Source organism: Ferdinandcohnia sp. Marseille-Q9671, assembly GCF_976954385.1.
On the sequence record NZ_CDRJTA010000003.1, the window covers coordinates 230,685 to 288,355 of the forward strand.

Annotated in this window: 44 protein-coding genes and 1 riboswitch (2 of these 45 cut by a window edge); of the genes, 34 read left to right on the top strand and 10 right to left on the bottom strand. The window is 36.7% G+C overall.

Annotated elements, in window-relative coordinates; translation table 11 throughout:
* Positions 1 to 1,054, bottom strand: partial view of a heavy metal translocating P-type ATPase gene (locus ACWNMY_RS13865; protein ID WP_449538856.1) — the 5' portion only. 884 nt of this gene lie to the left of the window's left edge; 1,054 of the gene's 1,938 nt are visible here — the first part of the coding sequence; the start codon lies at positions 1,052 to 1,054; its stop codon lies beyond the left edge, outside the window.
* A 356-nt stretch (positions 1,055 to 1,410) separates the two neighbouring features.
* Here ACWNMY_RS13865 and ACWNMY_RS13870 point away from each other — a divergent pair, with 356 nt between their 5' ends.
* On the top strand, positions 1,411 to 1,764 hold the full coding sequence (locus ACWNMY_RS13870; protein WP_449538857.1) for a PadR family transcriptional regulator: 354 nt from the start codon (positions 1,411 to 1,413) through the stop codon (positions 1,762 to 1,764).
* Positions 1,751 to 2,749, top strand: coding sequence for an HAAS signaling domain-containing protein (locus ACWNMY_RS13875; protein WP_449539130.1), 999 nt, complete (start codon positions 1,751 to 1,753; stop codon positions 2,747 to 2,749). Before ACWNMY_RS13870 ends, ACWNMY_RS13875 begins: the two co-directional genes overlap by 14 nt.
* 195 nt (positions 2,750 to 2,944) lie before the next feature.
* Here ACWNMY_RS13875 and ACWNMY_RS13880 read toward each other — a convergent pair whose 3' ends face one another.
* Together ACWNMY_RS13880 and ACWNMY_RS13885 are read right to left on the bottom strand one after the other, a co-directional pair.
* A complete protein-coding gene (locus ACWNMY_RS13880) occupies positions 2,945 to 3,091 on the bottom strand; it encodes a BH0509 family protein (protein WP_449538858.1) in 147 nt (48 codons plus the stop codon).
* A gap of 178 nt (positions 3,092 to 3,269) precedes the next feature.
* Positions 3,270 to 4,439, bottom strand: coding sequence for an MFS transporter (locus tag ACWNMY_RS13885; protein ID WP_449538859.1), 1,170 nt, complete (start codon positions 4,437 to 4,439; stop codon positions 3,270 to 3,272).
* A gap of 115 nt (positions 4,440 to 4,554) precedes the next feature.
* On the opposite strand from ACWNMY_RS13885, the gene ACWNMY_RS13890 reads away from it, so the two are divergent.
* The 4 genes from ACWNMY_RS13890 (at position 4,555) to ACWNMY_RS13905 (ending at position 7,283) form a co-directional block, all read left to right on the top strand.
* Positions 4,555 to 4,743, top strand: a complete 189-nt coding sequence (locus tag ACWNMY_RS13890) for a hypothetical protein (protein WP_449538860.1) — start codon at positions 4,555 to 4,557, stop codon at positions 4,741 to 4,743.
* Between the two features lie 21 nt (positions 4,744 to 4,764).
* Positions 4,765 to 5,151 (top strand): OsmC family protein, encoded by a 387-nt coding sequence (locus ACWNMY_RS13895; protein ID WP_449538861.1) that lies wholly within the window; start codon positions 4,765 to 4,767, stop codon positions 5,149 to 5,151.
* Between the two features lie 358 nt (positions 5,152 to 5,509).
* Positions 5,510 to 6,118, top strand: a complete 609-nt coding sequence (locus ACWNMY_RS13900) for a YczE/YyaS/YitT family protein (protein ID WP_449538862.1) — start codon at positions 5,510 to 5,512, stop codon at positions 6,116 to 6,118.
* A gap of 346 nt (positions 6,119 to 6,464) precedes the next feature.
* On the top strand, positions 6,465 to 7,283 hold the full coding sequence (locus tag ACWNMY_RS13905) for a YfkD family protein (protein WP_449538863.1): 819 nt from the start codon (positions 6,465 to 6,467) through the stop codon (positions 7,281 to 7,283).
* Positions 7,284 to 7,565: 282 nt separating this feature from the next.
* On the opposite strand, the gene yfkAB is transcribed toward ACWNMY_RS13905, so the two are convergent.
* The gene (gene yfkAB, locus ACWNMY_RS13910; RefSeq protein ID WP_449538864.1) at positions 7,566 to 8,705 is read right to left on the bottom strand and encodes a radical SAM/CxCxxxxC motif protein YfkAB; all 1,140 of its coding nucleotides are present in this window, start codon (positions 8,703 to 8,705) and stop codon (positions 7,566 to 7,568) included.
* Between the two features lie 141 nt (positions 8,706 to 8,846).
* Here yfkAB and ACWNMY_RS13915 point away from each other — a divergent pair, with 141 nt between their 5' ends.
* Positions 8,847 to 9,038, top strand: coding sequence for an SE1561 family protein (locus ACWNMY_RS13915; RefSeq protein ID WP_449538865.1), 192 nt, complete (start codon positions 8,847 to 8,849; stop codon positions 9,036 to 9,038).
* A 566-nt stretch (positions 9,039 to 9,604) separates the two neighbouring features.
* On the opposite strand, the gene ACWNMY_RS13920 is transcribed toward ACWNMY_RS13915, so the two are convergent.
* Positions 9,605 to 10,765 (bottom strand): DUF4317 domain-containing protein, encoded by a 1,161-nt coding sequence (locus ACWNMY_RS13920; RefSeq protein ID WP_449538866.1) that lies wholly within the window; start codon positions 10,763 to 10,765, stop codon positions 9,605 to 9,607.
* 348 nt (positions 10,766 to 11,113) lie between these two features.
* On the opposite strand from ACWNMY_RS13920, the gene ACWNMY_RS13925 reads away from it, so the two are divergent.
* The 3 genes from ACWNMY_RS13925 (at position 11,114) to pdaA (ending at position 14,510) form a co-directional block, all read left to right on the top strand.
* Entirely contained in the window at positions 11,114 to 12,649 is a 1,536-nt protein-coding gene (locus ACWNMY_RS13925) for a fumarate hydratase (RefSeq protein WP_449538867.1), read from the top strand.
* A 61-nt stretch (positions 12,650 to 12,710) separates the two neighbouring features.
* The gene (locus ACWNMY_RS13930; protein WP_449538868.1) at positions 12,711 to 13,541 is read left to right on the top strand and encodes a hypothetical protein; all 831 of its coding nucleotides are present in this window, start codon (positions 12,711 to 12,713) and stop codon (positions 13,539 to 13,541) included.
* A gap of 162 nt (positions 13,542 to 13,703) precedes the next feature.
* Positions 13,704 to 14,510 carry a delta-lactam-biosynthetic de-N-acetylase gene (gene pdaA, locus ACWNMY_RS13935; RefSeq protein ID WP_449538869.1) on the top strand — a complete coding sequence of 269 codons (807 nt, stop codon included), beginning with the start codon at positions 13,704 to 13,706 and terminating at the stop codon, positions 14,508 to 14,510.
* A 119-nt stretch (positions 14,511 to 14,629) separates the two neighbouring features.
* Here pdaA and ACWNMY_RS13940 read toward each other — a convergent pair whose 3' ends face one another.
* A complete protein-coding gene (locus ACWNMY_RS13940) occupies positions 14,630 to 15,229 on the bottom strand; it encodes a lysozyme inhibitor LprI family protein (RefSeq protein WP_449538870.1) in 600 nt (199 codons plus the stop codon).
* Positions 15,230 to 15,411: 182 nt separating this feature from the next.
* Here ACWNMY_RS13940 and ACWNMY_RS13945 point away from each other — a divergent pair, with 182 nt between their 5' ends.
* The 16 genes from ACWNMY_RS13945 to truA all read left to right on the top strand — a co-directional run bounded on the left by ACWNMY_RS13945 (position 15,412) and on the right by truA (position 38,621).
* Positions 15,412 to 15,723 (top strand): cupin domain-containing protein, encoded by a 312-nt coding sequence (locus tag ACWNMY_RS13945; protein ID WP_449538871.1) that lies wholly within the window; start codon positions 15,412 to 15,414, stop codon positions 15,721 to 15,723.
* An 88-nt stretch (positions 15,724 to 15,811) separates the two neighbouring features.
* Complete coding sequence (locus ACWNMY_RS13950) at positions 15,812 to 16,678, top strand: DNA-3-methyladenine glycosylase family protein (RefSeq protein WP_449538872.1); 867 nt, start codon at positions 15,812 to 15,814, stop codon at positions 16,676 to 16,678.
* A gap of 15 nt (positions 16,679 to 16,693) precedes the next feature.
* Positions 16,694 to 18,082 (top strand): 23S rRNA (uracil(1939)-C(5))-methyltransferase RlmD, encoded by a 1,389-nt coding sequence (gene rlmD / locus ACWNMY_RS13955; RefSeq protein ID WP_449538873.1) that lies wholly within the window; start codon positions 16,694 to 16,696, stop codon positions 18,080 to 18,082.
* Between the two features lie 330 nt (positions 18,083 to 18,412).
* Positions 18,413 to 21,220, top strand: coding sequence for a TrlF family AAA-like ATPase (locus ACWNMY_RS13960; protein WP_449538874.1), 2,808 nt, complete (start codon positions 18,413 to 18,415; stop codon positions 21,218 to 21,220).
* 38 nt (positions 21,221 to 21,258) lie between these two features.
* Positions 21,259 to 21,717, top strand: coding sequence for a hypothetical protein (locus ACWNMY_RS13965; RefSeq protein WP_449538875.1), 459 nt, complete (start codon positions 21,259 to 21,261; stop codon positions 21,715 to 21,717).
* Positions 21,714 to 22,415 carry a hypothetical protein gene (locus ACWNMY_RS13970; RefSeq protein WP_449538876.1) on the top strand — a complete coding sequence of 234 codons (702 nt, stop codon included), beginning with the start codon at positions 21,714 to 21,716 and terminating at the stop codon, positions 22,413 to 22,415. The genes ACWNMY_RS13965 and ACWNMY_RS13970 overlap by 4 nt, the downstream gene beginning before the upstream one ends.
* 311 nt (positions 22,416 to 22,726) lie before the next feature.
* The gene (locus ACWNMY_RS13975; protein ID WP_449538877.1) at positions 22,727 to 23,698 is read left to right on the top strand and encodes a LacI family DNA-binding transcriptional regulator; all 972 of its coding nucleotides are present in this window, start codon (positions 22,727 to 22,729) and stop codon (positions 23,696 to 23,698) included.
* Between the two features lie 320 nt (positions 23,699 to 24,018).
* Positions 24,019 to 24,975, top strand: a complete 957-nt coding sequence (locus ACWNMY_RS13980; protein WP_449538878.1) for an ABC transporter permease — start codon at positions 24,019 to 24,021, stop codon at positions 24,973 to 24,975.
* A gap of 18 nt (positions 24,976 to 24,993) precedes the next feature.
* The gene (locus ACWNMY_RS13985; RefSeq protein WP_449538879.1) at positions 24,994 to 25,902 is read left to right on the top strand and encodes a carbohydrate ABC transporter permease; all 909 of its coding nucleotides are present in this window, start codon (positions 24,994 to 24,996) and stop codon (positions 25,900 to 25,902) included.
* 119 nt (positions 25,903 to 26,021) lie between these two features.
* Positions 26,022 to 27,635, top strand: a complete 1,614-nt coding sequence (locus tag ACWNMY_RS13990) for an ABC transporter substrate-binding protein (protein ID WP_449539131.1) — start codon at positions 26,022 to 26,024, stop codon at positions 27,633 to 27,635.
* Positions 27,636 to 27,741: 106 nt separating this feature from the next.
* Complete coding sequence (locus ACWNMY_RS13995; RefSeq protein WP_449538880.1) at positions 27,742 to 28,701, top strand: PfkB family carbohydrate kinase; 960 nt, start codon at positions 27,742 to 27,744, stop codon at positions 28,699 to 28,701.
* A 29-nt stretch (positions 28,702 to 28,730) separates the two neighbouring features.
* On the top strand, positions 28,731 to 30,227 hold the full coding sequence (locus ACWNMY_RS14000) for a glycoside hydrolase family 32 protein (RefSeq protein ID WP_449538881.1): 1,497 nt from the start codon (positions 28,731 to 28,733) through the stop codon (positions 30,225 to 30,227).
* A gap of 29 nt (positions 30,228 to 30,256) precedes the next feature.
* Positions 30,257 to 30,844, top strand: a complete 588-nt coding sequence (locus ACWNMY_RS14005) for a YesL family protein (protein WP_449538882.1) — start codon at positions 30,257 to 30,259, stop codon at positions 30,842 to 30,844.
* Positions 30,845 to 31,077: 233 nt separating this feature from the next.
* Positions 31,078 to 36,414 carry a GH32 C-terminal domain-containing protein gene (locus tag ACWNMY_RS14010; RefSeq protein ID WP_449538883.1) on the top strand — a complete coding sequence of 1,779 codons (5,337 nt, stop codon included), beginning with the start codon at positions 31,078 to 31,080 and terminating at the stop codon, positions 36,412 to 36,414.
* Between the two features lie 465 nt (positions 36,415 to 36,879).
* Positions 36,880 to 37,641: a Nif3-like dinuclear metal center hexameric protein gene (locus ACWNMY_RS14015; protein ID WP_449538884.1), complete on the top strand. Its 762-nt coding sequence runs from the start codon at positions 36,880 to 36,882 to the stop codon at positions 37,639 to 37,641.
* Positions 37,642 to 37,883: 242 nt separating this feature from the next.
* Complete coding sequence (gene truA, locus ACWNMY_RS14020) at positions 37,884 to 38,621, top strand: tRNA pseudouridine(38-40) synthase TruA (protein ID WP_449538885.1); 738 nt, start codon at positions 37,884 to 37,886, stop codon at positions 38,619 to 38,621.
* A gap of 344 nt (positions 38,622 to 38,965) precedes the next feature.
* Here truA and ACWNMY_RS14025 read toward each other — a convergent pair whose 3' ends face one another.
* Positions 38,966 to 40,654, bottom strand: coding sequence for a M3 family oligoendopeptidase (locus ACWNMY_RS14025; RefSeq protein ID WP_449538886.1), 1,689 nt, complete (start codon positions 40,652 to 40,654; stop codon positions 38,966 to 38,968).
* Positions 40,655 to 41,106: 452 nt separating this feature from the next.
* Between ACWNMY_RS14025 and nhaC the strand changes: the two genes are divergently transcribed.
* From nhaC to ACWNMY_RS14040, 3 genes are all read left to right on the top strand, one after another.
* Positions 41,107 to 42,528, top strand: coding sequence for a Na+/H+ antiporter NhaC (nhaC, locus tag ACWNMY_RS14030; RefSeq protein WP_449538887.1), 1,422 nt, complete (start codon positions 41,107 to 41,109; stop codon positions 42,526 to 42,528).
* A complete protein-coding gene (locus ACWNMY_RS14035; protein WP_449538888.1) occupies positions 42,528 to 43,394 on the top strand; it encodes an MBL fold metallo-hydrolase in 867 nt (288 codons plus the stop codon). The genes nhaC and ACWNMY_RS14035 overlap by 1 nt, the downstream gene beginning before the upstream one ends.
* 487 nt (positions 43,395 to 43,881) lie before the next feature.
* A complete protein-coding gene (locus tag ACWNMY_RS14040; protein WP_449538889.1) occupies positions 43,882 to 44,790 on the top strand; it encodes a Gfo/Idh/MocA family protein in 909 nt (302 codons plus the stop codon).
* Positions 44,791 to 44,906: 116 nt separating this feature from the next.
* On the opposite strand, the gene ACWNMY_RS14045 is transcribed toward ACWNMY_RS14040, so the two are convergent.
* Positions 44,907 to 46,298 carry an amino acid permease gene (locus ACWNMY_RS14045; RefSeq protein WP_449538890.1) on the bottom strand — a complete coding sequence of 464 codons (1,392 nt, stop codon included), beginning with the start codon at positions 46,296 to 46,298 and terminating at the stop codon, positions 44,907 to 44,909.
* A gap of 615 nt (positions 46,299 to 46,913) precedes the next feature.
* Between ACWNMY_RS14045 and speG the strand changes: the two genes are divergently transcribed.
* Positions 46,914 to 47,429, top strand: coding sequence for a spermidine N1-acetyltransferase (speG, locus tag ACWNMY_RS14050; protein ID WP_449538891.1), 516 nt, complete (start codon positions 46,914 to 46,916; stop codon positions 47,427 to 47,429).
* Positions 47,430 to 47,728: 299 nt separating this feature from the next.
* On the opposite strand, the gene ACWNMY_RS14055 is transcribed toward speG, so the two are convergent.
* Complete coding sequence (locus ACWNMY_RS14055; protein ID WP_449538892.1) at positions 47,729 to 50,086, bottom strand: M14 family zinc carboxypeptidase; 2,358 nt, start codon at positions 50,084 to 50,086, stop codon at positions 47,729 to 47,731.
* A 107-nt stretch (positions 50,087 to 50,193) separates the two neighbouring features.
* Positions 50,194 to 50,302, bottom strand: a riboswitch (SAM riboswitch).
* Between the two features lie 599 nt (positions 50,303 to 50,901).
* Between ACWNMY_RS14055 and ACWNMY_RS14060 the strand changes: the two genes are divergently transcribed.
* From ACWNMY_RS14060 to ACWNMY_RS14075, 4 genes are all read left to right on the top strand, one after another.
* Complete coding sequence (locus tag ACWNMY_RS14060) at positions 50,902 to 51,591, top strand: response regulator transcription factor (protein WP_449538893.1); 690 nt, start codon at positions 50,902 to 50,904, stop codon at positions 51,589 to 51,591.
* Positions 51,588 to 52,853, top strand: a complete 1,266-nt coding sequence (locus ACWNMY_RS14065) for an ATP-binding protein (protein WP_449538894.1) — start codon at positions 51,588 to 51,590, stop codon at positions 52,851 to 52,853. Before ACWNMY_RS14060 ends, ACWNMY_RS14065 begins: the two co-directional genes overlap by 4 nt.
* A gap of 333 nt (positions 52,854 to 53,186) precedes the next feature.
* Positions 53,187 to 53,948, top strand: coding sequence for an ABC transporter ATP-binding protein (locus tag ACWNMY_RS14070; protein WP_449538895.1), 762 nt, complete (start codon positions 53,187 to 53,189; stop codon positions 53,946 to 53,948).
* Between the two features lie 10 nt (positions 53,949 to 53,958).
* Positions 53,959 to 56,295, top strand: a complete 2,337-nt coding sequence (locus ACWNMY_RS14075; RefSeq protein WP_449539132.1) for an ABC transporter permease — start codon at positions 53,959 to 53,961, stop codon at positions 56,293 to 56,295.
* A gap of 78 nt (positions 56,296 to 56,373) precedes the next feature.
* On the opposite strand, the gene ACWNMY_RS14080 is transcribed toward ACWNMY_RS14075, so the two are convergent.
* Positions 56,374 to 57,671, bottom strand: the 3' portion of a protein-coding gene (locus ACWNMY_RS14080) for an ABC transporter ATP-binding protein (RefSeq protein WP_449538896.1). The gene runs 424 nt beyond the window's last position; 1,298 of the gene's 1,722 nt are visible here — the last part of the coding sequence; the start codon falls outside the window, past its right edge — the gene reads right to left on this strand; its stop codon occupies positions 56,374 to 56,376.

Genomic DNA, 57,671 nt, shown 5'->3' on the forward strand with positions numbered 1-57,671 from the left:
TCCCTTTTGTCAATGTACCTGTTTTATCAAAGGCAATTGCTTGTAAATTTCCGAGCTGTTCTAAGTGAACGCCACCTTTAAACAGGATTCCGCGTCTTGCCCCATTTGATATGGCTGATAAGGTTGCAGGCATAATCGATGCAACAAGCGCACACGGGGATGCGACAACAAGTAAGATCATGGCACGATACAATGTTTCTGTCCAAGTCCATCCGAGTAAAAAGTGAGGAAGAAACATCATTAATCCAACTGCAAGTAAGACAAACTTAACATAGGTACCTTCAAACTTTTCAATGAACTGCTGTGAAGGTGATTTTTCACTCTGTGCAGATTGAACAAGCTTTATAATCTTCTGAAACAGGGAATCTTCATTTGGTTTTGTCACTTCAATGGTAATGGATCCACGCATATTGACTGTTCCAGCAAACACCTCATCACCAAAAGTTTTGCGAACAGGAATTGATTCACCTGTAATTGCCGCTTGATCTACATTTGTTTCCCCTTTTAAAAGCGTACCGTCCGCTGGAATACGTTCTCCTGGCTTTACCAAAATGGAATCCCCAATTTGAAGGGATGAAACATGTACGACACTCTCGACGCCATTTTTAACAAGTGTTGCTTCTTCAGGTTGTAGTTCCATTAGTGACGAAATTTCTTTATGGCTTTTATTCATCGTATACGTTTCAAGGGCACCACTTAATGCAAAGATAAAGATTAATATTGCGCCCTCATTCCAGTATCCAATAATAGCAGAACCAACCGCAGCAAAGATCATGAGCATTTCAACATTTAGTTCTTTTTCCGCGATAGTGTCAGTTATTCCTTCCTTGGCTTTTGCGTACCCTCCAATCACAAATGAAAGTATATACGTAACAATTGAGGAGGTATTGTAGTCAAAATGAGCTAACATCCAACCAATAGCAATTAATACACCACTCGTTAGTGCTGCTATTAATTCTCCATGAAGCTTCAACTTATCAAAGAAAGGTGAGGATTCGCCTTCTAGTTTATACATGCTTTTTTGTCGTGGGGCAGCTTTTATTTCTGTATTCATTATATCGCCTCCAGTTACTAATTGAGAAAAATAATCATTTATACTACCTTAATTGAGAATTCATATCAATGTAATTACCGTAATTGAGAAAGGGAATCACAATCAATATGCTGATAAAATAAGAAAACTGCAATCGATTCTGATAGCAGCAGTTCATTTTATTTATTTTTACTTTATAATTATTATTAATTATAACACAATGCCTCAAATATAAAAGTGCCTTTTTAAAATTATTTTAAATTAAGTATTTCATCAGAGAGTGTCTATTTTATATTGATTGCGTAACAACAATAGTGTATGATACATAGTATAAGTTAAATACTGTATAACACATAGTATTGAAATGAGGGTTCGGAATGAGTAATTTATTAAATTCTTTATCGACAGAGCTTAGGAGAGGAACTTTGACATTAGCGGTGTTAAGTCAATTACGAACGCCCCAGTATGGATATTCACTCGTTCAGTTATTGGAAGGTTCAGGAATTGCAATTGATCAAAGTACCTTATATCCATTGCTTCGAAGATTAGAAAAACAAGAGTTGGTTACTAGTAGTTGGGATACAACAGAGAGTAGACCTCGTAAGTACTATGTATTAAGTGAGTATGGGGTAGAGATTTTTTTACAGTTAAAAGAAGAATGGATTCAAAATTCGAAAGAACTATATCAATTATTAAAGGGGGAAGAAGAGGATGAAGGTGAATTTAATTGAAGTATATATTCAGGAAGTAACACGCAGGTTGCCTGAAAAGAATCGTGAGGATATTGCACTCGAGCTACAATCAACGATAGAGGATATGCTACCTGATGAATACGGTGAAGATGATGTAAAGGAAGTGCTTGGAAAACTAGGTAGTCCCGTGAAAATGGCTAGTGGATATGTAGAGCAGCCAATGCATCTCATTGGACCAAGGTATTTTGATGTGTATGTTGCATTATTAAAAATGATCCTGCCGATTGCAACTGTGATTGCATTAATTTCTGTGATTGCTGAATATTTTATAGGTTACCAAGGTGAAGAAGCTCTATTAAATGTGTTGTTAGACGTCGCTGGTTTTGGTATTTGGAGAATCATAGATGTGGGAATCCAAACATTTTTCTGGTTTACAATCGTTTTTGCTATTATTGAGCGAACGGATAAAGGAAAAGACAACGAGCCACTGACATCAAGTCTACAAAAATGGACACCCGATGATTTGAAAAATATAGCGTATATACCGAAGAAAAAGAGAATCTCAAAGTTTGAGGTTTTTGGAGGTCTTTTGTGGACTGCGATTTGGGCAACACTCTATTTTTACGCAAATCAGATTCTTGGTATCTATGAAGGTGGAGGCGATAGCCTTACATTTGTGACTCCAGCATTAAATCAAGAAGTATTGTTATCATTTTGGCCAATCATTGTCTTAATAATAGGTTTTGAAATAGCGTATTACCTATATCAATTAATTAAAGGGCAATGGACAAGGAGAATGGCATTCGTAAATACAGCTCTTCAGTCTTTATCAACCATTGTATTAATAGTGATCGTACTACATCCAAAAATCATGAACCAAGAATTTGTTTCATATATGACGAATTTATTCTCTACGAATGCAAATCAGTTTGAAACATGGGTCATACTTACTGCCATTGTAGCAACTATCGTAACAGCTTCAATCAGTGTATATGATGGTTTCAAAAAATCTAAAGTACGATAAATAGCTAAAAACTGCACCTGTAGAGGTGCAGTTTTGTCGTTCGGTAAATCTAAAATTTCTGAACTGTAGATTTTTATTTCGACATCTAGTTCCAGCGCGTCAAGCCCCTCGAGGTTCCTTGTCGTACTTGCACAGGACGTGGCAGTCTCTAGTGGACGTTTACTTTCGAGGACTTGCGATTTTGTTCTTTCATCTTTACTCAGCAATTTCTTCAAAATGAAAATACGTAGTGTTATAGATATGTTCAATATCAGCGTCTGTCATATACATAAGTGAAATCTTATCAAAGCCTTTTACCTTCTCAATAAATTCAATCATGTTTTTACGTTCTTGTCTGCTCATTCTTCCCATCTCCTTATATTTTAGTTTTTATCTTTCTTATCTGTCTTAATACAGTGTATTTTATTATAATGTATTATATAACAGTTAATTCAAAAACGTCAATTAAAATTCTAAAAATAGGCAGAAAATCATAGGAAATAAAAAATGCCTCCCTTAGTAGGAGGCCGTATACAAGATTTTATGAATTTTGTTCAGCTGTTTCGGTACCAAGCCTTGCTCCAAAAACTGTGATAACGATAAAGATGATAAGCAATATTGTCCCAATAATCGTAAAGAAGCTAATAGTTTCAAAGAATTGAATGAATAAGCCGCCTACAAATGGACCAACTAAGCTTCCAACACTAAAACAGATCCCACAAAGAAGATTTCCTGTAGGTAGTAGATTTCTAGGCATTAAATCTGTCATATACGAGATTCCGAGAGAGAACGTGGAGCCAACAGCCATTCCCGCGATCGTAAAGCAAAGCCAAAGTCCAATAGTTGAGTGTTCAAGAAAGCTAGCCGTTGTAAAGCTTATGAATCCTAGAAAGAGAACGATCATTAGGATGTTTCTTCGACCAAATTTATCACTGAGGATTCCAAGGGGAAGTTGTGTAATGATGCTTCCAACTGCAAAGGATGTTAATAAGATGGATACGAATGTAACATCAAGGTCGATCCGTAACCCATATACAGGAAAACTTCCATTTAGAGAAGATTCTAAAAATCCATAAGCTAATGGTGGGAGAAAAGCAACCCATGCATACTTCCAAGCCTTTGAAAATCGACTAATTGTTTCTTTAATAGAATTCACACCTAGCTCTTGGTCAGGATATTCATTTTTTAGAAGAAATAAAAAGAACCATGCGATTAAACACAAAACAGAAGACAGAATAAAGGGCAACGTCTCATTGATATTTACCAATGGCATCATTAATGGTCCTGCGGCAAAGCCAAGTCCGAAAAATAACCCATATAAGGAAATGTTCCTTCCTCGCTTATTTTCTGGTGAAAAAGAGGTAATCCACGTTTGTGTTCCAAAATGCAAAGAGTGGTCCCCAATCCCAATTAATAAACGTAAAACAAACCAAAACCAAAAAGACTTCCATAATGGAAACAGTGCTAGTGAAAGTACCACCAATAACCCACCAAAGATAATAACAGGTTTATATCCATACTTGCGTAGAGGGTATTCCATAAACGGTGAGACAAGTAAGATCCCGATATAAAGAGCAGTTGCATTTAAACCGTTTAAAGTAGATGACAATCCACTATTTTCAAAGATAACTGCAATCAGTGGGAGAAGCATTCCTTGACTAAACCCTGAGATTGCTACAATACTAACTAATATCCAGAAGCGTAATTTCATGTTGATTTCCTCCATATAAATTCCTTCTTAATCATACAAAATTAATGCGAGATTGAAAATGAAAAAGATTTAACTTTATTCAGCAGAACTCTTCCACTCTGCAGGTGGCAGAATTATGAATAAGAGTATACAATTTAGTAGTGGTTTCAATACCTGGTTGAATAAAGTAAAGCCTCCGGCGGATGCCACGATTTTTCAGAGGGAATTTTTCGAGCTTGCTCAAAAAAATCGGGCGCAAATACGCCAAGGCGCATTTGATTCTCATTTCATAAAGACTGATTATGAGTACACTAGAAATACATAAACGAGCTGGGGGGATTTCTACATGAATTTTCATATGAAGGAAGTTGGGTTTTATACGGATCTAGAATACGGTAGATTGGATGTTGCGGGAAATGAATCACATGGTTTTAGACCATATCAATTACTCGTTTCATCTATTGCCGTTTGTAGTGGTGGAACACTCCGGATTATTCTTGAGAAAAAGAGAATGAAGGTAGAGGATATCGCCATAAAAACAGAGGTTGTACGAAATGAAGCGAAGGCCAATCGGGTTGAAAAAATCCATCTTCATTATGTAATCAAAGGGTCTCATCTCGATGAAAGTAAAATTAAACAGTCCATTGAAGTCGCACATAAAAATTGCCCCATGGCACAATCCGTAAAGGGAAGCATTGAGATTGCTGAAACGTTTGAAATTGTTGAATCGTGAAAATGAAGCAAAAAAAACGACTCTGTGTAGCGGAAACTACACAGAGTCGTTTAGGTTCAGATTACACTTTCATCACGTTAAGTACTTTTAAATAAGGGATAACATTCAAAGGTGTTCACTTCGTCCTGCAAATCGATAGCATACCCCCTCCGCTAAAGGTATGGTCTCTTTATCCCTCCTTCAAATAAGGTATACTTAATAATATTTACTTAAGATTAAAAATATTCAAATTAATTTAAAAAATGATAAAAATATCGCTTAATTTTTAAGTGGAGGCTATAATAAAAAGCAATGTTTTACTAAATGTTATAAAGAGTTAGGCTCTGTTACAAAACTTTACACTTAAAGGAGCTCCAACATGATTTTACGGAAGATTGCTTTTTTTACGATTGGTTTGTTTATTTTATCATTGGGAATTAGCTTAATGATTGTAGCGGATATTGGTGCAGGGGCCTGGGATGCGCTAAATGTAGGGTTATCTCAAACCATTGGGCTTACTGTGGGAAATTGGGTCATTATAGTCGGCATTCTTGTGATGTTGGTTAATGCACTTTTATTAAAGACTAGACCTGATTTTTTAGCAATTGGAACAATTATTCTAATTGGGTTTTTTATTGATTTTTGGTTACTCCTAGTTATGGGTGAGTGGCTTCTTGAAGGATTATTCATTAAAATACTAACACTCTTGATTGGTTTAGTTGTTGCTTCGCTCGGAATTGCAATTTACCTTCAAGCTAAATTTCCGCTTTCACCACTTGATGGCTTAATGCTTGCGATTAGCAAAAGATTTAAGTTAAAAGTCGGGGTTGCCAAAACAATTGCTGAAGCAACGGGTTTACTATTGGCATTGCTATTTGGTGGACCAATTGGAATTGGAACACTGATTGTAACAGTCGGGATTGGACCGATCATCCAATTCTTTTTCCCATATTTTGAGAAGCTTATGTTGAGGGGAGTAAAGAGTTAGGTATGTACCGGCGAGAATAGTAAGTCGAAAGAGCCTCTAGAAAGATAAACTTTCTAGAGGTTTTTTTATTGTTAGGGAAATTATAACATCCAACCATGTGGATAATTCCTAACGTAGTCTATCCGCGTCCAGCTACAGCGCCTAGCCCCTCGAGGTCATAAGCTAATTTAGAATTGAAGGCAAAGAGCACCTTCTATTCTAAATCATCTTATGCTTGTCGGGGCTGATCAAGGCGCTTGCGCCTTTGTTCTTGTCGGATACTATTTTAAATTGCTAATAAAAGGATGGATAATCTATAAAAACTTCGAAAACACTAAGCACAAAGCCAAGGAAAGGAGTACCGTCTATGAAACGTAAGGTTCTTTTTATAGTTGCCATTCTTTTTATGTTGTGTAATGTAGCAGGAACAGTAATGGCAGAAGGTACCGATAAAGCGAAGAATGAAAAAGCTACTAAAGCCAAGATTCCAAGCTCTGTATTAGACATTTCGCAGGACAATACGTATCCAAATCCAACACAGGATTTACCGTATCTCCAGCCAAGTAAGCTTACACAGGAGCTTATCAACACTGCAGATGTGGAAATAGAAAACCCAGAATTAATTCGAATCTTAAATGAGTCAGCCATTCAAACGACACCGCTAGGGATTGGGTATCGCGCAACAATCTACCTAGGACAGTGGCCGTTAAGCTATGAATCGTCTGAAACTAGTGCGAATTGGGAATATGAAAAAATTAATACAAATTACTATGATAATCGTGGCGGGAAGTCTCCATTCCAAATCCACTACAAGCAGGAAGTACAAAAGATTGTAAAAGGTGGATTAACAGCAGAGATTCAGGATGCAGAAGAAGTGAAAAAAATGATGCTGATAGAAGCTGCGAAGAATTCTAAGTTACCACTTTCCTTTAAAACGATTATTGGTGGCGGTACAAAGAAAGATCAAGTTTATAACGTACCACCGAAAAAACTAGGTTACCTGTATGCCTATGCGCCAGCGGTAAATGAAAAAGGGAAGGTTACATATGGAGAGGTTTACCTCGTTCTCAAAGGAAGTAAAAAATCCATTGTTGTTAAAAATGTAACCCACCAAGGAATCGGCGCTTGGATTCCAGTACAAGACCATGTCTCCTATGGCTTCCTCGTATCAGACACCCCGAAATAAAGAGAAAACAAAAAGGCTCCGCAAAAAGCGGGCCTTTTTATAAGGTTGAAATTACGGAACATGCAATAATCTCGCTGAAGGTGCAATAATTCCTGCTGAAGGCGCAATTATGCAAATATAGGTGCAATTCCATGTAACGAAGGCGCAATTATGCATATAAGTACCAAATCTTTAAGTGTGAACACGGAATTCTTAGTAACAAAAAGCAATTTCCACGTTTAGTTACAGCTTATGATAGTCTAATGCAGTAAAAATGTCTTCATCACGACCTGTGTTGTCTTTTTATAACACATCGGTAGTTTCTATTTTGGAATGTCTTTTCGTAAAATCCTGCTCCTTGTAATATGCATTTTTTACAAGGATATTTGGTCCTAAGCATTTGACTGCAGGACAGTGACAGCTAAGTTCTTTTGCGATATTCGTTTGGTTCCAATTCTCGTAGGCCGCCGGAAGAGACGTTGATAATATATTACCGAGTGATGGCGTATCTCCAAAGTCTGTCACGATAATATCTCCAGAAAAAATGTTAACATTTAAGCGAGAACGACCATCTGGGTCATTGCGTACCGTTACATTTTTACTAGAATAAAGGCGCTTCAACAAAGAACGATCCTCTTCATTATCACTACAGGCATAAAAAGGTAATGTTCCAAATAACATCCATACGTCCTCATTACGGATATCCAATAGATGATGGATGGCACTTCGTATTTCTTCAAGTGATAAAACCTCAAGATTACTAGCAAAGTCGCTCGGATACATTGGATGAACCTCATGTCGACTACATTCCATTTCCTCCACGATTTGTTTATGGATGGAGTGCAAATGAGGGAGTGTCCGTTTGTTCAGCATCGTTTCTGCCGATACCATAACCCCAGCTCTCGATAGGGCCTTACTATTTTCAATCATTCGTTGAAAATAACGTTCACGTTGTTCAATTGAAGGCTTTCTCTCCATCATGGCAAATCCGCCTTCTACAAAATCATCGATCGTGCCCCAATTATGTGAAATATGAAGTACATCTAGATAAGGAGCTATTTTTTCATAACGGGCTAAGTCTAGTGTGAGATTTGAGTTGATTTGAGTACGAACGCCCCTCTCATGGGCATACTGAAATAAAGGAACCACATAATTATCTACTGATTTTAATGAAAGCATTGGCTCGCCACCGGTGATACTTATTGAGCGCAGCTTAGGTATTTCATCAAGGCGCTTTAGCAAAAGATCTAGAGGTAGTGCGCGAGGGTCTTTCGGTTGTAGAGTATAACCAACCGCGCAATGCTCACATCTCATATTACAAAGATATGTGGTGGTAAATTCAACATTTGTCAGCTGCATTGAGCCATATTGCTCAACATCTAAATAAGCCTCCCACGGATCATGTGCAGGAGAGATTTGGGTGAAAGAATGTATGTTTGACATTATGTAACTCCTTCTAATACGGATTTGGTGAAACACCGTAATCGCCTTAGGAATTGTAATGAAAATAAATAGAGTTGTCAATATAAGGACCTTTTACTACTATTAATTAGACTATTATAAAAAAGAAGGGAAAGTTGCAATTTGGGAAACGCGATTCACGATAAGGACTTACAATTAAAGTATTTGAAAGATCGCTTAAATATGTTTTTAGAAGTGATTGATTCAATGGATCCTGAATCAACAGATCTGGATGACATTGACCGCTTAATCAATATGCTTGATGACCTAGAAGGAAAATACGATCAATTTAAGAAGGATTGGAAGGGAGAATAAGAAAGTGTATTCTTAATCGTACCTTCGTAAGGGAAAAATAGGAAAGTGAAGGTAAGCAAAAGTGTTGATCGTACCTTCACGAGGAAGAAATAGCCAAGTGAGGGTAAGCAAAAGAGGTAATCGTACCTTCACGAGGAAGAAATAGCCAAGTGAGGGTAAGGAAAAGTGCTAATCATACCTTCACGAGGAAGAAATGGCCAGAAGAGGGTAAGCAAAAGAGGTAATCGTACCTTCACGAGGAAGAAATAGCCAAGTGAAGGTAAGCAAAAGTGTTAATCGTACCTTCACGAGGAAGAAATAGCCAAGTGAAGGTAAGGAAAAGAGGTAATCGTACCTTCACGAGGAAGAAATAGCCAAGTGAAGGTAAGCAAAAGTGCTAATCATACCTTCACGAGGAAGAAATAGCCAAGTAAAGGTAAGCAAGAGTGCTATTCGTACGGTTGAAAGGGAAAAATAGGCATATGAAGGCATATAAAAGGTATAAATTATTATCTTATTTGATGAATTGCCGGTAGTAGCTTTTCTACAAACATAAAAAGGGAGCGTTAAAAACCGCCCCCTTCCTCTTAAAATGACTTCGTTTCGAGAGTCAATCCTTCTACAACGACGTCTTCGTCGATTTCTAGTAATAATGAACGTTTGCCCTGGAACATGATGTATTTTACATGTTTTAGGTCTTTGGGATTCAACGTTAGATTTGCAACCTTAGTTTCAATCTTAATTGATTTTGGAACTAAGCTTTTTGCTTTAAATTCGTGTTTTTCATCGTCAATTACACTTTTAAATGCATGCTCCACTTTGGCGGTATCGACACCTTCAACACCACTTACCGTTAAGATGCGTTCCACGTCTTGATAGCCTAACATTGGTGGTTCGCTATCTTCCTCTTCTTCTTTTTCCTGAACAAATTTATCGATTTCTTCATAGACGTTCGAGATGACCTCTGAATCGACTGTGTCACCAATCACATTTTTTAAGATTTGCTCAAATCCAAACTTCTCTTCCTGCGCCGTGATGATTTCCTCACATTGAAGTACTTCTTCGATGAAGTTCCAATCTGGCTCGTTTGGCTTTCCAGAATAATAGAGAATATGATTCACGTCCGCTGAGTTATCATTAAAGGCTGGAAAAAGAAAACCAGTAAGTGGAGATGCCAAGTTAATAACTGGATCAACCATATTATTTGATTTAAACGTTCTTTCAACATAATCAAACACTAATGACTTCTTAGGCTGATCAATTTTGTTCACCGTACAAAGAATGAGGGGGCTATAATAAACCTCATCAGAACCGCCTTCTTCCGTTTCTTCACTACGTCTTCTAGTAGGCTTTTTATACTCTGCACGGATAAAAGTGACTACTGAATCAAAGTCATAAACGGAGTGCGCAAACATTTTGCATACGATTTGAAGCATCTGTTCAATCCACTCTTCAGTTGTATCCAAACGTAAACCATCATAGAGAATCGTTTGTGTACTATCTTCCACATCATGACGGAACTTTAACTCAAACAGTTTGGTATCTTGTTGACCAGTTAACACCTTTTTAAAATTCGCTAAAAATAATTCTTGAGCTTCCTGCTCCAATAACTCAAACGGCTGACAAATGTGATGATATATTTCGGCAGACTCTTTTTTTACATATACATTAAAAATTTCCTTAATCGCTAAGTACTGATTATCTAATTTAAATTGCTTTCGAATGTTCGCAATGTCTTTTTTATTCACGTATCTCAACTCCCATTTTCTGATTATACATGCTAGAGAACAATTATGTAATGATTGATTTTTTTCCAATGGTGGGACAAGGAACCTGTCCCCCTGACCCAAAAGAATAATCTGGAATCGTTTGCAAATCTCTTTTCGAAAAAAATAGATAGGAGTATAATGAAAATTGTGATTATAGATAAATAATTTATTGTATAACTATATCCAGCAGTCAACTGGATATAGTTAATGCCTCCGGCGGATGCCACAGATTTTTAAAGGAATGTTTTCGAGCAAGCTCGAAAAAATCTGGGCGTAAATACGCCAAGGCGTATTTGATTATGGGGATGTAAGGGAAGGGGAATACAGATGGATAAGTTGCAACAAAGTATGTACAAGTTAATTGTAGAGACATCAACAAGACTTCCAAAGGATGTTCGAAGAGCGGTTGCTCGCGCAAAGGCGAGTGAAAGTGCGGGAACTCGTGCTGCTATGTCTCTTTCAACAATCACCAATAATATTTCAATGGCAGATGTTAACGTATCACCTATTTGTCAGGATACAGGTCTACCAACTTTTAAGGTGAAAACTCCAGTTGGGGTCAACCAATTAAAAATTAAAGAAGCCATTCGTGCTGCAATTGTAGAAGCAACGAAAGACGGTAAGCTTCGTCCAAACTCAGTAGATTCATTGACTGGTAAAAATAGTGGGGATAATCTTGGTGAAGGTGTACCTGTTATTAAATTTGAGCAATGGGAAAAAGAGTACATTGATATCCGCCTTATTTTAAAAGGTGGCGGCTGTGAAAACAAAAATATTCAATACAGCTTACCATGTGAACTAGAAGGACTAGGTCGTGCTGGTCGTGATTTAGACGGAATTCGTAAATGTATCATGCATTCTGTATATCAAGCGCAAGGTCAAGGCTGTAGTGCTGGATTTATCGGAGTTGGAATCGGTGGGGACCGTACTTCTGGCTACGAACTAGCAAAAGAACAGCTTTTCCGTTCGGTTGAAGACGAGAATCCAAATGAAGACCTTCGTAAACTTGAAGAGTATGTCATGGAAAATGCAAATAAGCTTGGAATCGGAACGATGGGCTTCGGCGGTGAAACAACATTACTAGGTTGTAAAGTAGGAGTAATGCACCGTATCCCTGCTAGCTTCTTTGTTTCTGTAGCGTACAATTGCTGGGCGTATCGTCGTCTAGGTGTCACTCTGGATGCAGAGTCTGGTGATATCAAGGACTGGTTATACCAAGAAGGAGAAGAAATCGACTTCTCTAAAGAGCAAGAAGAAGTACAAGAGGTAAAATCAGAAACCCGTGAGGTTGTTCTACAAGCACCAATCACGGAGGAGCAAATTAGAGAACTTAAGGTTGGAGACGTTGTAAAGATCAATGGTCGTATGTTTACAGGTCGTGATGCGATCCATAAGCATCTATCTGAAAACGATGCTCCAGTTGATTTAGATGGACAAATCATCTACCACTGCGGTCCAGTAATGCTAAAGGATGAAGACGGTAACTGGCATGTGAAAGCAGCAGGCCCGACAACAAGTATTCGTGAGGAGCCTTACCAAGGTGATATCATGAAGAAGTTTGGAATTCGTGCTGTAATTGGTAAGGGCGGAATGGGACCAAAAACTTTGGCTGCCCTTAAAGAACATGGTGGGGTATACCTAAATGCAATTGGTGGAGCTGCACAATACTATGCAGACTGCATCAAATCTGTTGATGGTGTTGACCTTATGGAATTTGGTATTCCGGAAGCAATGTGGCATTTATCTGTTGAAGGCTTTACTGCCGTCGTAACAATGGATTCACATGGCAACAGCTTACACGAAGATGTTGACAAATCATCTCTAGAGAAACTTGAACAGTTCAAAGAGCGCGTATTTGCGTAAAAAGTATAGCGAAATGGCGGGTGACTTTCACACGCCATTTCTTTTTTATGAGGGGGAAATCATGAAGAATGTAGTATTTGTCTTTCTTGTGTTTGGACTAGCCCTTGTAACAGCCTGTTCAAATAAGGAAGAAATGAATGCTCACCTAGCATCTATTCAAGAAGCAAGTGCCCAATCCAAAAAACTTGAAAATGGTTCATTTTCGTATCGTAATGTTGTGGAAGATGAAACGAACAAACATACACAAGTGACGGAAGGTGTTTTTGTAGTTACGGATGAATATGTGGACTGGTATACAAAACTCATAATCAGTGAATCAGATAGTAATACAGTGACCGAACGTATCCAAAAAGATAAAATTCAATATCAACGGTTTGGTATGGTAAATGAGGAACATCATTATATTGGAACTGATAATGAGGTGTTACCAAATAAACCAAAATGGCAAAGTGTGAAGGAAGCAGTAACAGATTATCCTGAAAGTGTGAATTTACTTATGGAAGTAGACCTTCCAAACGAATACATTAAAAACGTAAATAAGAAAATAAAAGATAACGTCACACAATATGAAGTAACATATAAGGACTCTTATCTATCATCTTTAAAAGAAGAAAATATTTCCGAAATTAAGAAACAACTTGAAAAAGCAAAAAAAGAAAATGCTGGCCTCAATGTAATAGGATCGTTAGAAAATTCCTTAGCCTATAATGAAAACATGAATTTTAAGAGTATCAAACGAGCGTTCACTGTGAATGATGCGGGGATATTAGTTGGAGAACGAGTAGAAGCTGTCTACGAGCAAACAATAAACGATACTACGCAAACGATACAAGTTGAGAATCATGTGGAATTGGTAGAGTACAATCAAAATGAAATAAAAGTTGAACTCTAGGAGCACAAAATGATTGGACAAGAGAGTAGCTTTTGAAAAACATCAGTCAAAAAATTATACCCATAACCTCAAAAACTTTTTTGGTAATCTATTCCCTGCATGAACTCCCTAAATGTGGTAAAAACTAACTCTACTACTAACGGAGTTTGGGAGGTTTTATTTTTGAAAAGGCTATGTGGCTTACTTCTTTTTTTTACTGTTACCTTTTCATTAGTCGGTGCACACCACGCAGCAGCATACTCAAATGCGCCTATCCATTGGGGGTTCAAAAAAAGTAAGAACCATGAACCGGCATCAGCGGGAGAAGAGTATGACGAACTATTAGAAAAATATGATGCATTTTATATTGGTGATACAACTAAAAAGGATATTTATCTAACCTTTGATAATGGATACGAAAATGGCTATACAGAAAAAGTCCTTGATGTCTTAAAAAAGAAAAAGGTACCTGCGACGTTTTTTGTAACTGGTCATTATCTAAAGGACCAGGCTGACCTTGTGAAACGAATGGCAAAAGAAGGGCATATTGTCGGAAATCATTCATGGTATCATCCTGATTTAACAAGAGTAAGTGATGAGCGACTTAGAAAAGAACTAGATTCCGTAAGGGAAGAAACGAAAAGACTTACAGGACAAGATGTTACATATTTACGTCCGCCACGAGGCGTATTCAGTGAAAGAACGCTTGGACTCTCAAGGGATCTTGGGTACCAAAACGTGTTTTGGTCGTTAGCTTTCGTTGATTGGCATATCAATAACCAAAGAGGTTGGGAATATGCCTATAACAACATCATGAAACAAATTCACCCTGGGGCAATCTTACTCTTGCATACTGTTTCGAGGGACAATGCAGAAGCGTTGGAGAAAGCAATCGATGATTTGCGGGAGGAAGGCTATACTTTCCGTAGCTTAGATTACCTAATGGCTCAAAAAACTCTGAAAGATGAACTACTATTTGATGTTGACTAGCAGATGGAGTGGGTCAGAGGGACAGGTTCCGCGTCCCAAACTATATACGTAAAAAAGGTGTCCAACTGGACACCTTTTTGGGTCAGGGAACCTGTCCCCGTGTCCCACAACCTCATTAACTACATATAATTTTCAACCAATTCGTAGCAGCGTTCTTTTGTCATTTTTCCTTGTGTTGCTATGTACGTTAATGACTCCATTGAACCACCTTCGTATTGTGCTGCTTCTTTTCTTGCATTCTCATACTTGAGTTTAATCCATTTGCGTTGTTCTTCTCGTACTTTTTCCATTTGATCAGGAGGAAGCTGTGTCTCTAGCGCTCCATAGATTTTATTTAAGGCATCATCCCAGATTTCATAGGCTTCTGTTTCGAACTGCTCCATCTCAATCTGTGTTTCACCTATTGGCTTATTTTGTAATTCTGCCTCAATCTCATCAAGCATTTGGAGATATTCTTCCTTTTTGCTATCTATCACATCACTATCGCTATTACCTTCGTCCGCAACTTCTTCGTTTTCTTCGTCTGTTGTAGGTACTTGTTCAGTTTGCGTATCATCACTAGAAGAGTCAGTTGTTGAATCTACTTCAGAGTTTTTTGAGCTTTGTGTTGTACTTTCCTCTTGTGGCGAAGTAGACTTTTCAGATAGATTGCCGCAAGCCGCTAACACAACTAATAGCATGATCATAAGTAGTGTGAAGAGTTTGTTCCTATTTTTCATTTCCGTAGTCTCCTCTTACCGTAATTCGTAATCGTATATGAGTCTTACCTTTTTATCATATCTTACCATAATAATCCGAAAGTAAGGTAACAATCAATAGAAGTGAAAAGTCGTCTATGCCTTTGACAAAGGTATATATGCTTTTATAATGAAAGGGAATACATAATAAGGGGGAGTACGAAATGGTTGGAGAATGGGAACAAGCAGAACCAGGGGTAAAAAGAAAGATATTCCCACCAGGGGAAACGGTTATGATGATGGAGGTGCACTTTGAAAAAGGTGCGGAAGGATACCAACATAGCCATCCACACGAGCAACTTACCTATGTCATGAAGGGAAGCTTCCAGTTCACAATTGAAGGTGAACAAAAAACAGTTTCTCAAGGGGAAACCATCTTTATTCCAGGAGACCATAAACATGGTGTTGTCGCACTAGAAGAAGGAATCCTACTAGATACATTTACTCCTTTAAGAGAAGACTTGTTAAAAAAGTAAAATGTTAATCCTCCTAGCTTTCAGGGGGATTTTTTTTGTAGCCAAATGGTATAATGTGTACTAACACTTTAAAAAGGGATTGGTTTCCGTGTGGGAAAAAACAGTGAAGGTACAGCCGCCATATAATTTTGATCGAGTACTTGAAAGGCTATCATTAGATCCGCTTATTAACCTAAGTAAGGACGAAAGGTCAGTGAAAGTGCCTTTTTATTTTAACAGGCAGCCCACTGTTGTTACAGTCAAGGCAACTGGTACAATAGATTCACCGTCTTTTTTAGTAACAGGTGAACAGAAAGATTCAATGGACTATTCACTACAACGTATATCCCATATATTCCAATGGGAAGTTCCGATAGAAGAAATACAATCCCATTTTTTAAAAACAGACCTTCGTGATATTTTTATCGAGCATCGTGGTACACCATTGGTTTTGGATTTTGATCCATATTTTTCGTTAATGAAATGTATCATTCATCAGCAGTTAAATATGTCGTTTGCCTATACGCTCACCTCTCGTTTTATTACTACATTTGGAGATGAAGTTGATGGATCCTTGGTATACCCTAGACCAGAAAAAATAGCAGAGTTAACAGTTGATGACTTGAGGGAATTGCAATTCAGTGGACGAAAGGCTGAATATGTCATTGATACGTCAAAACTTATTGCAACTGGTGAACTCAGACTAGAGGATCTTCAAGGGAAGTCAGATGAAGATGTTATACATACTCTTGTAAAAATAAGAGGAATCGGTCAATGGACTGCTCAAAACTTTTTATTGTTTGCGTTGGGGAGACAAAATCTATTCCCAATGGCAGATATCGGAACTCAAAATGCGATAAAGCAATTATATAAATTAGAGAAAAAGCCAACCTATGAACAAATGGAAGAATACAGTAAGCCGTGGGAGCCATACTTAAGCTATGCTTCCCTATACCTATGGCGGAGTATCGAATAAAGAAAGTTGTGTGTAATGATGAAACAGCAAAAAGAGAATCCAGCGAAATTAGAGGTAGGACAAACCTTTCCACTTACGATAAAACGGCTCGGAATTAACGGTGAGGGAGTCGGATATTTTAAAAGGCAGGTTGTCTTTGTTCCAGGAGCGTTACCAGGTGAAGAAGTAGTTGTCGAAGCGACAAAAGTTCATCCGAAATTCTCTGAAGGAAGAATAAAAAAGGTCCGCAAAAAATCTGAGCATCGCGTGAAACCGCCATGCCCGATTTTTGAACAATGTGGCGGGTGTCAGTTACAGCATTTAGACTACCGCCAACAGTTAAAAGAGAAGCGGGATATTGTTGTCCAAGCATTTGAGCGCTATGGAAAAACACCAATTGAAAAGCTCAATATTAAAGAAACAATTGGGATGGAGAATCCGTGGAATTACAGAAACAAAAGTCAATTCCAGGTTGGCCAGGATAAGCAAAAGGTAATAGCAGGTCTCTATGGCTTAAACTCTCACAAACTAATCGATATCGCGGATTGTATGATTCAACATCCGGCAACAAGTAAAGTTACACAAGCAGTGAAAATGATTTTACAGGACCTGAAGATATCAATCTATAATGAGCGAACAAGAAAAGGACTCGTACGTACGATTGTCACTAGAGTTGGCGTTCAAACAGGTGAGGTACAGCTAGTCTTAATTACTTCTGGGAAGGAAATCCCTCGTAAACCACTCTTAATTGAAGAAATTACGAAACGTCTGCCTGAGGTAAAATCGATTATCCAGAATATAAATGGACAAAAGACATCACTCATTTTTGGAGATGAAACGATTCATTTACATGGAAACGAAGTTATTCAAGAAACACTTGGAGACCTGTCGTTTGAACTGTCCGCTCGTGCCTTTTTCCAACTTAACCCTGAGCAGACTATTAAGCTTTATGACGAGGTGAAAAAAGCTGCTTCCCTTACCGGTAAAGAAAAAATCGTGGATGCCTATTGTGGAGTCGGAACGATTGGACTGTGGCTTGCTGATGGTGCAGCTGAAATCCGCGGAATTGAAATCATCCCAGATGCAATCGAAGACGCAAGAAAAAATGCCAAAAAACATGGCTTCAAAAACGCAAAATATGCAGTAGGAAAGGCCGAACAACTACTTCCGAAATGGGTAAAAGAAGGCTGGAAACCAGACGTCATCGTCGTCGACCCACCACGAACAGGATGCGATGACCAACTTCTGCAAACAGTCTTGAAGGTAAAGCCAAAGAAAATGGTGTATGTGTCTTGTAATCCATCAACATTGGCGAAGGATATTGAAGTGCTTTCGAAGCTATATAAGGTTGAGTATGTGCAGCCTGTTGATATGTTTCCGCATACGGCGCACGTTGAGGCTGTAGCAAGATTGGTAATAATTTAAGATTCAAAAAATAAAAGGATAAAAGACCTTGAATTCATTAAGAGACTCTTTACGAATTCAAGGTCTTATTTATTATAAATAGCTCATATCACATGAATTATGTTATCTACAATTACTTTTTAGTGAAAAAGTAATGCATTACAACTAATATACTCCTACATTGGAGGATTTTAACAAATTTTGTCGAAATTTATACACTGACTAATTGGGTAACTAAAAGAGTTAACTCTATTAAAAAAATTTTAATTACCAATAGGAGCAGAGTATTTGAATGCTTTAAGTAATGAAAATGATGTTGTAATGAATCAAAATAATTAGTAGAGGTGTATCATGCAGAGATTGTTAAATACAAAAGGATCTACATGGCGAAAATGGGATTTACACATACATTCCCCGGAGTCTGTACTACATAATGAATATTCAGGAAACTGGGACTATTTTATAGAAACCCTTGAGAATTTTACAGACATTAGTGTAATTGGTATAACCGACTACTTTTCTATAGCAGGTTATAAAAAGCTAACCCAAAAAAGAGATGAAGGTAGAATTCAAAATATCGATTTAATTATTCCAAATATTGAACTTAGATTAGATAAAACAACTCATAGAGGAAAACCGATTAACATCCATATTTTGTTTGACCCGGAATTAGATACAGAGGATATAGAAAATAATTTTCTAGGTGAATTAGAATTTATTTATCAGGATGTCCCTTATAAGTGTGTTAGAAGAGACTTAATAAATTTGGGAGAAATTTTTTTGAATGAGGAGTACTCTGAAGAAAAAGCTCTAAAATCCGGTATGAAACAATTCAAAGTCTCAATAGAAATGATAGATAAAATATTAAAAAAGCACAGAACCAAATTTCAAAATAGATATTTAGTAGTTGTTCCCAATAGTAATGTGGATGGAAATTCAGGACTTAGAGATGATTCATTCCTAGCAGTAAGAAGGCAAATATATCATTTTTCACATGCTATATTTAGTGGTAATCCTAGAGATCGAGAGTTCTTTCTTGGTATAGATGACCATGATAAAACTATTGAACAGTGTGGGAAATTAATGCCATGTATTCATGGGTCGGATGCACATTCATTTGAGAAAATAGGTATACCAGATAGTGACAGATATACTTGGATAAAAGCAGAGCCGACATTTGAAGGATTAAAACAAATTATACACGAACCAAAAAGTAGAGTAGTGGTACAGCCTAATAACCCTGACCAAAAGAATGATTATGATATTATTTCTTCAATTAAATTTAGAGCCGATGATTATATCTTTAGTAATAGAGAGATACAATTAAATCCAGGACTGAATACGATTATTGGAGGGAAGTCATCTGGTAAATCCCTACTATTATATAAAATAGCACAATCAATTTCTAAGAATGAAATTGAAGTTAGAGAAAAAGAAGAATTATGGAGAAACCCATATACAAATACTTTTATTGAAGATGCAGAGTTTGAAGTGATGTGGAGAAATGGGTCAACAACTAGTAACGACTCTGATGAGCAGATAGGAAAAGTTACATATATACCACAAATGTATATTAACGCTTTATCAGAAGACACTGCTAACGATGTTTTACAAGGTAAAATAAAATCTATATTGCTACAAATATCAGAAAATAATACTTTTATGGATGAAAAAAGAGATGATTTGAATCAGAATAAACGAAAAAGAGCAGAAGCTATTGCGAATTTATTCGATTATTTAAGTAATAGAAAAGAAGTATTATTGGAAATAGGCAATATAGGAGATGAAAGTTCAATTCAAATAGAAATAAATAAGTTAGAGGTTGTTCTCAAAGAAAAACTAGTATTATCTGAATTTAATGAGAAAGAAGAACGTGAAATAGAAGAAAAAGAAGAATTGAAAAATGTATTAAGGTCTGATTTAGAGTTAGTAAAATTCAATAGTAACAATACACAAAAGACATCAAAAAAGTTGAGTATGATTTATGATCAAGTTAATGAGAATATAAAGCAAATCGGTCCAAATGATGAAAACATATTAATTATTTTAGATAAGTTACGTCAAGACATTAGCGAAGCATTTGTTAAAGCACAGTCGAAACTCGAAAAAAGATTTGATCGTTTGGATGGTATAAAAGAGGAGGTACAGCAAAAATTAACTCAACTAAAAGAGGTACTACATCCTTTAATTCAGAAAGCGAAAAATAGGGAAGAAATTCAACAGTTAAAAAGTAATTTAGATACACAAAGATCATCTTTAACTCAAATTCTGAATAAAAAAGATGAATTACTAAATATAGATAAAAAAATAGAATTAATAATTAGTAATATAGTGGGATTAGAGGAAGAGTCTTTAAGGATAAATGAAAGTATATTAGAACACTTCAATAACTCAAACTATTTAAATGAGATTAAGGTTAACACAAAAATTATTTTTAATCATGAATCTTTTGAGGAGAATTTTCTTAGTAAGTTTGTAAGAAGAGGGAGAATGACTAATACATTCCCACAATGTGATGAATATAAGGTTTTCTCGGATGATGGTATGTTCATTTTTACTAAAAATAACTATATTAATAGTATTAGATTTTTATTTAAATCAATATTAGAAAATGATGAAGGGAAAATAAGAAAAGGGTTTTCTAAGGAACAAGTTATTTATGCATTATTTGAAGATTATATAGAGGTTATGTTTGACTTAATAAAAGATAATGATGCATTATCTGAGATGTCACCGGGAAAACGAGGGTTAGTTTTATTAGAATTATTCTTAAATATAAGTGATGAAACTCATCCAATACTTATTGATCAACCTGAAGATAATTTGGATAACAGAACGATAACCACTGATTTAGTAAACTTTATCCGTCAAAAAAGTATAAATCGACAAATAATAATAGTTACTCATAATGCAAATCTTGTGGTTTTAACAGATAGTGAAAATGTTATTGTAGCAAATCAAGATCCTCAATTATTTGAAAATGAACAATATAGGTTTGAATACATTAATGGTGCCATTGAATGTGACTTTAATAAAGAAGACAGTAATAAACTCATCGATAAAGGTATAAAATCTCATGTTTGTGAAATTTTAGAGGGAGGTGTGGATGCATTTTCGCAAAGAGAGAAAAAATATGGATTTAATAATTGGAAAAATTAATTTAGTTAATGTGAAAAAGTGTAGAAAAAGGTGGGAAAATGGAAGAAGATATAATTAATAATATTCATGACTTTATATCTGGATTTAGAGAAAAAGGATATTCAAGACTAGCTAGAGTTTTAAATGATAAACTTAATAGATATGTTTTAAAAAGAAATAATAATGAATGGGAAGATAAGGAACTATTAAAGAATGTAAAAGAACTTATGACTGATATTATGGAAACAATATATTTACATATTGATTCTGGAATTGACACTGCACAAACTCAATTAGAAATGTTAGATTCTAGTATTGAGGTATTTAAAGAATTAGGTATTTCAAGTGAGGATATTAAAGTTAAGAATATTTATAAGAATATTGAATCTATATTAATTGTTAGGAATCAATATATTGATTTTAAAGATTTAAAATCATCTTTAATAACGTTAATTAAAATCTTTAAAGAAAATAACTATCTAGTTGAAAGTAAAATATTAGATGGGGTATTAAAGTGAAAAAAGAGATTGGTACATTTTTTTCTAGTTTACCACCATGTCCATTGCCTTGGCGAGGTTCTTTAAAGGCAAGGACATCAGCTCCTGATGATAAAATATATGAAGTATATATTTATACGTTAATTGCTCGAGAGTTTATGGCTAATACAACTTGGAGTTGGAGAGTTTTATCAGGTAAGGGGATTGTGGTAAGGAGCTTCATATTCCGAGGAAAACCAGGGAAATTAAATGGAGATCCAGAATTTAGCTTTATTGAATTTAATAATAAAAAAAGTGGTAATTCGTATGAGTTACATTTAGGAATTGAAATTAGTGGAGTTTCTACTGTGAATCACGAGATTGATATTGGATTATTTGACACTAATAAGGCTTCCGATGTGAGAAACCATAAGGTCAAAGAAAATATTAATGGTAGAAGTGTGCCTCTCACAATAGAATGTAAATATTATAATATTAAAATAGGCAAAGACCTAGGCAGGCAAACTTTAGGGATGGCTATAGATACTGAGCGTTCTTTTCATTTAGGCAAATTTCTACAAAGAGAATGTGGAATGTTTGTTTCCAATAACGACGATGAATCTATTAATGATTTGTTATCAGCATATAATCTTATATATTTTGGGAAATTAATGCCGAAGAATATTGTGGCTGTTAATAGTTTTAAAGATTCTATAAAAAATTTAATTAATAACTTGTAATGCAAAGTTACCACTCATGCCACGTTGAGGCTGTAGCAAAATTGGTAATAATATAGAATTTAAAAAATACAAGGATAAAAGACCTTGAATTCATTAAGAGACTCTTTACGAATTCAAGGTCTTATATTTATTATAAATTGTTCTTATCACATGGATAATGCTAACTCTACGGGTAATTCGGAGCTGCATAATGACAGAACAAAATTTCCAAAAGTTAAAAAGATGCAATAAACCAATTATCATGATAATATAAGTATGAAAGCGGTTGACATAAATGAGTAACCGTTAAAAATATGGTAATGGTGATCTAAATGAAGGCAAAATTAGAAGATGTGGCTAAGTTGGCAGGTGTTTCACCAACTACGGTTTCAAGAGTTCTGAATAATAGAGGATATATTAGTGAAAAAACCAGGAAAAAGGTAGAAAATGCGATAAAGGAATTAAATTATTATCCCAATGATATTGCACGTTCTTTATTTAAACAAAGGACTAATTTTATAGGATTAATACTACCTACAATTAATAATCCTTTTTTTAGTGAATTAGCTTTATATATTGAAAATGAAAGTGCAAATCTTGGATACAAAATTATTCTGTGCAATAGTCTTGGGCAATTTGATAAGGAAAAATCTTACGCATCAATGTTAATTAGGCATCAAGTCGATGGAATGATAGTTTGTTCATATAACAGGGGAATAGAGGCTTATAAAAATCCTAAATTACCTATTGTTGCTATAGATCATTATTTATCTCCGGGAATTCCGGTAGTTGGATCTGACAACTATGAAGGCGGAAAGTTGGCAGTACAACATTTAATTAACCAAGGCTGTGAATCAATTATTCATATTAACGCACCAGCCGAATTAGAAACTCCAACTCAACAAAGAAGAAAAGCATATGAAGACTTGGTAAAAAATCCAATAACCTATGAAATAACAGATTTATTTAATGAAGAAGCTACTACAGTAACAATTAGAAGGATTTTTGAAGAGCATCCAGATACTGATGGTATTTTTGCAAGTGATGATTTAATGGCGGCAACTTGTTTGAAAGTAGCAAATGAGCTGAATATTAGCGTACCAGATCAATTAAAAGTTATTGGGTACGATGGATCTCAAACCGTAATGAGTCTGTTACCACAGCTGACTACAATCAGACAACCAATAAAAGAAATTGCTAAGACTTCAGTATTAAATTTAATTGATCAGATTAATGAAGTCCCAATGGAAGATAGTAAGGAGATTGTTTTACCAGTTCAGTTACTGAATAATGGTACAGCATAAATCTACTCGAATGTAACTGAGTAGATTTATTTTTAAAAATATAGGTCAAGCGGTTGACATATAAATTCAAACAAATTAATATAATTAATATAACAACCGGTTGACATGAAAATACAATACCAGTTGGGGATATTATGAAAGCGGTTAACAAAAAAAGTTCACTGTAGTCAATTTAAACAGTGAACAAAATTATCAACAATATGTCATCCGGTTGACATGAATTGGTTGTTAGGTTTTTTTATTGTTAATCACTTGAAAACATAATTGTTAAGTGGATTACAATACTTTTTTATAACTAGTTTTGAAAGTGAGGAAGGGATATGAAAGCGGAGGCGAATGAACTACCAATTGTCGCGCAATCTGTAAAAAAAGTAAAGAAGTCAAAACTAAGGCGAATTTTAAATAGTTACCAGCTTTATTTGTTTCTAATGCCTGCTCTCGTGTATTTTATTGTTTTTCATTACTATCCAATGTATGGTGTTTTGATCGCTTTTAAAGATTTTATTGCCACACAGGGTATAATGGGAAGCCCTTGGGTCGGTTTAAAACATTTCGAGCGGTTCTTTGACTCTTATCAATTTTGGACACTTATTAAAAATACATTCAGCTTAAGTATGTTGCAATTAATCATTGGATTTCCACTTCCAATTATTATTGCGTTAATGATGAACCAGATTAGAAGCAAAAAATATAAAAGTTTTGTTCAGACTGTTGTATATGCTCCGCATTTTATATCTGTAGTTGTATTAGCTGGTATGATTTATGTTTTCTTTTCAAATAATGGGTTAATTAATAGTTTGATAATGCTTTTCGGCGGGGAGTCAATCTCCTTCATGGCAAAGCCTGAATGGTTCAAGCCTTTATATATAGGATCAGGTGTATGGCAAGAAACAGGTTGGGCAGCGGTTATTTATCTGGCTGCACTTGCTGGTACTAGCCCAGAGTTACATGAGGCTGCTGTTATGGATGGAGCAAATAAGTGGCAGCGAATTCTACATGTAGATATTCCGGCGATTATGCCAATTGCTGTCATTCTATTAATCTTGCAAGTAGGAAATATTATGAATATCGGGTTTGAAAAAGCTTACCTTTTACAAACACCGCTTAACCAGCCGGCAGCTGAGATTATTCCAACATATGTTTATAAAATGGGGTTACAGCAAGCACAATATAGTTTTGCAGCAGCAGTTGGATTATTTAATTCGGTTATCAATTTAGTGTTACTTGTAGCTGTAAATAAATTCGCGAAAAAAATATCAGGTCAAGGTCTATGGTAGAAGGAGGTTTTTTAGACTATGAGTTTACTAACTTTAAAAAAAGATACAAGAAAATCAAAGGAAGATAAAGTTTTCGATCTAATAAACCTATTTCTAGTAGCTGTTATGGTTGTCTTAGTTGTCTATCCTCTTTACTTCATTGTCATTGCCTCAATCAGTGATCCAAATATGATCTATGAAGGAAAGGTCTGGTTTTTACCGCAAGGAATTACGTTTGAAGGATATGAACGGATTTTTTCCGACAGCCTGATTTGGACCGGTTATAAAAATTCAATAATATACACATTTGTTGGGACGCTTGTAAATGTTTGTTTTACCCTGATGGCCGCGTATGCCTTATCTAGAAAAGATTTGTATGGTAGAAACATTATCATGTTGTTGTTCTTATTTACGATGTTTTTCTCTGGTGGTTTAATACCTACATATTTAGTTGTTAAAGATCTCGGCTTGCTTAATACGATGTGGGCATTGATTCTTCCTAAGGCTGTAGCGGTTTGGAATTTGATAGTTGCAAGAACTTATTTTCAGATGTCCATCCCTGATGAGATGTTAGAAGCAGCAAAAATTGATGGATGTTCAGATGTAAAGTTCTTTTGGAAAATTGTTTTACCGCTTTCAAAACCAATTGTGGCAGTTATGGTTCTTTTTTACGCTGTAGGGCATTGGAATTCTTACTTTGATGCATTGATTTATTTAAATGATGAAGAATTATATCCTCTTCAATTAATTTTACGGAACATCTTGATACAAAATGAAGCCTCAACCCAAATGATTAGTGACCTTGAGTCTCTTGCGGCAAAACAAAGAGTCTCAGAATTAATTAAATATGGTGTTATTATCGTAGCTTCTTTACCATTATTAGTCCTTTATCCGTTCGTACAAAAACATTTTGTTAAAGGAGTTATGATTGGCAGTATTAAAGGGTAAGCCATTTGAACTCACATCAAGGAGGTGGTGGGTCGTTTCCTTACAAAATCAGTTTTTCTTAAATATCAGATACCATTTAAGGGGGAAAATCAATGATTAGATCAATGAAAAGAAATATGATGAAAAATAAGAAGAAAAAGTCAACTGTAGCGTTGGCTATCGGATTGAGTGCAGCACTTGCTTTAACTGGTTGTTCATCTAACAAGGATTCTGAAAAAACATCTGCCAAAGCAGTAGAATTCAACAAAACTGGATTACCAATCGTAGATAAAGAAGTTACATTAGAGTTTGTTTCTCCTAAAGCTGCATTAGCTCCTGACTATTCAGAGATGACAATTTTTGATCGCCTAGAAGAAGAAACAAATGTAAAAATTGATTGGACCAATATCCCTGCAGACGGTTACCAAGAAAAGAAAAACCTATTATTAGCAAGTGGCGACCTACCTGATGCGTTCTATGCTTCCGGTTTTACAGACCAAGATCTTATTCAACATGGTCAAAACGGAACAATCATTCCTTTAGAAGACCTAATTGACGAATATGCTCCAAATCTAAAGAAATTATTTGAGGAAAGACCAGAATTAAAACAAACAATTACAGCTCCAGATGGACATATTTATTCACTTCCACGTGCTGAAGAAATGGATTTAGTAGGTATGCCGAACATTATGTATATTAACCAAACATGGTTAGATAAACTGGGCCTTCAAATGCCTACAACTCTAGAAGAATATCACGATGTTTTAAAGGCTTTTAAAGAAAAGGACCCAAATGGTAACGGGAAACAAGACGAAATCGGTCTTACCTTCTGGTTCAATGGCTGGGCGGGTAATGAAGGAGATTTGATCGGATTATTCGGATTACCTGATTCTTCATTTGAAGCAGATCACCGTATTGTTCGTGACGGAAAAGTGATTTATGTTGCTACTCAACCTGAATATAAAGAAGCTATTGCCTACTATCATGAATGGGTGAAGGAAGGATTAATTGACCCTGAGGTTGTAACTCAAGATACAGCACAACTTTTTGCAAAAGGTAAAACTGAAAATCCAGTATTAGGTTCATTCATTTGGTGGGAAGATACTGAGGTTGTTGGAACAGACCGCGTAGAAGACTACTCTATTTTACCACCGCTTAAAGGTGTGGATGGAAAAATTCGAATTGGACGCTCTAATTATTCAGAGTATGGAAGAGATGCATTTGTTATCACTTCTGCAAATAAAAACCCAGAATTAACAATGCGATGGGTTGACCAGCTTTATGCACCAAAAATGTCTGCGCAAATCAACTGGGGACCAATTGGTGAAGTGTATGAAGAAGATGCAAACGGAATGCTAGTGAATAAAGAGTTACCAGAAGGCATAGCGATGGGAGAATACAGACAAAAAGTAGCGCCAGGTGGACCATTCGTTGTTCTAAAAGAGCATTTTGGAACTGTTGTAGATATGGAACCAAGAGCAAAAGAAAGATTACAAATTTTAGAAGAACACTACAGACCACATATGGCTAAAGAAAATTATCCACAAATATTCTTCAGTGTCGAAGAGCTTGAAACAATTAATCAAATTGAGCCTGAGATAAAAGAGTTTGTTAAGCAAAAAGAAGCCCAATGGTTAATTGAAGGTGGAATTGAAAAAGAGTGGGATGACTATGTTGCTCAGCTTGATGCTATGGGATTAAACGAACTAATGGAAATCTATCAAACAGGTTTAGACCGATTTAATAATAATTAATAATGTCTCGTTATGGCCAGATGTTTCAATATTCTGGCCTTTATTATGAATGAAAAGTTATAAATCAACATTTGAATTTTATAAAGTATTGAAAAAGGTGATTTCAATGTATGGAGTAACAGCATTAGGAGAGTTATTGATTGACTTTACACCTTCTGGTCAATCAGATAGAGGGAATGTTTTGTTTGAAACAAATCCTGGTGGAGCCCCAGCGAATGTTCTTGTGGCCTTGTCTAAGTTAGGTGTAAAAACTTCTTTTATTGGAAAGGTCGGGCAAGATCATTTCGGGATGTTTTTAAAAAATACGTTGGAAAATATGAATGTTGACACCAATAATCTTCTTTTATCAAACGAAGCAAACACGACACTTGCCTTCGTACATTTAGATTCAACGGGTGATCGCTCATTCAGTTTTTATCGTGAATCTGGTGCGGACATTTTGTTGAAGGAAGCAGAAGTCAGCGAACAGCAGATAAAAAATTCAACGATTTTTCATTTTGGTTCACTTTCATTAACTCATGAGCCTGCAGCTACCGCCACTTTTACAGCGTTAAAATATGCAAAGAAGCATGGCGTGTTAATTTCATATGATCCAAATTTACGCTTGCAACTTTGGGATTCAGTAGATCGCGCAAAAGAGATGATCATGAAGGGATTAGAATACGCAGATATCGTTAAGCTTTCTGAAGAAGAATTGCTATTTATCACTGGAACAGATGATGTGGAAAAAGGTACTGAGTTGTTACAACTGCAATATCAATCCCCACTTATTCTAGTAACGTTAGGGCCAAGGGGAAGCTTTTTTCGATCTACTACTAGTTTTGGTCGAGTAGGAGGATTTCCGGTAAATGTTGTTGATACAACAGGGGCAGGTGATGCTTTTGTTGGTGGAACTTTATTTAAAATCCTTGAAAAGAACACAAAACTTGATCAGTTAACAAAAGGTGATTTGGTGGAGGTACTTACCTTTGCAAATGCTACAGGGGCTCTTGCAACCACCAATAAAGGTGGAATACCAAGTATGCCCACTCTGGAGCAGATTGAAAAACTAGTATCAAATCAATAGTTTTATACAGAGAGAGGAGTACAACAAACATGAACAACGCAGAAACAAAGCTAACCTATTATACGGAAAAATATCGTCCACAATACCATTTTTCGCCGGAAGAAAACTGGATGAATGACCCGAATGGGATGGTCTATTATGAAGGGGAATATCATTTGTTTTATCAATATTATCCATATGGTACGACGTGGGGGCCGATGCATTGGGGGCACGCTATAAGTACAGATCTTGTACACTGGGAGCATTTGCCGATTGGGTTAACCCCTGATGAAAATGGAATGATCTTCTCAGGAAGTGCAATTGTTGACTGGGAGAATACATCTGGATTTTTTAATGGGGGAACAGGGTTGGTTGCTATTTTTACATCAGCAGATACATACCCTGATTCTGAACGACCAAGACAGCGACAAAGTATAGCTTATAGCCTTGATAAAGGGAGAACATGGATAAAATATGCGGGTAATCCTGTTCTATCAGATGAGAATATTACAGATTTCCGCGACCCTAAAGTATTTTGGCATCATGAAACAGCTAAGTGGGTAATGATTCTAGCAGCGGGACAAAGCGTTCGACTTTATACTTCCTCGGATCTAAAGACTTGGGATTTTGCGAGTGAATTTGGAGCGAAAGACGGTTCACATTTAGGCGTTTGGGAATGCCCTGATTTATTTGAATTGCCGGTTGACGGGAATGAGGAGAATAAAAAATGGGTGTTGTTAGTAAGTATTGGTGCTGAACCTCACATTCCAGAAGGCTCACGAACACAATATTTTATCGGTGATTTTGACGGAAAAACATTTACAAATATATACGCAGCTGATACGACTCTTTGGATTGACAAAGGAAGAGACAACTATGCCGGTGTTAGTTGGTCGGATATTCCGGTTCAAGATAACAGAAGAATTTATCTGGGCTGGATGAGTAACTGGAAATATGCGAATGTAACGCCAACAAGGGAATGGCGCAGTAGTATGACAATTCCGCGCGTACTATCTCTAAAAACGTTGGTTGAAGGCATTCGATTAGTGCAAACGCCAGTAGAGGAGTTATCGGACTTACGCTCATCATCTTTTTTGCTCTCTGATAGAATCGTTACACCTGGGGAAAATCTTTTAAAAGAGTTGAAGGGTGATACGTTTGAAATTATAGCCGAGTTTGAATTGTGTGGTGCAAGTGAATTCGGGTTTAAGGTACGTAAGGCAGCTCGTGAAGAAACGCTTATTGGGTATAATATAAATAATGAAACATTATTTATTGATCGTATAAATTCAGGTGACTGTGAATTCCATGATGACTTTTCGGGGAAACATGAAGGTCACTTGACACCAAATAAAAATAAAATAAAGCTGCATCTGTTTGTCGACTGGTCGTCCGTAGAAGTATTTGGGAATGATGGTGAATTAGTGATCACTGATTTAATATTTCCAAAAGAGGACGGTCAAGACATTGAGCTTTATGCAATTGGTGGGGAAGTGATCGTTCGCTCCCTTGAGTATTACGAATTAACATCAGCTTGGAAAAAGTAACAGACAACAGTGAGTAGGAGGAAGGTAGAATGACAGATAATAGATTACTAAATACACTAAATTCCATTGTGGATTATTTTCTACTAAATTTATTGTGGGTCATTGCCTCGATCCCTCTACTCACGATTTTTCCTGCGACGGCAGCAATGTTTGGTGTGATTAGAAAGAGACAGCTTCAGAAAGATTCAAAGGGTATTTTCTTAGATTTTCTCATGATGTTTAAAGAAAATTTTAAACAGAGTTCTATACTTTCTATCATTTGGGCGGTTGTGGCCTTGTTTTTATATATGGACTACATGTTGATTGATCCTCAGGGGTCAGTTGTAGAGTTAGTGCTTTATATCTTTCTTATTAGTGCGGTGATTTTGTTTAGTGCAATAACTATTCTTGTCTTTCCGGTGATGGTACATTTTACAGTAACTTGGAAGGGAGTCATAAGAAATTCATTTTTCTTTTCACTGATGAAGCCAATAGTTTCGATTGTCCTATTGGTGTCTTTAGTGGTGGGACTTGGGTCTACTTATTACTATCCTATTTCAATATTTATTGTTCCGAGTGTAATCGTGTCAATTGTCTATTCGTTTAGTCAAAAGCTGTTTGATTTGGTTCAGGAGTGAAGTAGGGGGTAGTTTTGACCCTGTTGTGATTTTTTGTTGTAAGTTTCATAAAACCTATTAAGCTACAAAAAAAGTAACCAATGAGAGTAGATGAGGTATTAACGGAGTCAAGATTACCCTATTTTTTGTACATAAGGTAATAATCAATTACGTCAGGTTACTTATTATTGTTTACGCTTACATCTAAGAGCTAGTGAAGGTGATGCAAAGTTATATGAAAAGGAGCTTGAGAGATGAAAGATAAAAGGAATAATAGAATATGGAGTTTACTGATTATTGTCTCAATCCTAATTACAATGATACCGCAGCAAATAAACATTGTAACAGAAGCAGCTGAAAATAGTGAAAGTAATTCATATCGACCAGGATATCATTTTTCTCCTGAAAAGAATTGGATGAATGACCCAAACGGTATGGTGTACTATGACGGGGAATATCACCTTTTTTATCAGCATAATCCAACTGACATTACATGGGGTCCGATGTATTGGGGACATGCTGTTAGTAAGGATTTGGTGAATTGGGAGCACCTTCCGATTGCTCTATATCCAGACGAGCTAGGGTTTATGTGGTCAGGTAGTGTAGTTGTTGACTGGAGTAATACCTCTGGCTTTGGAGATGGCTCCAAACCACCAATGGTTGCGATGTTCACGCAAGAAAAGGGTGGAGAACAAGTACAAAGTTTAGCTTATAGTAATGACAAAGGGCGTTCATGGAAAACTTATGATGGGAATCCTGTAATACCTATGCTTGAAGGAGGCGATGTGTTTAGAGACCCAAAGGTCTTTTGGCACGAAGACACAAACAAGTGGATTATGGTTATATCTGCGGGTAATCATATTAAAATCTATCAATCTGACAATCTAAAAGACTGGAACCATGTGAGTGATTTTGGAAGTGATCAAGGCTCACATGCTGGTACATGGGAGTGTCCAGATTTATTTGAACTGGAAGTAGATGGAGATCCGAACAAAAAGAAATGGGTTCTTGCTGTAAGTATTAGTGAGGGTGCCCCTGCTGGTGGATCAGGGATGCAATATTTTGTTGGCGATTTTGATGGTACTACCTTTACGAACGAAAACGCACCAGACGAAGTTCTATGGGCTGATTACGGAAGTGATTTCTATGCGGCGGTTACATGGAGTGATGTGTCTGATCATGATGGGCGAAGAATATGGATGGGGTGGATGAATAATTGGCTATATGGTCAAGGCCTCCCAACGTCTGAATTTAGAGGGGCTATGAGTTTGCCAAGAGAATTGTCCCTTACTAGTTCGTCTGACAATACCATTCGTCTCGTTCAAAAGCCAGTTAGTGAATTTGAAAGTTTAAGAGAAAATAAAAAAACCTGGGCAAATGAAATAATCGATACTGAAAACAGTTTATTATCAGATGTAAATGGGAAACAATTCGAGATTAGAGCAGAATTCGATCTTACATCCTCAAATGCTACCGAGTTTGGTTTTGTTGTAAGAAAAGGCGAAGAAGCAGAAACAATAGTTGGATATAACAAGACGGATCAGCAGCTGTTTGTTGACCGTTCAACGTCTGGTGAAGTTGGTTTCCATGAAAAATTTGCGGCAAAACATGCTGCTCCATATTCTTCAACACATGAGACAGTAAAAATGAAACTATTTATTGATAGCGCTTCTATTGAAGTGTTTGGAAAAGATGGAGAAGTTGTATTAACTGATCAGATTTTCCCGACAGAAAATGATATGGCTCTCGATATTTATTCAAAAGATGGAGAAGTAACCTTAAAATCTTTAGAAATCTATGAAGTGAAAAGCGCACAGTTTACATCAAATAAGGGGGTCATAAATGTTGATCCTACTACTCTTCCGGAGGAGATTGAAAACCCTGACTTTGAGACGGGAGATTTAACTGGCTGGACAGAAGTAGGTTCTGCGTTTAATAACCCTGTTTCCGATGTAACGAGTTTTTGGGGAGGTCCGTTTAATCAGCAAGGAACTTATCATGTCTGGGGATTTGCCGGAGCGAAGGAAGATGCAAACTCAGATTTTCGAACAGGTGAAATGGTGTCAAGTGTATTCAAGTTAGGAGGCAACGGGATGATTGATTTCCTTGTTGCTGGGGGTGAAGATCTTAATAATCTATATGTAGCACTTGTAAGAGCTTCTGATGGAAAGGAGTTATTTAAAGCAACAGGTGCTAATACTGAGGCCTACCGAAGGGTCAAGTGGGATGCTTCAGAATATATTCGTGAAGCATTGTATTTAAAGATAGTTGACCGGCATAGTGGTGGTTTTGGCCATATTAATGTTGATGACTTCCAAGTTTTTAACAATGAACCTATTTTAACGGATGATATTGAAAATCCTGATTTTGAAACAGGAGATTTAACAGGCTGGACTGTTGTTGAAGGTGATGCTTTTTCAAACGAAAATGTGACAAATGCAAAAGATTGGGGTTGGGGAGGTCCTTTTAATCAGACGAACCAATACCATCTTTGGGGAGCAAAAGCCAGTGATGATAAAATTGGGGTTCTTAAATCCAAACACTTTATTTTATCAGGGAACGGTGAAATAAGCTTCTTAATTGGCGGGGGCAATAATATCGAAACCTTATATGTCGCATTAGTAAGAGCATCTGATGATCAGGAATTAATGAAAGCGACAAATAAGAACTTTACTGATAGTGAGGCTTACTCAAGAGTAAGCTGGGATGCAGCTAGTTATGTGGGAGAAGAGGTCTATCTCAAAATTGTTGATAAAGCAACAGGAGGATGGGGACATATCAATGTTGATGATTTCCAAGTGAAAACACAAGGCGTAATTGCCCACTGGCCTTTTGATGAAAGTAAAGCTGCAAAGGCACTAGATAAAGTAAGTGGTATTGAGGATTCAGTAGAATATGTGTTCAATGATGCAAAGTATAAACCATCAACAGATCCATTATGGAAACAGGGTATTTCCAATAATGCATTATTATTTGATGGATATTCCACTTGGATTTCTCGTAAGGCAGAGGATATTATCAAGCCTTCTAGTGCGTTAACAATTGAGGCTTGGGTAGCTCCAAGATCCTACGAGTGGGGAGATTTAGGCCAATTATCTGCTATTGTGAACCAGCATAATCGTTCCTCGAATGAAGGATATATTCTAGGAATGGGTAAACATGGAAAGTGGTCCTTCCAAACAAGTGTTGACGGTGATTGGAGAGAGGTTTGGGCAGATGAGTCTAAACCATTAGAAAAAGATAAATGGTCATACGTTGTAGCTACATTTAGTCAGACAGAGAAAAAAATGAAACTTTATCTAAATGGAGAGAAAGTTGGTGAAGCGTCAACACCAAATGGAGTTTTAACACCATCAGCGCAGGATTTAATTATTGGGAAACATAATTCTGCTGCTGTCATTAATGGTACGTTTACAGCAAATATGTTTAATGGTTTAATTGATGAATTAAAGATTCATAATCAAGCAATTAGTGAGAAAGAAATTCAAGAGAACTATCAGACGGTGATTCAAACGTTTGAAGATGGTAAGTTGCCAGCTCCTGATATGAAATTGGATCGAAGCAGATATGATGGGGATCGCTACAGACCTCAATATCACTTGATTTCACCAGAACATTGGATGAATGAGCCTCATGGACCGATGTATTATAACGGAAAATATCATATATTTTATCAGCATAATCCACAAGGACCATATTGGCATCAAATTCACTGGGGACATTTAGTCAGTGATGATATGGTTCATTGGGAAGATGCGCCGGTCGCATTAGCTCCAACAGGAAATTCTGTATCACCTGATGGAGTCTGGTCAGGAGATTCAACAATAGATGCTGACGGAAATCCAGTTCTTCTCTTTACAGCAGGAGATGATTCGAAATTTCCAAATCAAATGACAGGGCTTGCGACAAGTAATAATCCGGAAGATCCATTATTAAAGGAATGGACGATGCATGAAGAAGCAGTTACTGTTCAAGCACCTAATCTTCCTGCCGAGCAAGGAGAAGTGTGGTATGGACAATTCCGCGATCCATTTGTTTGGAAGGATGGCGATACATGGTATCAGTTAGTAGGTTCAGGTATTAAGGGTGTTGGTGGGACAGCATTACTGTATACATCTAAAGATTTATATGAATGGAAATATGAAAAACCTTTATTTGTTGGAGATGTTAAAAAACATCCGAAAACAGGAGATGTTTGGGAGTTGCCTGTGTTTTTACCAGTAGGTGAGGATAAAGAAGGGAATCAAAAGTACGCCTTCTTCATTAACCCTTGGTTTGAGAGCTATAGTCCACATAATGTGAAATATGTGTGGTATTGGACTGGAACGTGGGATAAGGAAAAATTAGAATTTGTACCGGATTATGAAGATCCAAGACAATTTGATTATGGTGAGCATTTTACTGGCCCAAGTGGAATGGTTGATGAAAGTGGTCGTTCAATTCTGTTTAGTATTGCTCAAGACAGAAGAACCGAGCAACAGCACTATGATGCCGGATGGGCGCATAATGGTGGATTACCTCTTGAACTATCATTATCTCAGAACGGTGAGCTAGCGATTGAACCAATCAAAGAGCTTCAGTCGTTAAGACAAAAAGAACTATTATCAATTAAAAATGATAAATTTGAGAAAGCGAATGAGCAATTAAAGAAAATTAAAGGTGACATGCTTGAAGTACAGCTTGAAATTGATTTAAAAAAGGATGATCAAGTGGGATTAAAGCTTAGAAAAAGCTCAAATGGTAAAGAAGAAACACTATTATTCTATGATGCTATGAACGAAAAACTAAATGTTGATCGATCAAAATCCAGTCTGGATCCAGATATCCCTAAAGGTATTCAGGGAGGGGAATTAAAGCTTAATGGTGATAACTTGAAGCTTCACATCTATCTAGACCGTTCAATGATTGAAGCTTATGCAAATGGGAAGAAGAGTATTACCACTCGCGTTTACCCAACACTTGAGGATGCATTAGGATTAGAGTTATGGAGTAGTCATGGAAAAGCTAAGGTAAAATCGATGAAAATTTGGGAGTTGGGTTCTGCTTATGGAAATACCGTTCCATCGTACTGGTCGCCGGTAGAGGAAGTACCAGCACATGGTGAATTAACAAATCATGATTTCCAATCTGGAGATCTAACAGGTTGGAAAGTGATTGAAGGAACGACTTTCAGTGATAAGCATATAACAAGTGCAAATGACTGGGGCTGGGGTGGCCCATTCAATCAAGCCAATGACCGAGTAGATCCTAACCGATACCATTTATGGGGATTCAATGGTGAGCAAGGCGGAGATGCAGCGACTGGTATAGTAAAATCTGAAGATTTCAAGCTCGGAGGATTAGGTAAAATAGACTTTTTAATTGGTGGTGGACAAAATATTAATAAACTTTATGTAGCTTTAGTACGAAAGTCAGACGGGAAAGAACTATTAAAAGCCACCGGACATAATGATGAAGCCTATCGAAGAGTGAGATGGGATGCATCCGATTTTCTGGGAGAAGAATTATTCATCAAGGTTGTTGATAAAGAAACTGGAGGATGGGGGCATCTTAATATAGATGATGTTAATGTGCCAGTGGCATTAGACTGATAGATATATATAGTAACTATTGGAATTAGGGCATGTCTACGAATGTCTGCCCTATAGGGATATTGCTTAAGACCAAATCGAAGATATGATTTGGTCTTTTAGATTTATTTGATAAACAAGCATATCTTTAGATTAAGAAATATATTAGATAAAGCTTAGCTATCAATACTTCTAGAATCCGAATTAGGAACCAGGGATTTAGGGACCTTAATATACAACAATGTATCAATGTGTTCAGCCGGTTTTAGTAGATTATTGAATTGTGACTTATATTCCCCCAGACTAAAAGGTTCGGGGGGATTTTGCTTTAGGGGATCTAACTTTTACACATAACAAAGAAGTTTCATGAAGGAATATATGGTTGTGTTAAGATGGGGAAGAGATAATAGTTTATAAAATACGGATTACAACCAGGGCAATGATGAGAATTGTAGGCGAAACTAATGAAACGGAGGAGGTACGTATATGGATGTTTCATATGTTGTGGAATGTATTAATGGTCTTTTTACTATAACAAACAAGGATGTCTATTCTAGTGAATCTGGGATTACATACCAAGCAGATAAAAAAGTTAAAAAAATTGGATACTGCGTAAACCTAACGCTTGAAACGATAGAGGAAGCAAGACTTCATGGAGTAGATATGATGGTGACACACCATGATGCTTGGGATGAGATATATGGATTAAGAGAGGCGTGCATAGAAAAACTAGCAGAGTATGGTATTAGTCACTATTATAATCACTTGCCACTCGATGACTGTAGCTTTGGAACAAATGATAGTTTATTAAAAGAATTAGATTTAGCAATTGTGAAAAGAACCCACGCATGGGAAGGGTTATATTTTGGTAGAGTCGCAGAGTATGATGAGGAAGTTGAGTTTAATGAATTAGTAAAAAAATTTGAGAATCTACTTGAAGAACCAGTTAGACATTGGCAGTTTAACAACAAAAGGGTAAAGCGAGTGGGCGTAGTCTGTGGTAATGGAGCTCCAACAGCTTGCCTAAAGGAAGCAGTTGAAAATAACTGTGATGTATACATTACAGGTGAATGTAATTTGTATACAATTCAATTTGCTGAGTTTAAAGGGATAAACCTTATCGTTGGGAGTCATACTTTTACAGAATTCTTAGGAATTCAAAGCCTTGCATTGAAATTGAAAGAGAATATAAAAGAGCTTGAAGTAGTGAGACTTAATGAAGAGCATTATGAAGCGAATATAAAATAAATTTCAATATTGGAATTGAAGTTTTATGGTTGAAGAGGTAGGTGGCGACTCCAGTAGGGAATAGCTTGCATTAGAAACGTCGGGATGAAATCATCAACAAGGTTTTAACAAGGCCATAATAAGAAATAATAACAAGAGTATAGAGACGTATTAATAGACTGTACTATTAAATAATAGACACAATGATGATTTATCGGCACGGTAGATATCAAAGCAAAAAGTGAACTTACAAGGAGTATACAATGAACAATTATAAATTAACCATTCAGTATGATGGTGGCCGTTACAAGGGTTGGCAACGACTCGGTAATAGTGACAATACGATTCAAGGGAAAATTGAAAATGTATTAACAGAGTTGGCAGGAGAAAAGATTGAAATCATTGGATCTGGACGAACGGATGCAGGTGTACATGCTCTTGCCCAAATCGCTAATTTTAGGATGAGTAAAAATGCAACCGAAGACGAAGTTCAGCAGTATTTAAATAGATATCTTCCAAATGATATTAGCGTTGTAGATGTTACATTAACTCATGATCGTTTTCATGCACGTTATAATGCAAAAGATAAAACCTATTTGTATAAGATTTGGAACGAGCAGTATTCACATCCCTTCATGCGAAAGTACAGTATGCATGTGGAGGAAAAGCTTGATATCGAAAAAATGAAAGTAGCATCACACTATTTTTTAGGTAAGCACGACTTTACTTCCTATTCGAACGCAAAGTCGAAGAAAAAATCTATGGTGCGTGAAATATACTCACTCGAGATAAATGAAAATGAGAGCTTTATTGAAATCAGAGTGCGAGGCAATGGCTTCCTTTACAATATGGTGAGAAAAATTGTAGGAACATTAATTGAAGTTGGATTAGGAGAAAAAGATGCCGCTGCAATACCAAGTATTCTCGAATCGAAAGAAAGAATTCAAACAGGTCGTATGGCGGATGCTGAGGGGCTGTATTTGGAGAAGGTTGGTTTTTAAACACAACGAAGTTATAATCACGAGCACCCCGTGTGTTGCCACATTCACTCTGGACATCAAAAATTTGGATCAAAAAAATACTAGCAACATTAAGCAAAAGAGTTCAATGGTGAACTCTTTTTGTGTTTGAAAATTGTATTACATGATTACTCCACTTTTAACAGTCAGGTCGAGTAGCTACCTGAAAATGACGTTGTAGACTTAAATTGTTCAACAAAGAATTTTCCCGTAATCTTTTAAATGTAAAGCAAAAGGTACAACTAGAATTGAACTAGTTGTACCTTTTTCGAGGGAAAACTTCCGATTGTCCTCTACTAAGAAATGTCCCCGTGTGCTCCCACTTTTTAATGAATGTCTTGAATGACTTTTTCTAGGAATTCACCCATTCTCTTAACGGCTGGCTCTGAAAAATCAAAGCTAACCCCAGTTTCTTTGTAGATATCTGCAATGGATTGGTTGTAGTCCGCGCTTGCGCCTTTTTTAAAGGACTCCACTGCTTTCACTGGGTCTTTTTGATAATTTTCAAGTAATTGAAGAGCTCCAAGCATGGAGATGGAGTACTCAATATTATAGAAAGGAACTTGGAAATAATGAAGGGTGCCTGCCCAGCTCATCCCAATTTCTTTCTCTAGGCCAGTAGTATCGACAGGGTTTAGGCCATAACGTTTTGAGATTTCAAAGTATTTTTCATCGCGCTCTTTGGCTGTATGGTTTGGATTCGTATACATCCAATGCTGGAAGAGATCCCCTGATAGTGGGCCGAATAACATAGTAAATGCCCGTCTTAACTCTTCACGCTGTGCACTCTTGAAATCTTCTTCTTCTGGATAAAAACGATCCAGCTTATCCAATAGAAGCAATTCCATCCCATGAGAATAGAGTTCAGCAACTTCCATTCGGTGTTGGTAGTCTTCAATAGGACCGTGCTCGGCAAACTCGAGGTATCCATTCACCGCATGGCCCATCTCATGAATTAATGCGATTAGAGAGAAAAAGGATGGACTAAAGTTCGCAAATACAAACGTATCTCCTGAAACAGCTAGGGACGTACAGAAACCACCCGGGCTTTTTCCTTTCCGATCTCCAAGATCTAGTAACCCATTTTCTCTCATGTAATCGAAACGATCTGCAAAATATGGGTCAGTTTTCCCTAACATCTCAGAAACGCCATCCATAAGAGTGGACACCTCGGAGTAAGGAGGATTTTTCATCAATTTAGCAGTGTTATCCCAAGGACGATAGGTATCGACACCTAGCTTAGACTTAAATACGTCTGCGAGTCGGTTCCATGCTGGGATAATATGCTTCTCTACATTTTCATGGAAATCATAACAATCTTGGACACTGTACTCACGGTTTTTGACCACAAACATATAATCACGGTAGTTCTCAAATCCTGCATTTAATGCGATTTGATGGCGAAGTTGAACAAGTTCGTCCATGATGGCGTCCATATCGGACTTAATTTGACGATAAGCTGATCCCATTGCGTAATAAGCTTTCTCTCTTACAGCTCTATCTAGATTATCGAGTTGAGATTGGATAAATGGAAAAGGCTTTTGCTCTCCTTCCCATTCGACTGTTAACCCTCCGATAATTTCACTATACTTTGTATTGAGTTCTTGTTCTCTAACCATCAATGGAATATTTTCTTCTCTAAACAGTTTTACTTTGGATTCGCGAACACGTCTCATTAAGCCATAACGTTTTTCATCTAATTGATGTATGTAAGGAGACTCACAAACTTTTTCATTTAGTTTAGCTTCGTATTTCATTAATAGTGGTTGGACGACTTGCTGATCGTGAAGATACGTCGCCTTGATTTCTGCATCCTCTGTGTTTCGGTAGAAGTCGACTTGGTGACCTGTCATTGCCTCGTCGATTTTAATCAGTAAATTCTTTTCATCTTTTAACCACTTTTCAAGGTCAGAAACGGATTCAATTGGTACTTCAAGTAAACTTTGAATCTGAGATTCTACACCGTCTACATCCTGCAAATCAATTAATTCTTTATAATATTTATTTTGTGTCATGGATAACTCCCCTTTAGCATTTAAATAATTTTAATTATCCCAATAATTATATTATAGATTTCTAGATATTAATTCTAGCTTTTTTGAAAATATCAACAACGCATGCTTTAATGGGAGATGATAGAATCTGCTTTTTTAAAAGGTTAAAGCATTATAAATCGAGTGCAAACTCACTATTCACCCATGGTTGCAACAGACACAAGGGCAGGAGGAGTGTGAGCGACACTCATTTTTAAAGAGGCACTAAACCACATTGGGAGATGTCTTTTTGCGTTTTTTCATAACTACATTCAACACTTCCATACCATGATCATTTGACTAATTAAATAAAATAAATTATGATTATCGAATAATAATTACTTAAAAGCGTAAAAGCTTTAAAGTGCTAAAGTACTTTAGGTAATCTCCTAAACTAATAAAAAGTTGATTTTATATGATTGGTGGGAAAAAAGGTGAAAACAAATCTTCCAATTTGGAAATCAGTTATTCCATTATTTGGCTTAATCATTGCTGCGGCTTGTTCGATTTTTATATGGGAAGCAGGAATGAACTTTCCATTAATAATTGGGGTTATTTTAGCTTCTATTGTCGCCATTAGTTGCGGATGGAGCTGGAATGATGTACAACAGATGATGGTAAATGGAGTAACAAGGGCTTTGCCAGCGGTGTTTATTTTATTGGTAATCGGTACGATTATAGGGTCATGGATTGCTAGTGGTGTCATTCCAACCATGATTTATTATGGGATTTCAATACTTGATCCGTCCTGGTTTGTTCCAATTGTTGCTCTTATTACGGGTATTGTTTCTATTACTCTAGGAACCTCCTTTACCTCCATCGCTACTGTAGGACTAGCATTCATGGCAATTGGTGAGGGTTTAGGATTTCCACCAGCTCTCGTCGCGGGAGCAGTCATATCAGGTGCGTATTTAGGGGATAAACTTTCTCCATTATCAGATACAACTAATGTTGCTGCAGCGCTGGTTGACACGGATTTATTTAGTCACATTAAACACATGCTTTGGGACACGATTCCCGCATTTTTATTATCACTTGTCTTATTTTGGATATTTGGTAGTTTTGAGGTAGCTAATAGCACGAGTATTGGTTCTGAAGCAATTGAAACAATCATGTTTGGCTTAGATGATGCTTTTGTAATTCACCCATTGTTATTATTACTACCGGTATTCACCATCTATTTGATGCTAAAGCGTGTTCCTGCATTACCAGCATTAATGGGTGTTGGCTTATTAGGTTCAGTTATAGCTGTTATGGTTCAAGGAAACTCGGTAAGTTCAGTTGTTCAATTTATGACGAGTGGTTTTAAAATCTCAACCGGAATTGGTGAAATTGATTCTTTATTAAATCGCGGTGGACTTGCTTCGATGCTTGGAACCGTTGGAATGCTAATGATCGCTACCGCCCTCGGTGGTATTCTAGAAGAAACGGGAACATTTGAAGTATTAACAGGTAAAATGATGAAGAAAGTGAAAACTACTGGAGCGCTTATCGGTTCTACACTTTTATCAACATTTGTTGTTGCTTTAGCAAGCGGTGCTCAGTTTTTGGCAATTATACTACCCGCAAGAACCTTCGTTCAAAAGTATAAAAATATGAATATTGATACTAAAAATCTTTCTAGAACAGTCGAGTCAATGGGGACTGTCGGTATTAATCTTATCCCTTGGAGTGTTCCTGCCGTATTCGCATCGAGCATTTTGGGAGTCAGTGCGTGGGAGTTTATTCCATATGCGTTCTTTATTTATCTTGTACCGTTAGTAAATCTACTGTTTGGATTCACTGGATGGACGATTGCTAGAAAGGATTACAGCCAAGAAAAAGAACTGCAGCATGTAGAAAGGGAAGTTGTATAGTGAGTGAGGTTATATTAAGTGTGGTTGGAACTGCCCAAGATGGTGGTTTGCCACAAGCAAATTGTTTTTGTGAAAATTGTAAAAGAGCATTAGAGGACTCGAAGTTTAAAAGAACTGCCGCATCCTTGGCAATTATTTTACCAGAAGAGAATAAATGGCATTTAATTGAAGCTACTCCTGATCTTCGAGAACAAATGGCACGATTGCAAATGAGATATGGAATGGAATCAAAGCTGATGAGCAGTATTTTTCTATCGCATGCACATATCGGTCATTATCCAGGTTTGATGTTCTTAGGGAAAGAAGCGGTTAATTCTCGTCTATTACCAGTAATGGCAGGGGCAAAAATGAAAAAACTACTTGAAAATGATGCACCATGGAGCCAGTTGACTGCACTTGAAAACATCATTGTTCAAGAAATCAAAGATAGACAACCTGTTAGTGTTTCTACGGAAGTAACTGTAACTCCATTAATTGTTCCGCATCGGAATGAGTTTTCAGAGACTTTTGCTTTTTGGATAAAAGGTCCGAATAAAAAGGTTTTATTTATTCCTGATATTGATCGTTGGGATGAATGGGACATCGATATTCGTGAAGTGGCGAAAGAGGCGGATATTTGTTTTCTTGATGGCACGTTTTATTCTCAACAGGATCTAGCAAACATTGGGCGAGATTATCGGCAGGTCCCCCATCCACTAATAACAGAGACGATGGATCTACTTCAAGATTTAGTAGGGGAAACTAAAATTTATTTTACACACCTTAACCATTCAAACCCGGTATTGCAAAGAGAGGGTTCATTAAGAAAGCAAATCGAAACAAAAGGGTTCTTCATTGCAGACGAAGAGATGGAATTTAGAATATAACAATAATGAGATGTTCAAGAAGAAGAATTTCTTTTTGAACATCTTTTTCTATTTAATAAAAATGGTGAACTGTTTCATAGTAATGTATATCAAATTTCGTAATTCTTATTAGATAAAAACTACTACACAAATTCTTCTGCATTCATATTCAAACCACGTCGAGACAGTTGCACAATTGGTGAATATAATATTCAAAATTTTAAAGTCAAAAGACCGTGAATTTGCAAAATACTATTATACGAAATCACGTCTTATTTATTATAAATAGTTCTAATCATATGGATTATCGGAACTCAAAGAGTGGGGATGGGGAGAATGATATTATCTCTATTAGCTATAAATATCATTCAGTTACTTTCCATAGCAGTTGATTTCATTATGTCTCCAGCTTTCTTAAATAGTGTAAACTTGTTTATACTATTATTAGTGTAAGTATTTTTTTTTTCGTCACTGTGAAAGGCGACGTTGAACGAAGAGGGGATTTATAGTGAAGATTGGGGTTATTGGACTTGGAGACATTGCACAAAAAGCGTATCTTCCAGTTTATAGCGGATTAAAGGAGATTGAGTTTCACTTTTACACAAGAAATCAAGAAAAGTTACGAACAATTACCAGTCAATATCGGTTTGAACATATACACTCTGACCTCCAGTCCATGGTTGATAGTGGGATTACGGGAGCATTTGTCCATTCGGCGACATCCTCTCATGAAGAAATTGTTGAGTGGCTACTTCATCATGGAATCCATGTGTTTGTCGACAAACCTATTACGGACAATTATGAAGGTGCGAATAGACTTGTCAAACTTGCGGAGGAACGTGGACTTATTCTTATGACCGGATTTAACCGCAGGTTTGCCCCTTCCTATGTAAGTTTGAAGGAAGTTTCTAATCCAAATATGGTTGTAGTCCAGAAAAACCGCAAAAATCTTCCTGGGGAGCCGAGGACGTTTATTTTTGACGACTTTATCCATGTAGTGGATACGATGAGATATTTATTTCCACACCCGGTTGAGGATATGCTCGTGAATGGCCGTATGGAAAATGGATCCTTATACCACGTTGTGATTCAATTTATTTCGAAAGGTGGCACTGCAATCGGCATCATGAATAGGGACAACGGGACCACCGAGGAAATTGCCCAAGTTATGGGTCCGTTGGAGAAGCGGACGGTCACGAATGTATCCAACTTACTCATTTCGAAAGACTTAGAAAATAGTGAGGTTCGGAGTAGTGATTGGGAGTCAACCTTGTATAAAAGAGGGTTTGAGCAAATGGTTACAGATTTTATACGCGCTGTCAGCACAAATTCAGAACCAAAAATCTCAACTCGGGATGCATTGGAAACCCATGAAATTTGCGAAGAAATCCTCACGAAACTAGCGGAACAGAAGTAAAAGGATACATGAATAGAAAATGAATGTTGATGAGACTCCATGTTTTCTCATTCTTAACTAAAAAAGTGAGCTTACAAGGTCATCTGTATGACAACGTAAGCTCACTTTTACATTTCTTACTCTTTATTCATGAGACTATGCTTTTTACCATAAGCAAAATAGAAGAATAGTCCAAATATAAACCAAACACCGCATGAAACCCACGTAAAAACAGATAGCTGAGTAATTAAAAATAAACATAATAAGAATGAACAAATCGGTAAGATTGGAAAGAATGGAACTTTAAAACCATCGGATGGTATACTTTTATTTTTTCTTAAGTAAATTACTCCGATTGAAACGATGGTAAATGCAAGTAATGTTCCCATATTTACTAGTTCTGCCAGTTTAGATAACGGAACGAAGCCGGCACAAAAAGCTACACATGTTGCAAATATCCAAGTGTTTTTAACAGGTGTTTTCTTTTTTTCACTAAGTTCATACATACTTTTCGGCAGCAATCCATCACGGCCAAACGCGTAAAGAAGTCTAGTTCCACCATATGACATAACAAGTATAACAGTCATCATTCCAACAACAGCACCAAGTGAAATAACGCCAGCCACCCAATCTTGATTAACGATCTGCATCACGTAGCTAACTGGATCACTTACATTTAGCTCTGTGTAGGAAACCATCCCAGTCAAAACCAGGGAAACTGCTCCATAAAGTATTGTACATATAAGTAAAGAGCCAATAATTCCTATTGGCATATTCCGTTGTGGATTCTTTACCTCTTCAGCAGCTGACGAAACAGCATCGAATCCAAGATAAGCGAAGAAAACAAGGGCTGCCCCACTTATTACGCCTTGCACTCCGAAGGGCATTAATGGTTGCCAATTAGCGGGCTCAACATAGAAAATACCTACTCCAATGAATAAGAGAATAACACCTACTTTAATAAATACCATAATCATATTAATTTTCGTCGATTCTCTTATTCCGAGCGTTAACAAATAAGCAGTGGCAAATATAATAGCTATAGCCGGTATGTTTACATATGTTCCATCTGCTGGATTAAAAGAACCAGAAATGGCCTTTGGAAGCGTGATAGAAAAACCTTCTAACAAGGCACTTAAATAAGCAGACCAACCTGTTGCAACAGCCGCAACTGCTAATCCATATTCTAAAAGTAAAGCCCAGCCAACTAACCAAGCGATTAATTCTCCAAATACAATATATACATACGTATATGCACTACCCGTTACTGGAATGGATGAAGAAAATTCTGAATAACACATCCCTGCCAGTGCACAGACAATTGCAGCTAGAATAAAAGAAAAAACGATAGCTGGTCCTGAGTGTGCCGCAGCTACTGTTCCTGGAAGTATGAAAATACCCGTTCCAATAATAGCACCTACTCCAAGCAACATTAGGTCAAAGGCTCCTAGAGTTCGTGGTAGCTGTTTTTCTCCTTTGTTTAAAAGTAACTCTGCGAGATTCTTTTTTCTGAATAATATATCTTTCATGCTGTAACCTCATCCTTTTGAAAATATGTAAAAATTCTATATGTTTATGAATGATAGGTCAACCGTTTTTGTCGAATTACCAATATCTTTGTCGAAAAACAGTATGCTTACACCTAGACTTTGGGAAAGAGACAAGGGTGATAAATGAACCTAGTTTTTGAGGCAACTCTACTACAGCAATTTGTTTGCGATCACCACTCAAGCCACGTTAAGGCGTTTTAGAAATCCAACAAAGTTGTAAGATCCTTTTCCACAACTTATCCACATTGGAAATAAATGCTGTATAAAAAGTTGGGGGAAAAGCTAGTTATCCCCGTCATATCAACAATTGTGAAATTAGGTATTTATTTCTTTTGAAGATATGCTCGTGAACAGCTATATGGAAAATGGAACCTTAACCTTCGATTTTTTTTATAGTTATTAGAAAACCTGACCAGCACTAAAGCTACATAATGCAATCAAGCATTTGGATATTTATCTATGGTTTGTAAAGAATATCCTTATAGTGATTGTTTTCATTTGCTGTTTTACTTTCTTTATAAAGGATTAAAATGGTTTTATAAAACCATCAAAAGGGAAAATCCATTGAATGCGGTATTCGGAGGATGAAAAGTAGTGAAGGATGTAAGGTTAAGGCCATTAGAGAGAGTTGACTTAGGATTTGTTCATAAGTTAAATATTAATGCAAACATCATGTCCTATTGGTTTGAGGAGCCATATGAGTCATTCGTTGAATTGCAGGATTTATATGATAAACATATTCATGATCAGGGTGAAAGAAGATTTATTGTAGAAAAAGGCACTGAAATGGTGGGGTTAGTTGAATTAGTAGAAATTGATTATATTCATCGGAGAGTTGAATTTCAAATTATAATAGATCCGAATCATCAAGGACATGGATATGCGAAGTCTGCAACATATCTCGCAATGGACTATGCGTTTTCTGTATTAAATTTGTATAAATTATATTTAATCGTTGATAAAACGAATGAAAAGGCGATTCATATTTATAAAAAACTTGGTTTTCAGTTTGAAGGAGAATTAATTGATGAGTTTTTTGTTGACGGTGAATATCATAATGCAATAAGAATGTGTATGTTCCAGCATCAATATTTTAGTAGGGATTCTTGAGACTGTACAAGAAAGACGTAATAAAAAAATACTAATTTTTGTATCCCACAACTTATTTACCTCAGACTTTCCATTCATTTGTTTAGTAAATAACAGGTAATCATGGTGGTGTCTATATTCGCTATAGCATTGGTATCCGCTTCAAGTAATATAAAAAGGCAAAGGCAACACCCAAAGGGTTAGTTGCCTTCTTTCATAATATCTGAGAGTTAACACATACTGTACCTTACCATTAATCGATAAAAAGTAAAAAGGAATTACCGAATGTCATAATAGGGAAATCAAGGTTTATTAATATCCTATTCGTTAAAAATTGTGTTTGATAGTAATCTAAATAGGTAATCGGTGTGATTTCTAAATCCAGCTTCTAATCCGATTAATGTTACGGCAGCGTCTTTTTCGGTTACAATGACCGCTTGACCTCTTGCAGGCTGCCTATTTTTCCAATGACCAGAAACAAAGAAATCTTCTCCTTGGTCAAAGGTGGCAAAGACTTCGGTTTCTTCAGTATTGGAGTACCAAACCGGTCCATATATGAATCCGATATCGTCTTGACTATAACCTGCTGTAACTCCTTTTCCAGTGTAATCAATTTGGACGATACCATTAGAGCTCGAAGATCCAGTGTTCACTTCCACATCTGTTAGCCCTAAGGACTTGGCAACTTTTGATGCACCAGATCCTATAGCGATGTACTGTCCTTTTTGCTCAATAAACTCATCCACATTCTGCTTAAATTTGTTGTATTCTTCTTCGTTTGAGAGTCCAAACTCTTTGTTTGCCGTGCTAAGATTGTAGGATACTAGATTAGCAGAACCACTGTAAATAAATGTATCATATCCCGATAAGCCATTGTTCGCTACATCACTTGGATGTAATTCGGTTACTGAAAAACCAAGGCGTTCAAGGGCAAGTTTCGTACCTGAATGTGACTGAACCTTTCCAAGTCCCCCATCTTTTAAAATAGCAATTTTCTTTTCAGTTATGCTTCTTACCTGTTTTGGAATTGAAGTTGTAACAAGATCAAGACCTGAAGCTTTTACAGCTTTTATAAGGTCAGATGTTTTCTTTTCAACATAAAAGTTCCCTTCCTCATCCTTCAACACCTGGATGTTTGATTGAAGTAACTGATTTACGAGAGAAACAGCATTGATAGAGGTATTTGGAATTTTATAAGGACCATTACCATTAAGTGATCCTTTTAATTTAATCTCTTTAACTTTATCGATTTTTACATTTGGGAATGATGTTGATTCAATCACTTCAAATCCCCACAGTTCTGGAAGACCCCAAGAAGATATGTCATACATGGCTCCGATGTCATTGGTAATATCCTGTCCATCCCAAAGGAATGCGTTAGCAACTGCAGCCTTCGCTTGCCTGCCTGATAGTAAGTAAGTACCTTTTTCATAACGAATACCGTCCGAATCGAAAGCTTCCTTTGCTTGCGTTACTTCAACATCATTCTTAATCAAGTGCCGAACAGCCTTTTCAGTAACGGTTGGGTCTTCCTTCTTTACAGGTAATATATATGCTTCAGGATATTTTCCTTCTTCATAATTAGGATGTTGATTAGTAACACCTCTCTGATAAACTTCTATTTGATCCTCCAGCATGTCATATTTATGATCTACAGCAAATTTAAGAGCCCCTGTTACTGCATCAACTTGCCACTTTACACCATCTAAATCATTTGTTGGAGCTTCAAGGGTATAACCGTATCCCCCGTGAAGCATTGCATATGCTGGGGTATAGATTGGCGGATAAACATCCCATCCTTGACTTGAGTCTCTTAAAGGAATATGTGTCCCTTCCATTGTTTTATAAAGCTCAGTTTCATATGAATCTTTTTGACTTACCAGTTCAGATTCCATTGCTTCTGCTTGTTGATTCATCCAATTATATAAAAGATCAAATTCGTAATTGGGATTGTGCGGTGGTGTACCAGGCAGGATCAAACCTGGATGTTTTGCGACGCCTCTTTGTTTCACATAACCATGAAGATCTAACAGAACCAAAGGATTTAGCTTTGTAATTTGCTTAACTACAGCTTGTGTTTCAGGTTGAGACTGAGTAATAAAATCACGGTTGAGGTCAATTCCCTCTCCATTAAAACGAGTTGCTTCGATACGACCATCTGGATTAGCATTCACATTGACAATTAACGTAAAGTTGTTGAGTATTTCTAGTGTCTCCGAGTCATTTTCAAATCCAAATCGCTCAATTAATCTTAGTGCAGCATCTGTTCCAACAAATTCACTTCCATGGATAGATGCGTGTATAAGAATTGGAGGTTTCACGTCTGGATTTTTTGATAACCAACGCTGTGCTTGATCGGGATCTTCACTCATTAGTTTTCGTAAGGTTTTATAAGAGTTATTTTTAGCTTGATTCGTAATCGTTACTGTATATAGATCTTTTCCAGTAGAGGATTTTCCAGTCACCTCAAGACTAATTCTATTACTCCTTTTGTCAAAGTCCTCGAGCTGTTTTTGAATAGTATCGAATATGACATAATCATATTGTTCTGAGTTGAAAAGACTGTGCTTTCGCTCAGATGAGTTAGTCTCCTCAGTCCCGGTTGCCAATACATCAGTAGGCAGTGTTGTCCCAATTAATGCAACACTAAGTAACATAGGTAATACAACTTTTTTCATTTCTCCCACTCCTTTTAAGATATAACAAGTAACCCAATTTAAAACAAAATAAAAGCCTCTTTCAAAGAGAAAGAGGCACAGCATCACTAACAAAGTGACCAGTTCCTCTTTTATCTCTCAGCTACTGCTGCAAGATTTAGCACCTTAGCTCACCTTAATGGTTAGCCGGTTGCCGGGCTTCATCGGGCTTGTCCCTCCGCCTGCTCTTGATAAAAGAGTATTCATATTAGATTGCTTGTATTTACCCAATTATAGAAATATCTACCACGAAGTCAATGAGTTTTCGTTAAAATGGTTATATAGAACCAACTAACTCCTATTTCACAAAAAATGGAGAAAGAAAAACTTCCTTGTAGGTAAATGGGACGAAGGGGAGAGGAGAGGTAGTTAAATGTTAACTTGGTTTTGCAGTTAGCATATCAATGGTACAACTTAAAAAAAATGCATTTTTTTACGATACAATTTAAAGGGACTTATTTCCTTAACATAGTAAAAGTGTAACATCCTAAAGCCCTATAAAAGAAGTTTATAAAAGAATAACCCATGGTCACTATTTGAGTCTTAAAAACAGTTGTGAGGGAAAGCCGCTACTTATTTTTGAAAGAAGGTAACCACCTTTTTATCATTAATCTCCTTTAAAAATATGTCATTTCTCTCAACATAAAGGAGTTAGGTTCATATATAGTCAGCAAAATCCTGCCAAAGAACAAGTATTTCAAAGTTTTTTTAATAATATAAACCCAAAGATTTACACAATACCTATTAAATCTCAAGTATACTTTACATATACAATTAAAAAATAATAGGAGATTATGATGAAAATAGATTGTTTGATTGTGGATGATGAGATTGCTTTAGCTGAAACAACTTGTGAGTATTTTAATATGTTTGAAGTCAAAACAGCGTTTGTGACTAGCGCAGCTGAGTGCGAACGTTTTTTGGAGGAGCATGAACCATCGTTGCTTCTTCTTGATATTAATCTCGGGGAAACTTCAGGGTTTGAGTTATGTAAAAAATTGCGCCAAACTACGCAGATCCCGATTCTATTTATTAGTGCACGTTCAAGCGATGATGATATTCTGATTGCTCTCAACATCGGTGGGGACGATTATATTCAAAAACCTTACACGTTAAGTATTTTACTAGCAAAGGTAAAAGCTGTATTAAAAAGGTTTGGCAGTGGTTCTAGTAACCAAGAAGAGGTTTTAGAGTTTGGTCAGATTCAGATTGATACAAAGCTGCATCGTGTGCGAGTAAATGGTGTTGATATCCAGCTTAAAACGATGGAATATAAACTTCTGTCTTATTTGGCCAAGAATAAAAATCGAATCATCACAAAAGACGAACTGTTTCAACATGTATGGGGAGATTCTTTTGTAGGGGATGGAACCCTTAATGTACATATACGCCATTTACGAGAGAAAATTGAAAGTAATCCAAAGGATCCGCAATTTATAAAAACGGTTTGGGGAACAGGATATGTCCTTGAGGATACCAACCAATGAAAATAAGATTGCTGCTGGTTACGATTCTGGTTGTTTTTAGTGCAGCTATTGTTTTCTCCATACTAGTTATTAAGAAGAATACGATTTCAGAACTTGATCTTGTAGCCATAAATGATGTGGTGAAAACTGTTGAAGGAAATTGGGGGCAGGTTAGTGACGAAATGTTTCGAAATAGCGACATTGACCAACCATTTACGATAATAGATCACCTAGGGAACGTAATTTACCAAACCCCAGGAAACCATTATAACGATACATACGATGCCATAAAAAATAGAGATACATTTATAGACTTGAAGCAAAATAACGAGACTGTAGGGAAATTAATTATCACCAATAATGAACAAGAAATGCGGCAACAAATGAAAAGTGAACTGATCACTTCCATAAGTTTGATAGTGGGTCTAGTGATGATTATTAGTATTTTTTATATTATCTATATATATAGAACGTTAGTGAAACCATTTCAGCAGCTTCGAAATTTTGCATCGAATGTGGCTAGAGGCAATTTTGATATACCTTTACATATGGACAAGAACAATTATTTCGGTGCGTTCACGGAAAGCTTTGATCTATTGCGTGAAGAGCTTGATGCAGCACGCCAAAGAGAGTATGAATTAAACCGTAGTAAAAAAGAGCTTGTAGCTACACTAAGTCATGATATTAAGACGCCTGTTGCTTCAATCAAAGCGATTAGTGAATTAATGCTTCTCCAGGAAAAAGATGATCGGGTGATTAGGCAAGTGAATACGATTTATTCGAAAGCAGAGCAAATTAACCTTCTTGTAACCGATATGTTTCACGCTACTTTAGAAGAACTACAACAGTTAAAGGTAACGGTAACGGAAGAATCGAGCGAATTACTAGTTGATATGATTGAGAATGTAAATTATGACCATCAAATCCTCTTAGATCCAATTCCACCATGTATTATGTTAACTGATTCCTTACGTTTGCAGCAGGTAATAGACAATATTATAAGTAATTCATATAAATATGCAGGAACAAAGGTCACCGTTTCTTCCCAAATTAATCAGGGCTATCTTGAACTCTACATTATGGACTACGGACCAGGAATTAGTGAAGAAGAATTGCCTCTCCTTTTTAATAAATATTATCGAGGGAAAAATGTCGACGGAAAGAATGGATCAGGCCTTGGTCTCTATATTTCGAAGTACTTCATGGAAAAAATGTATGGCCACATTCACTGTTATAACAGAGAAGACGGTTTTACAGTAGTTATAAAAAGTAAACTTGCTTAACTTTATTCTGTCGGAGTCAAAACCCCGACTGAACAAAGTTAAAGCCTCCGGCGGATGCCACGATTTTTCAGAGGAAACTTTTCGAGCATAGGATCGAAGACTAAGATCGCCACATCCTGTGGCAACGTCTTCATGACCTACTTCGTGTAGGCCTAAAAATCGGGCGCAAATACGCCAAGGTGTATTTGATATTTAAGAATTAGTTAAGAATTGCACAAAGATTTAATAAGAATTCATTTTGTATGATAAGACTGTAAGCTCGTTTACAGTCTTTTTTCTATAGGTCGAAAGAAGGAATCCTTACGATTAAATAAAGGGAGATGGCGATAGGTCATGACTAAAACAATTATTAGAACGGAGAAGTTGTGCAAATCTTTTTCTAGCGGGGGAATTCAGCAACATGTATTAAAAAACCTAGACCTTAGTTTAGTAGAAGGGGATTTTACAATTATCATGGGTAGTTCAGGGTCTGGGAAATCCACGCTACTTTACGCAATTAGCGGGATGGATAAACCGACATTGGGTGAAATTGATTTTGCCGGGAATCATTTAACTTCCTTAAATAACGATCAACTCGCGATATTTAGAAGAAGAAATTGTGGCTTTGTATTTCAACAAATTTATTTACTAGATAATATGAGTGTACTTGATAATGTACTTGCAAGTGGTCTATTAGTAAATAAAAATAAGCGTGAACTCGTTAAACAGGCAAAAGAACTATTAATACAAGTAGGGATTAATGAAAACTCATGGTCTAAATTTCCTACTCAGCTTTCTGGCGGCGAATCCCAGCGAGTTGGGATCGTTCGAGCAGTCATTAACAACCCGAAAGTATTATTTGCAGATGAACCAACAGGTGCCTTAAACTCATCATCTAGTGACAGTGTGTTAGATGTATTCACAAATATAAATCGCAATGGACAGAGTATTATCTTGGTCACTCATGATATGAAAACGGCATTGCGTGGGAATCGGATAATCTATTTGAGAGATGGCGTAATTTGCGGTGACTTGCAGCTGGGTTCATACAGTGAGATTGAGAATTTCGAGCGCCATGAAAAGCTCATGACTTTCCTTACAGAAATGGGGTGGTAAGGTGAAGATTATGATTCTGGCATTGGCGAATATTAGAAAAAGTAAATCGGCAACGGCTTCTTTATTTATCTTTATTTTTGTTGCTGCGTTACTTCTTAATATTGGCTTAATGGTTATTACTCAAATCAATCCATTTTATGATAATAAAGTTGAACAATTAAACGACCCACATGTAACAATAATCATGGACCAAGCTAGTCATGATTCGACTTATGATGAATTTTTTATGAACTACTCAGGGGTCGCAGAGACAGAAACAGAAGAAATTATTGCAATGAGCATTGCTTCATTTACATTTGCTAACAGTGAATTGACGAGCAGTATTGCTATTTTTAATGCAGAGAACGATCGTAGTATTGGACCTCTAAAGTTGATTGAAAAGCTAGATACATCGAGTACAAATGATATTTATGTGCCTTACAGTTTTAAAACGAATGGGGGCTATGAATTAGGTGATGATTTCACCATTACCTATCTTGCAAAAGACTATGAATATCGAATTGCTGGATTCTTAGAAACAACGATAATGGGTACAACTAACATTGGAGTTATGAAATTCATGTTACCAGAGAATTCGTATCAAGAATTAGCTAGAAATCTAAACGATCAATCAATTGGGGTAATCCTATCTACAAGATTGGAAGACAAAACTCAATCTCCAAAGTTACTAAATGATTTCACTAAGGAATTTCCTCAATCAATAGTAGGAGAAACGACTTCTTATATTTGGGCATTAGATATTGAATTAGTAAAGAATGTAAACACACTAACTATAAACATTGTAGCAACAATATTAATGGCTTTTTCGGCTATAATTGTGCTTGTATCACTAATTGTCATTAGATTCCGTGTTTCAAATAGTATTGAAGATGGGATGGAAAATATCGGGGCTCTTAAAGCGATAGGCTATACTAGTAGGCAAATTCTTTCTTCCATTTTACTGCAGTTTATCTTAATTGCCCTTAGTGCAAGTATGGTAGGGATTGCCTTGTCATATGGTCTAATGCCTTTCATCGGAGGGATTATCTCATCCCTATCTGGTTTGGTATGGGTTCAAAGTATAGATATTATCATCAATGTAGTCAGTATTTTCCTTGTTATTTTATGTGTAGTAATCGTTACCTTACTTTCTGCTTTCCGTGTTCGAAAAATTTTACCTGTTGAGGCACTTCGTGGAGGTATTCAAACTCACAGTTTTAAAAAAAATCACTTCCCTTTAGAGAAGACAAAAGGTAGTCTTCATTTCTTACTGGGAATTAAATCAATGTTGTCAAACGCAAAACAAAATGTAATGATACTTTTAATCATTATTGCGTTAACTTTTGCTTCTGTCTTTTCAATGGTGCTTTATTACAACGTTGCTTCTGACAAAACTGCATTTGTTAACCTCTTTGGTTCAGAACCAGCTAATGTGTTGGTTGCAGTTGAGGCAACTACGGATACAAGTCAACTTTTGAGTGACATTGAACAAATGGATCATGTTAGGAAAGTGAATATATACGACTTAGTTACAACCAAAATTGATGGTCAAACCGTTTATACAACTGTTACTGATGAGTTTAAGCAGTTGGAGAATAATATCGTTTATGAAGGACGGCAACCGAAATATGAAAATGAAATATCCATTTCTTGGGTTGTGTCAAAGCAGATTAATAAAGGAATAGGTGACTTCGTTGAAGTGGAATATGGACCTGAAACAAAACGTTATTTGGTAACTGGCCTTAGTCAAGCCATTGGTAATCTTGGACAAATAGCAGCACTAACAATGGACGGTATTCAGGAATTACATTCAGATTATAAAGGTACGACCCTTTATGTATATCTAGATGGTGAGTCGAACAATGCCTTTATCAAAAATGTCCAGGGTAAGTACGGGGACCATATAGTTGAAACATTAGATATCGATAAAAATATAGAGAGCCAAACAGGTATGTATACAGCTGCAGTGTTTGCGGTTATGCTGATAGTAATGTTAATTACCGTTCTAGTTGTCGTGTTGATACTATATCTCGTTATCAAAACGATGATCATAAAGCGCAGGAAAGAGTTTGGTGTAATGAAAGCAATTGGCTATTCAACGTATCAACTGATGAATCAAATATCCATTAGTTTTCTGCCTGTAGTTATCACAGGAGTTTCAATTGGTGGAGTGCTTGGGTATTTTTTCACGAATCCTATGCTTTCGATATTACTATCAAGTGCAGGGGTGAAACGTTTGGATTTTATCGTTCATATACCGATGATTCTAGTGCTTTGTGTCAGCATCCTTATTTTAGCCTACCTGGGATCCATGTTTGTTTCGCGGAGCATTAAAAAAATATCTGCTTATGGTTTAATTACAGAATAGATGAGTGAGAAGTGAAATATCTACTATAAAGGCCTGTTCCTCCTGCGTACTATGTGCAGATGGAACAGGCCTTATAAATTATGCTAAAACAAAATGCCCAGGTTTCACTTCCTGTAATGCCTTTTGACTAAAATCAAAACGAGGTGTTTCTGGCAATTCTTGCTTAAGTTTCTTTCTCTCGATTGCTGGGTTCGGAATAGGAACCGTTGCAAGCAACGACTTTGTGTATGGATGGAGCGGATTGCTATAAAGCTCCTCACTTTCGGCAAGTTCAATAATCTTTCCGGCATTCATAACGGCCACTCGGTCACTAATGTGTTTGACCATCGAAAGATCATGGGCAATAAATAAGTAGGTTAATCCTAGTTTTTTCTGCAAGTCTTTTAGTAGATCAACAATTTGGGCTTGCATGGAAACGTCCAATGCAGATAACGGTTCGTCACAAACGATGAATTTCGGATTAACTGCAAGAGCCCGGGCAATACCGATACGTTGTCGCTGACCACCTGAAAATTCATGTGGAAATCGATTGGCATGTTCTTTTTCCAAGCCCACAAGTTCTAATAACTCCTCAACTCGAGCCTTCCGATCTGCTTTGTTTTTCACCAATTTGTGAATATCTAAGGAATGTCCAATAATATCAAGTACCTTCATACGCGGATTAAGCGAAGCATATGGATCTTGGAAGATAATTTGGATTTCCTTGCGAAGTTGCTTCAATTGTTTCTTATTTAGGCGATTGATTGCGATGCCTTTATAGAGGATTTCTCCTTCGGTCGCATCTTGCAAGCGTAATAACAGTCTTCCGGTTGTTGATTTACCCGAGCCAGATTCACCAACGAGCCCCAATGTTTCACCCGGTTGAATAGAAAAACTAATGGAATCTACTGCTTTTAGCGTTCTGCCTCCGCCGAGAGGATAGACCTGTTTTAATGAACGTACCTCAAGTAATGGGCGGTCCGGGTTAATATCTTCTGGTAAATCCAGATCACCCTTAGGCTGTTTCTTTTCATCTAACCGAGGTAAAGCATTTAATAGTTTTTGTGTATAAGGATGCTGCGGTGAAGAGAAGATCTTCTCTGTGGTATTTGATTCAACAATTTCCCCTTTTTTCATTACAACAACCCGGTCACACATTCCGGCAACTACTCCTAAATCATGAGTGATTAAGATGATAGATGTGCCAAACTGCTTTTGTATTTTTTTCATCAAACGCAAAATCTGTGCCTGAATCGTTACGTCAAGTGCAGTGGTTGGTTCGTCCGCGATCAATAGTTTAGGCCGACAGGCAAGTGCCATGGCAATCATTGCTCGTTGCCTCATACCTCCTGAAAATTCATGAGGGTATTGATTGTATCGTTCTTCCGGATTTTTAA

Bases quoted from the DNA above. Each gene is read 5' to 3' on its own strand.
- ACWNMY_RS13870 (WP_449538857.1), top strand. From the start codon at position 1,411: ATGAGTAATTTATTAAATTCTTTATCGACAGAGCTTAGGAGAGGAACT.
- ACWNMY_RS13880 (WP_449538858.1), bottom strand. From the start codon at position 3,091: ATGAGCAGACAAGAACGTAAAAACATGATTGAATTTATTGAGAAGGTA.
- ACWNMY_RS13885 (WP_449538859.1), bottom strand. From the start codon at position 4,439: ATGAAATTACGCTTCTGGATATTAGTTAGTATTGTAGCAATCTCAGGG.
- ACWNMY_RS13890 (WP_449538860.1), top strand. From the start codon at position 4,555: ATGAATAAGAGTATACAATTTAGTAGTGGTTTCAATACCTGGTTGAAT.
- ACWNMY_RS13895 (WP_449538861.1), top strand. From the start codon at position 4,765: ATGAATTTTCATATGAAGGAAGTTGGGTTTTATACGGATCTAGAATAC.
- ACWNMY_RS13900 (WP_449538862.1), top strand. From the start codon at position 5,510: ATGATTTTACGGAAGATTGCTTTTTTTACGATTGGTTTGTTTATTTTA.
- ACWNMY_RS13905 (WP_449538863.1), top strand. From the start codon at position 6,465: ATGAAACGTAAGGTTCTTTTTATAGTTGCCATTCTTTTTATGTTGTGT.
- yfkAB (WP_449538864.1), bottom strand. From the start codon at position 8,705: ATGTCAAACATACATTCTTTCACCCAAATCTCTCCTGCACATGATCCG.
- ACWNMY_RS13925 (WP_449538867.1), top strand. From the start codon at position 11,114: ATGGATAAGTTGCAACAAAGTATGTACAAGTTAATTGTAGAGACATCA.
- ACWNMY_RS13930 (WP_449538868.1), top strand. From the start codon at position 12,711: ATGAAGAATGTAGTATTTGTCTTTCTTGTGTTTGGACTAGCCCTTGTA.
- ACWNMY_RS13940 (WP_449538870.1), bottom strand. From the start codon at position 15,229: ATGAAAAATAGGAACAAACTCTTCACACTACTTATGATCATGCTATTA.
- ACWNMY_RS13945 (WP_449538871.1), top strand. From the start codon at position 15,412: ATGGTTGGAGAATGGGAACAAGCAGAACCAGGGGTAAAAAGAAAGATA.
- rlmD (WP_449538873.1), top strand. From the start codon at position 16,694: ATGATGAAACAGCAAAAAGAGAATCCAGCGAAATTAGAGGTAGGACAA.
- ACWNMY_RS13960 (WP_449538874.1), top strand. From the start codon at position 18,413: ATGCAGAGATTGTTAAATACAAAAGGATCTACATGGCGAAAATGGGAT.
- ACWNMY_RS13965 (WP_449538875.1), top strand. From the start codon at position 21,259: ATGGAAGAAGATATAATTAATAATATTCATGACTTTATATCTGGATTT.
- ACWNMY_RS13975 (WP_449538877.1), top strand. From the start codon at position 22,727: ATGAAGGCAAAATTAGAAGATGTGGCTAAGTTGGCAGGTGTTTCACCA.
- ACWNMY_RS13980 (WP_449538878.1), top strand. From the start codon at position 24,019: ATGAAAGCGGAGGCGAATGAACTACCAATTGTCGCGCAATCTGTAAAA.
- ACWNMY_RS13985 (WP_449538879.1), top strand. From the start codon at position 24,994: ATGAGTTTACTAACTTTAAAAAAAGATACAAGAAAATCAAAGGAAGAT.
- ACWNMY_RS13990 (WP_449539131.1), top strand. From the start codon at position 26,022: ATGAAAAATAAGAAGAAAAAGTCAACTGTAGCGTTGGCTATCGGATTG.
- ACWNMY_RS13995 (WP_449538880.1), top strand. From the start codon at position 27,742: ATGTATGGAGTAACAGCATTAGGAGAGTTATTGATTGACTTTACACCT.
- ACWNMY_RS14000 (WP_449538881.1), top strand. From the start codon at position 28,731: ATGAACAACGCAGAAACAAAGCTAACCTATTATACGGAAAAATATCGT.
- ACWNMY_RS14005 (WP_449538882.1), top strand. From the start codon at position 30,257: ATGACAGATAATAGATTACTAAATACACTAAATTCCATTGTGGATTAT.
- ACWNMY_RS14010 (WP_449538883.1), top strand. From the start codon at position 31,078: ATGAAAGATAAAAGGAATAATAGAATATGGAGTTTACTGATTATTGTC.
- ACWNMY_RS14015 (WP_449538884.1), top strand. From the start codon at position 36,880: ATGGATGTTTCATATGTTGTGGAATGTATTAATGGTCTTTTTACTATA.
- truA (WP_449538885.1), top strand. From the start codon at position 37,884: ATGAACAATTATAAATTAACCATTCAGTATGATGGTGGCCGTTACAAG.
- ACWNMY_RS14025 (WP_449538886.1), bottom strand. From the start codon at position 40,654: ATGACACAAAATAAATATTATAAAGAATTAATTGATTTGCAGGATGTA.
- ACWNMY_RS14045 (WP_449538890.1), bottom strand. From the start codon at position 46,298: ATGAAAGATATATTATTCAGAAAAAAGAATCTCGCAGAGTTACTTTTA.
- ACWNMY_RS14055 (WP_449538892.1), bottom strand. From the start codon at position 50,086: ATGAAAAAAGTTGTATTACCTATGTTACTTAGTGTTGCATTAATTGGG.
- ACWNMY_RS14060 (WP_449538893.1), top strand. From the start codon at position 50,902: ATGAAAATAGATTGTTTGATTGTGGATGATGAGATTGCTTTAGCTGAA.
- ACWNMY_RS14065 (WP_449538894.1), top strand. From the start codon at position 51,588: ATGAAAATAAGATTGCTGCTGGTTACGATTCTGGTTGTTTTTAGTGCA.
- ACWNMY_RS14070 (WP_449538895.1), top strand. From the start codon at position 53,187: ATGACTAAAACAATTATTAGAACGGAGAAGTTGTGCAAATCTTTTTCT.
- ACWNMY_RS14075 (WP_449539132.1), top strand. From the start codon at position 53,959: ATGATTCTGGCATTGGCGAATATTAGAAAAAGTAAATCGGCAACGGCT.